The 56,219-nt window shown below is 65.1% G+C and carries 53 protein-coding genes and 1 riboswitch (1 of these 54 cut by a window edge); of the genes, 32 read left to right on the forward strand and 21 right to left on the reverse strand.

Annotated features, from left to right (window positions below):
* The 3 genes from ACWDXS_RS03605 to ACWDXS_RS03615 form a co-directional block, all read left to right on the forward strand.
* Positions 1-96, forward strand: partial view of a hypothetical protein gene (locus ACWDXS_RS03605; RefSeq protein ID WP_449961601.1) — the 3' portion only. It extends 759 nt beyond the left edge of the window; the window shows 96 of its 855 coding nt (coding positions 760-855); the start codon falls outside the window, past its left edge; the stop codon is at positions 94-96.
* 563 nt (positions 97-659) lie between these two features.
* A complete protein-coding gene (locus ACWDXS_RS03610; protein ID WP_449961604.1) occupies positions 660-1,328 on the forward strand; it encodes a hypothetical protein in 669 nt (222 codons plus the stop codon).
* On the forward strand, positions 1,325-2,254 hold the full coding sequence (locus ACWDXS_RS03615) for a hypothetical protein (protein WP_449961607.1): 930 nt from the start codon (positions 1,325-1,327) through the stop codon (positions 2,252-2,254). Before ACWDXS_RS03610 ends, ACWDXS_RS03615 begins: the two co-directional genes overlap by 4 nt.
* A 306-nt stretch (positions 2,255-2,560) precedes the next feature.
* On the opposite strand, the gene ACWDXS_RS03620 is transcribed toward ACWDXS_RS03615, so the two are convergent.
* Positions 2,561-4,552, reverse strand: a complete 1,992-nt coding sequence (locus tag ACWDXS_RS03620; protein WP_449961610.1) for a competence protein CoiA family protein — start codon at positions 4,550-4,552, stop codon at positions 2,561-2,563.
* Between the two features lie 207 nt (positions 4,553-4,759).
* Between ACWDXS_RS03620 and ACWDXS_RS03625 the strand changes: the two genes are divergently transcribed.
* Positions 4,760-5,497, forward strand: a complete 738-nt coding sequence (locus tag ACWDXS_RS03625; RefSeq protein ID WP_449961613.1) for a hypothetical protein — start codon at positions 4,760-4,762, stop codon at positions 5,495-5,497.
* On the opposite strand, the gene ACWDXS_RS03630 is transcribed toward ACWDXS_RS03625, so the two are convergent.
* Positions 5,466-6,643 (reverse strand): IS3 family transposase gene (locus ACWDXS_RS03630; RefSeq protein WP_449961616.1). Its coding sequence is split into 2 segments (ribosomal slippage): positions 5,466-6,356 and positions 6,359-6,643, totalling 1,176 coding nucleotides; the frame shifts between segments, so codons are not numbered across the junction. The two genes, ACWDXS_RS03625 and ACWDXS_RS03630, sit on opposite strands and share 32 nt — an antisense overlap.
* Before the next feature lie 19 nt (positions 6,644-6,662).
* On the opposite strand from ACWDXS_RS03630, the gene ACWDXS_RS03635 reads away from it, so the two are divergent.
* Positions 6,663-6,938, forward strand: a complete 276-nt coding sequence (locus tag ACWDXS_RS03635) for a hypothetical protein (RefSeq protein ID WP_449961619.1) — start codon at positions 6,663-6,665, stop codon at positions 6,936-6,938.
* A 251-nt stretch (positions 6,939-7,189) separates the two neighbouring features.
* Here the strand turns inward: ACWDXS_RS03635 and ACWDXS_RS03640 are convergent, their stop codons facing one another.
* Both ACWDXS_RS03640 and ACWDXS_RS03645 read right to left on the reverse strand, forming a co-directional pair.
* Positions 7,190-7,501, reverse strand: a complete 312-nt coding sequence (locus ACWDXS_RS03640; RefSeq protein WP_449961622.1) for a hypothetical protein — start codon at positions 7,499-7,501, stop codon at positions 7,190-7,192.
* 267 nt (positions 7,502-7,768) lie between these two features.
* Positions 7,769-9,559: a hypothetical protein gene (locus tag ACWDXS_RS03645; protein ID WP_449961625.1), complete on the reverse strand. Its 1,791-nt coding sequence runs from the start codon at positions 9,557-9,559 to the stop codon at positions 7,769-7,771.
* 419 nt (positions 9,560-9,978) lie between these two features.
* Between ACWDXS_RS03645 and ACWDXS_RS03650 the strand changes: the two genes are divergently transcribed.
* The 3 genes from ACWDXS_RS03650 to ACWDXS_RS03660 all read left to right on the forward strand — a co-directional run bounded on the left by ACWDXS_RS03650 (position 9,979) and on the right by ACWDXS_RS03660 (position 12,969).
* A complete protein-coding gene (locus ACWDXS_RS03650; RefSeq protein WP_449961628.1) occupies positions 9,979-11,022 on the forward strand; it encodes a hypothetical protein in 1,044 nt (347 codons plus the stop codon).
* 484 nt (positions 11,023-11,506) lie between these two features.
* The gene (locus tag ACWDXS_RS03655) at positions 11,507-12,436 is read left to right on the forward strand and encodes a hypothetical protein (RefSeq protein WP_449961631.1); all 930 of its coding nucleotides are present in this window, start codon (positions 11,507-11,509) and stop codon (positions 12,434-12,436) included.
* Positions 12,433-12,969 (forward strand): restriction endonuclease, encoded by a 537-nt coding sequence (locus ACWDXS_RS03660; protein WP_378628649.1) that lies wholly within the window; start codon positions 12,433-12,435, stop codon positions 12,967-12,969. Before ACWDXS_RS03655 ends, ACWDXS_RS03660 begins: the two co-directional genes overlap by 4 nt.
* Before the next feature lie 1,042 nt (positions 12,970-14,011).
* Here ACWDXS_RS03660 and ACWDXS_RS03665 read toward each other — a convergent pair.
* The gene (locus ACWDXS_RS03665; RefSeq protein ID WP_449961635.1) at positions 14,012-15,466 is read right to left on the reverse strand and encodes a hypothetical protein; all 1,455 of its coding nucleotides are present in this window, start codon (positions 15,464-15,466) and stop codon (positions 14,012-14,014) included.
* A gap of 220 nt (positions 15,467-15,686) precedes the next feature.
* Here ACWDXS_RS03665 and ACWDXS_RS03670 point away from each other — a divergent pair, with 220 nt between their 5' ends.
* Positions 15,687-16,562, forward strand: coding sequence for a glycosyltransferase family 2 protein (locus tag ACWDXS_RS03670; RefSeq protein ID WP_449961638.1), 876 nt, complete (start codon positions 15,687-15,689; stop codon positions 16,560-16,562).
* On the opposite strand, the gene ACWDXS_RS03675 is transcribed toward ACWDXS_RS03670, so the two are convergent.
* From ACWDXS_RS03675 to ACWDXS_RS03690, 4 genes are all read right to left on the reverse strand, one after another.
* Entirely contained in the window at positions 16,559-17,941 is a 1,383-nt protein-coding gene (locus tag ACWDXS_RS03675; protein ID WP_449961641.1) for a radical SAM protein, read from the reverse strand. The two genes, ACWDXS_RS03670 and ACWDXS_RS03675, sit on opposite strands and share 4 nt — an antisense overlap.
* Positions 17,938-19,371 carry a radical SAM protein gene (locus ACWDXS_RS03680; RefSeq protein WP_449961644.1) on the reverse strand — a complete coding sequence of 478 codons (1,434 nt, stop codon included), beginning with the start codon at positions 19,369-19,371 and terminating at the stop codon, positions 17,938-17,940. The genes ACWDXS_RS03675 and ACWDXS_RS03680 overlap by 4 nt, the downstream gene beginning before the upstream one ends.
* 1,133 nt (positions 19,372-20,504) lie before the next feature.
* Positions 20,505-20,738, reverse strand: a complete 234-nt coding sequence (locus ACWDXS_RS03685) for a hypothetical protein (protein WP_449961647.1) — start codon at positions 20,736-20,738, stop codon at positions 20,505-20,507.
* Between the two features lie 187 nt (positions 20,739-20,925).
* A complete protein-coding gene (locus ACWDXS_RS03690) occupies positions 20,926-21,141 on the reverse strand; it encodes a hypothetical protein (protein WP_449961650.1) in 216 nt (71 codons plus the stop codon).
* A 203-nt stretch (positions 21,142-21,344) separates the two neighbouring features.
* Here ACWDXS_RS03690 and ACWDXS_RS03695 point away from each other — a divergent pair, with 203 nt between their 5' ends.
* The 3 genes from ACWDXS_RS03695 to ACWDXS_RS03705 all read left to right on the forward strand — a co-directional run bounded on the left by ACWDXS_RS03695 (position 21,345) and on the right by ACWDXS_RS03705 (position 24,513).
* A complete protein-coding gene (locus ACWDXS_RS03695; protein WP_449961653.1) occupies positions 21,345-22,748 on the forward strand; it encodes a helix-turn-helix domain-containing protein in 1,404 nt (467 codons plus the stop codon).
* Positions 22,745-23,629, forward strand: a complete 885-nt coding sequence (locus tag ACWDXS_RS03700) for a phosphotransferase enzyme family protein (RefSeq protein WP_449961656.1) — start codon at positions 22,745-22,747, stop codon at positions 23,627-23,629. The genes ACWDXS_RS03695 and ACWDXS_RS03700 overlap by 4 nt, the downstream gene beginning before the upstream one ends.
* A 509-nt stretch (positions 23,630-24,138) precedes the next feature.
* Entirely contained in the window at positions 24,139-24,513 is a 375-nt protein-coding gene (locus ACWDXS_RS03705; RefSeq protein ID WP_449963395.1) for a nitroreductase/quinone reductase family protein, read from the forward strand.
* A 291-nt stretch (positions 24,514-24,804) separates the two neighbouring features.
* On the opposite strand, the gene ACWDXS_RS03710 is transcribed toward ACWDXS_RS03705, so the two are convergent.
* Genes ACWDXS_RS03710 through ACWDXS_RS03720 form a run of 3 tightly spaced genes read right to left on the reverse strand, consistent with a single transcriptional unit; the run spans position 24,805 to position 27,025 of the window.
* The gene (locus ACWDXS_RS03710) at positions 24,805-25,218 is read right to left on the reverse strand and encodes a hypothetical protein (protein WP_449961659.1); all 414 of its coding nucleotides are present in this window, start codon (positions 25,216-25,218) and stop codon (positions 24,805-24,807) included.
* 56 nt (positions 25,219-25,274) lie between these two features.
* Positions 25,275-26,099, reverse strand: coding sequence for an SAM-dependent methyltransferase (locus ACWDXS_RS03715; protein ID WP_378990298.1), 825 nt, complete (start codon positions 26,097-26,099; stop codon positions 25,275-25,277).
* A gap of 32 nt (positions 26,100-26,131) precedes the next feature.
* Positions 26,132-27,025, reverse strand: a complete 894-nt coding sequence (locus tag ACWDXS_RS03720) for a helix-turn-helix domain-containing protein (protein ID WP_387444519.1) — start codon at positions 27,023-27,025, stop codon at positions 26,132-26,134.
* A gap of 157 nt (positions 27,026-27,182) precedes the next feature.
* On the opposite strand from ACWDXS_RS03720, the gene ACWDXS_RS03725 reads away from it, so the two are divergent.
* Positions 27,183-28,640 carry a helix-turn-helix domain-containing protein gene (locus tag ACWDXS_RS03725; RefSeq protein WP_449961664.1) on the forward strand — a complete coding sequence of 486 codons (1,458 nt, stop codon included), beginning with the start codon at positions 27,183-27,185 and terminating at the stop codon, positions 28,638-28,640.
* 91 nt (positions 28,641-28,731) lie between these two features.
* Positions 28,732-29,349 (forward strand): hypothetical protein, encoded by a 618-nt coding sequence (locus tag ACWDXS_RS03730; protein ID WP_449961667.1) that lies wholly within the window; start codon positions 28,732-28,734, stop codon positions 29,347-29,349.
* Between the two features lie 19 nt (positions 29,350-29,368).
* Here the strand turns inward: ACWDXS_RS03730 and ACWDXS_RS03735 are convergent, their stop codons facing one another.
* Genes ACWDXS_RS03735 through ACWDXS_RS03755 form a run of 5 tightly spaced genes read right to left on the reverse strand, consistent with a single transcriptional unit; the run spans position 29,369 to position 34,967 of the window.
* On the reverse strand, positions 29,369-30,901 hold the full coding sequence (locus ACWDXS_RS03735; RefSeq protein ID WP_378990294.1) for an ABC transporter ATP-binding protein: 1,533 nt from the start codon (positions 30,899-30,901) through the stop codon (positions 29,369-29,371).
* Positions 30,894-31,715, reverse strand: a complete 822-nt coding sequence (locus ACWDXS_RS03740) for an ABC transporter permease (RefSeq protein ID WP_449961670.1) — start codon at positions 31,713-31,715, stop codon at positions 30,894-30,896. The genes ACWDXS_RS03735 and ACWDXS_RS03740 overlap by 8 nt, the downstream gene beginning before the upstream one ends.
* A complete protein-coding gene (locus ACWDXS_RS03745; protein ID WP_449961673.1) occupies positions 31,712-32,677 on the reverse strand; it encodes an ABC transporter permease in 966 nt (321 codons plus the stop codon). Before ACWDXS_RS03745 ends, ACWDXS_RS03740 begins: the two co-directional genes overlap by 4 nt.
* Positions 32,678-32,688: 11 nt before the next feature.
* Positions 32,689-33,450: a class I SAM-dependent methyltransferase gene (locus ACWDXS_RS03750; protein ID WP_449961676.1), complete on the reverse strand. Its 762-nt coding sequence runs from the start codon at positions 33,448-33,450 to the stop codon at positions 32,689-32,691.
* Complete coding sequence (locus ACWDXS_RS03755) at positions 33,447-34,967, reverse strand: ABC transporter substrate-binding protein (protein WP_449961679.1); 1,521 nt, start codon at positions 34,965-34,967, stop codon at positions 33,447-33,449. Before ACWDXS_RS03755 ends, ACWDXS_RS03750 begins: the two co-directional genes overlap by 4 nt.
* Positions 34,968-35,073: 106 nt before the next feature.
* Positions 35,074-35,186: riboswitch (cobalamin riboswitch) on the reverse strand.
* A 99-nt stretch (positions 35,187-35,285) separates the two neighbouring features.
* Here ACWDXS_RS03755 and ACWDXS_RS03760 point away from each other — a divergent pair.
* Entirely contained in the window at positions 35,286-36,083 is a 798-nt protein-coding gene (locus ACWDXS_RS03760) for an SDR family NAD(P)-dependent oxidoreductase (protein WP_449961682.1), read from the forward strand.
* 135 nt (positions 36,084-36,218) lie between these two features.
* The gene (locus ACWDXS_RS03765; RefSeq protein WP_449961685.1) at positions 36,219-37,433 is read left to right on the forward strand and encodes an acyl-CoA dehydrogenase family protein; all 1,215 of its coding nucleotides are present in this window, start codon (positions 36,219-36,221) and stop codon (positions 37,431-37,433) included.
* A 13-nt stretch (positions 37,434-37,446) separates the two neighbouring features.
* On the opposite strand, the gene ACWDXS_RS03770 is transcribed toward ACWDXS_RS03765, so the two are convergent.
* Positions 37,447-38,364: an LLM class F420-dependent oxidoreductase gene (locus ACWDXS_RS03770; RefSeq protein WP_449963398.1), complete on the reverse strand. Its 918-nt coding sequence runs from the start codon at positions 38,362-38,364 to the stop codon at positions 37,447-37,449.
* A gap of 69 nt (positions 38,365-38,433) precedes the next feature.
* Positions 38,434-39,537 (reverse strand): diguanylate cyclase domain-containing protein, encoded by a 1,104-nt coding sequence (locus tag ACWDXS_RS03775; RefSeq protein ID WP_449961688.1) that lies wholly within the window; start codon positions 39,535-39,537, stop codon positions 38,434-38,436.
* Between the two features lie 259 nt (positions 39,538-39,796).
* Between ACWDXS_RS03775 and ACWDXS_RS03780 the strand changes: the two genes are divergently transcribed.
* The 14 genes from ACWDXS_RS03780 to ACWDXS_RS03845 all read left to right on the forward strand — a co-directional run bounded on the left by ACWDXS_RS03780 (position 39,797) and on the right by ACWDXS_RS03845 (position 52,925).
* Complete coding sequence (locus ACWDXS_RS03780; RefSeq protein ID WP_378990286.1) at positions 39,797-40,450, forward strand: TetR family transcriptional regulator; 654 nt, start codon at positions 39,797-39,799, stop codon at positions 40,448-40,450.
* Between the two features lie 301 nt (positions 40,451-40,751).
* Entirely contained in the window at positions 40,752-41,246 is a 495-nt protein-coding gene (locus ACWDXS_RS03785) for a hypothetical protein (protein WP_378990427.1), read from the forward strand.
* A 2-nt stretch (positions 41,247-41,248) separates the two neighbouring features.
* Positions 41,249-42,079 (forward strand): MlaE family ABC transporter permease, encoded by an 831-nt coding sequence (locus ACWDXS_RS03790; RefSeq protein WP_378990285.1) that lies wholly within the window; start codon positions 41,249-41,251, stop codon positions 42,077-42,079.
* Positions 42,079-42,933 (forward strand): ABC transporter permease, encoded by an 855-nt coding sequence (locus tag ACWDXS_RS03795; protein WP_378990283.1) that lies wholly within the window; start codon positions 42,079-42,081, stop codon positions 42,931-42,933. The genes ACWDXS_RS03790 and ACWDXS_RS03795 overlap by 1 nt, the downstream gene beginning before the upstream one ends.
* Positions 42,934-44,199: an MlaD family protein gene (locus ACWDXS_RS03800; RefSeq protein WP_449961693.1), complete on the forward strand. Its 1,266-nt coding sequence runs from the start codon at positions 42,934-42,936 to the stop codon at positions 44,197-44,199.
* Positions 44,196-45,233, forward strand: coding sequence for an MlaD family protein (locus tag ACWDXS_RS03805; RefSeq protein ID WP_449961696.1), 1,038 nt, complete (start codon positions 44,196-44,198; stop codon positions 45,231-45,233). The genes ACWDXS_RS03800 and ACWDXS_RS03805 overlap by 4 nt, the downstream gene beginning before the upstream one ends.
* A 4-nt stretch (positions 45,234-45,237) precedes the next feature.
* Positions 45,238-46,248: an MCE family protein gene (locus ACWDXS_RS03810; RefSeq protein ID WP_067444681.1), complete on the forward strand. Its 1,011-nt coding sequence runs from the start codon at positions 45,238-45,240 to the stop codon at positions 46,246-46,248.
* The gene (locus ACWDXS_RS03815; protein ID WP_449961701.1) at positions 46,245-47,348 is read left to right on the forward strand and encodes an MCE family protein; all 1,104 of its coding nucleotides are present in this window, start codon (positions 46,245-46,247) and stop codon (positions 47,346-47,348) included. Before ACWDXS_RS03810 ends, ACWDXS_RS03815 begins: the two co-directional genes overlap by 4 nt.
* The gene (locus ACWDXS_RS03820; RefSeq protein ID WP_449961704.1) at positions 47,345-48,451 is read left to right on the forward strand and encodes an MlaD family protein; all 1,107 of its coding nucleotides are present in this window, start codon (positions 47,345-47,347) and stop codon (positions 48,449-48,451) included. Before ACWDXS_RS03815 ends, ACWDXS_RS03820 begins: the two co-directional genes overlap by 4 nt.
* Positions 48,448-49,734 carry an MlaD family protein gene (locus ACWDXS_RS03825; protein ID WP_449961707.1) on the forward strand — a complete coding sequence of 429 codons (1,287 nt, stop codon included), beginning with the start codon at positions 48,448-48,450 and terminating at the stop codon, positions 49,732-49,734. The genes ACWDXS_RS03820 and ACWDXS_RS03825 overlap by 4 nt, the downstream gene beginning before the upstream one ends.
* 45 nt (positions 49,735-49,779) lie before the next feature.
* A complete protein-coding gene (locus tag ACWDXS_RS03830) occupies positions 49,780-50,391 on the forward strand; it encodes a hypothetical protein (RefSeq protein WP_449961710.1) in 612 nt (203 codons plus the stop codon).
* A 128-nt stretch (positions 50,392-50,519) separates the two neighbouring features.
* A complete protein-coding gene (locus tag ACWDXS_RS03835) occupies positions 50,520-51,797 on the forward strand; it encodes a cytochrome P450 (RefSeq protein ID WP_449961713.1) in 1,278 nt (425 codons plus the stop codon).
* 30 nt (positions 51,798-51,827) lie between these two features.
* Positions 51,828-52,664, forward strand: coding sequence for a mycofactocin-coupled SDR family oxidoreductase (locus ACWDXS_RS03840; RefSeq protein ID WP_379297333.1), 837 nt, complete (start codon positions 51,828-51,830; stop codon positions 52,662-52,664).
* A 66-nt stretch (positions 52,665-52,730) separates the two neighbouring features.
* Entirely contained in the window at positions 52,731-52,925 is a 195-nt protein-coding gene (locus tag ACWDXS_RS03845) for a ferredoxin (RefSeq protein WP_067444696.1), read from the forward strand.
* A 142-nt stretch (positions 52,926-53,067) separates the two neighbouring features.
* Here ACWDXS_RS03845 and ACWDXS_RS03850 read toward each other — a convergent pair whose 3' ends face one another.
* Together ACWDXS_RS03850 and ACWDXS_RS03855 are read right to left on the reverse strand one after the other, a co-directional pair.
* Entirely contained in the window at positions 53,068-53,292 is a 225-nt protein-coding gene (locus ACWDXS_RS03850; RefSeq protein ID WP_378990274.1) for a hypothetical protein, read from the reverse strand.
* 20 nt (positions 53,293-53,312) lie between these two features.
* On the reverse strand, positions 53,313-54,143 hold the full coding sequence (locus tag ACWDXS_RS03855) for an SDR family oxidoreductase (RefSeq protein ID WP_378990272.1): 831 nt from the start codon (positions 54,141-54,143) through the stop codon (positions 53,313-53,315).
* A gap of 95 nt (positions 54,144-54,238) precedes the next feature.
* Between ACWDXS_RS03855 and ACWDXS_RS03860 the strand changes: the two genes are divergently transcribed.
* Together ACWDXS_RS03860 and ACWDXS_RS03865 are read left to right on the forward strand one after the other, a co-directional pair.
* Positions 54,239-55,816 carry a methylmalonyl-CoA mutase family protein gene (locus ACWDXS_RS03860; protein WP_067444704.1) on the forward strand — a complete coding sequence of 526 codons (1,578 nt, stop codon included), beginning with the start codon at positions 54,239-54,241 and terminating at the stop codon, positions 55,814-55,816.
* Positions 55,816-56,217 carry a cobalamin B12-binding domain-containing protein gene (locus ACWDXS_RS03865; protein ID WP_067444706.1) on the forward strand — a complete coding sequence of 134 codons (402 nt, stop codon included), beginning with the start codon at positions 55,816-55,818 and terminating at the stop codon, positions 56,215-56,217. Before ACWDXS_RS03860 ends, ACWDXS_RS03865 begins: the two co-directional genes overlap by 1 nt.
* Positions 56,218-56,219 lie beyond the last annotated feature (2 nt).

Here is a 56,219-nt window from a genome sequence, read left to right on the forward strand (position 1 = left end):
TTCGAACCGAGCGCGGAGGGCATAGATTCCAGTCGCCGTGTAAGGGCAGAACGACTCGCATGGTCCCTCGGAATCCGCTGGCGGGACGGCCTGTAGCGGCTTGGGGCAGCCGGGCTCCGAAGCTGGCTGCGTGGCGACGACTTGCCGACGGTGACTTGAGCATCGGCCCGGAAGCGGCTCCAAAACGTCAGGGAAGAATCCGGGCGCACAGGTTCGACTCACCGGCGGGGCACACCAAAGATGGGAACGGGCGCGACCTGGGGAATTGCGTCGGACAGCTAGTGATCGAAGCAGGGTTTACCCTGGGCTGACGTAGATGTCTCCTGCGCATCTCCGCACTGGTGGATCTGGGTGGCATGAACGTACGGGCCTTCGGGGTCGTTCGCGACTTGCTGTTGAGCTTCGTGATCGAGCGCGGCGAAGTCTCCCGCAGTCCGCGACGCCCCGCGCGGTCGGATGGGCCCACGCCTGCCGTCGGTGGGCAGTGGCTCGCCAAGCGATGGAGACCGTTCCCGTTTCAATTTCTTGTGCTCCCCTGGCGCGAGGCGGCTCCATCGGCGTAGTTCTGCTGTTGCCGAGTTAGCCGCGCGGCATGGGTTGTAGCGTTCTACGAGTTCCAAAGTGTGGGGCCGAGGACGTCGCCAGAAGGATGACAGACAGTGCAACCGACCAGAGCGCAGCTTCACTTCGCACCGGTGCTCGCCGATCTTTGGCAAATAGCCGAGAAACAAGGCTGGGCAACGTGGGTAGGCGCTATCGAGGACCTTGTCGCCGCCTCAACGATCCTTGCCTGGGAGGAAGTGCCGAACAGACGCGGGGAAGAAAATCTCAGCGAGTTGCGACCTGTTACTGCTCAGCAGGCTCCCTCGCGGTCGTTGAGCGCGGTCTACGGCCTCGGTGCCCAGCCTCTGCACACCGACGGCGCCCACCTTCGTCAGCCACCTGACGTTGTCATACTCGCTGCGCCACAACCGAACTCCACACCCACCAAGCTCTGGAAGCCGCAGTATCCGTGCGAGGAGTTCGAACACGGCCTGTTCACCGTTGACGCTGGCACAGACACCTTTCTGGCAACTGCATATGACGTGGAAGTAGGGCGGTGGCGCTACGATCCCGGATGCATGCGACCAGCCGATGAGCGTGCTCACACCGCCATCCAGACCATGAATCGAGCATTCGATGGCTCCGTGACCTTCGAGTGGAGCTTGCCGAACCAAGTGCTGTTGATTGATAACCGAGCCGTCCTACACGCGCGGTCGGAAGTCGCAGACGGTGACCACGACCGGGTGATGGTTCGAGCAGCGTTCCGACTCAAGAGGAAACCGTGAGCGACAATTACGACGCCCAAGCGCTCTGGCTGAAGGCCAAGCTATTCCTGAACCACGCGATGGACGACGGCGATGAGCGATCCTTCGACGAGCGGGCCCTATGGGCCGCACTGGCACTTGAACTTTTAGCAAAATCAGCTTTGTCGCGTCACTCACCACTTCTGATCGCTTCGCCGACCGAGGATGGAGGCAATCTCCTCGCCGCGAGCGGCTTGACTCCTCCGCAGCCGAAATTCACATCAGTACCAGCGAAGACCCTAATGAGTCGGTGCGCCAAGGCTTTCGTGCCGTTCAGCGAGGCGGAAGCTGGCAAGATCACCATCGCGCGCAACGCCTACTTGCATGGAGGCGCAGCTCAGTTCGCACCGTTGCCACCCGAGGCGTGGTGGCCGAAGTTCTGGGCTCAGGCACTGATCTTGATCCAGGCCCAAGACAAGACACTTGAGGACATGGTGGGTGAGTCACGGGTCGACGAAGTGGAGTCCCACCTTGCTCAGAACAAGAAGAATGTCGAAAGCCGTACTCAGGCACTGATCGAGCGGGCGAAGCAACGGCTGGCACAGTTTCGCTCGGGAAACCTGCCTGCCCGCTTGGCAGACGAGTTCGCGAAGGACCGCGACCTCTCGTCCGGGTTTTGGGGCAAGTATGGAACCGCAACCTGCCCCGCGTGTGGAGATTCTGATGCTGCTGTCGAGGGCGACAACATCGTGGCCTCTAAAGTTGAAGGTGCCTGGGGCGGTAGCGATCTGGATGACTACGTGACCTGGGTAGAGCTGACTGTCAGCTCCTCGCACTTCAGTTGCTCAACCTGCCGATTGGTGCTTCCGGATTACGAGTTCATCGAGGCTGCTGGAGTCGACACAGAGTTCATCACGACCGACGACGACGTCGCGGAATACTACGGGCCGGAGTATGGCAACGATTAGCTATGAGATGCACCTGAATCAGCGTGATGTTGAGGACCGCGATCGGTTGGTTTCAGACCTGCATCTTTGTACCTAGGTACAGGCTTACCGTGGATTCATGACGATCTCACCAGCTCATCGCGACGGGGTGCCGGATGCGTGCACGCTCTCAGGCTCAACGTATGCCGCCGAAAGACCGCTGCGGTAGCGCGGCGTGCACTTCCTCGCCGTCGATACTGACCCCACGATCGTCAACGGTCAACGGAGTACCGGGTGCGCACAACACCGAGGCTGCCGCAGCAATCAGGGCCGAACCGTGACCAGCTCCTACCGTTGGCTTGCGCGGTCAAGATAGTCGCGAACCGCCTGGATGTCAGGCTTCCCGCAGCCTGGTGGGCGTATGAGCGCTGCGCTCTGTCCTCGTAGCCACACCGCAGACCTGGCGACGGAGTGGATTTTGTGGGTATCGGTTTGAGGCTCGGAAAATCCCACGCACCGATAGAGCCCGGCGTGCCATTCAGTCGCCGCCGTAGCGGCCAGGTGAACGCCGTTTTCGTCAGCCCAGTGAAGAACGTCCCGCACTACCAAGTATGCGGAGTTACGTGCCCTGGCCGCACCTTCGCCGACCCGGGGCAGGTACGTCCAGTTGGTCAGCTCGACACAACCATGTCCAGGAAACAGGGTTACCTCACCTCCGAGCTGATCCGCCAACTTCACTGTCCGACGGTTGATCAGCAGCATCACAGCGGCAATGAATCCCGCCCCGGCCGCTGGTAAGCTCCAGGCCAGCACTGTGTCGCTGGCCAAGACCGCACCACCGATCAGTGCCACGGATGCCACCAATAGCAGCAAGATGGCCCGGACTGGTGGAACAGGGACGGGCTTGTTACTCCGTTTACGCTCCGCTCGGACTGCGCGTGTAGCGCGCAGGCTTCGAAACAGGCGGGGTTTACGCTCCCGACCCTGGTGTTGGTCGGTGTAGGTATTTGCCCAACGCCTTGTTTCCCACCAGGAAGCAGCAGAGTTAAGGGATTCGACGCCTATGGGATGTGGCGAGCTGTAATCGGAGTTGTTGATTCGTTCGAATTGTCTTCGTAGCGTGGCGATCTCATCCCTCGAACGAGGCGGGAGTGCGGGGCGTCGCCAGAAGGGCCAGGGTCGTTCGAACTGGACGGTGACGGCATCGCGCCACTCTTCGAGTGCCCTTAGATGCCGTGACATCTCGGACCCGAGCCGGCCGACGGTACTCGCCGCGGCAGTCAGCTCACTATTGGTCGCCGCCTGCTGAGCGAGTTCGTCGCTAGCGATCCGTTGCTCTTCGAGCGCCGACTGGGCCACCATGAGCTCGTCGGCGTGTTGGACCGCCATCTCTGCGAACTCGATAGTTTGTCGGTCGATGGTCGTGTTGAGCCCGGCGATCTGCTGATCTCGGGCCGCGATCGTGGATTCGTGGGTTGCGATCACGGCGGTCTGCCGTTTGGTTTCCTGTTCCCAGTCCCGCACCGTCGCCCAACCTCCTCGATTGATTTTTCGGTAGCCCCAAGCCATCTCGTCGTGTGCCCAACGTTCGAAGAACCGCCCGAGTGGCTGTTTTTGTCGTCTGGGTGCAAGGAGCCCGCTGTCGTTGGCGAACAGCAGACCCTGAGATATCGAGTACTCCAATGCAGTGGCCGTGGTGGCGTCTGGCCAAAACTTGTCGATCGCTAGGGCCGGGACCTGGGTCAGCCATGTGCAGTGCCAGGTCAACCACACCACTGAGCATCCGCGCGCCGCCAGTTCAGCGGTGTGTCTGTGGACGTCGTCTCTCGATAGTGACGACCACTGAACCTCAATGGCGAGCGCTCGGGAACCCAGTTCTGCGTACACATCGGTTTTGCGTGCCCCGACCTGGTATTCGTCGACAGCTACGGTCGCACCGAGAGCTTTGAGCCGATCCCGGCACCAGTACTTCAATGTCGTGTGCTCGGCAGTTTCACCCGCCGATGACGTTCGGCGGGCACACCGATCGCCATCATCGCTGGCGTTGTGCGAGATCCACACTCCACCATCGCTTTTGCGGTAGGTGATGTGGACTGGTTGTCGACACCAGCGGCACACCAGTCCCGATCGGGATCGCTGAACGTCCCCTGATCGGTGCCATTGGGTGAAGTCGCGAGGATTGAGAATATCGACAAGTTCCTCGTTGGGGCCGAATGCGCACCGCTCGTCTCCGACCAGCCGCAAACGCCCGGCGAAGGTCTCTCTGATCGCCTGTTGAGATCTGCCGAAACCAGCAGGTCCCTCCCCACCCGGCAGCCCACCTGCCTCAGATCGAGCCATACACGTGCCCCCGAACGCTATCCATGCGCAGATGCCGCAACGCGCGGCACTGATCCGCAGATACTACGAGCGCCCACCGACAGAGTCCGGGGTCAGTCCCGCGTCCACCAGCGACTGACGATCGATCGAGTCTCTGCCCATACCCGCCAACGTCTAGTGGAGCGCTGAACGATCTACTTGTCGGTGGGCAGGTCTACGGTGCCCGCCATGACACTGGACCACCTTGCTGATATCGCAGCAGAGTTGGATGTAGCTATCGCAGACGTACTCGGCGAATCGGTCGCCGAGCTAGAACGTGCAGCCCTGAACCACGGGCTAGCCGTCATCACCCCCGCCACTGTCGAGGCCAGCGGAGTCACTCTTGGCTCGACGATGAGTCCCTCCGATGTGGTCGAGGCCGCGTTGGCCCTCGGGGCCGTCGCGCTGTACCTCGATCGCGAAGTCATCGAGACCGACTCCATCGTGGAGTGCATTCAACAACTCGAGTTCGAGCCAGAAGACCGTGCTGCCCGTGATTTGAGTCTGCTGGCGCTGCGCAGGATCAACGGGTTCACTCGCCGGGTCAATGTGAGTTTTGTTCACCTCGGGCTTCCGCACTCCTGGAGCCAAGACGCCGAGTTCGCCGACGGTCTAGAAGAAATCGACGACGCCGTCACCTCCTTTCTCGCCGAAGTCTCGGACGGTCCCAGCAAACACAAGGAGGTTGCTCGGTTGGCCGAAGCGTTGGCAAGTGATCCTGCGTTCCGGCGCGCCCGAACCCGCTTCGAACACAATGCGGCGGCTAGTGCGTTGCCTGTTATCGCACCGATCCTTGAGGACGGGGACCAATGGAGACTCGCCGAAATCATTCAAGGGGCCCAAGGTCTGCTCAACCAGCAGCGCATGGGACTGCTGCACGATCAGGTGACAGCGGTTAAGCAGCTCGAAGAGCTGGTGTGGTCATGATGGCTTCGTATTCGACCGGGGTCAATCTGCCGAGCCTGGCCTGACGCCGACGCCGGTGATAGGTCCGCTCGATCCAGGTCACTATCGCGATCCGCAACTCGTCGCGGGTCGCCCAAGACTGCCGGTCAAGGACGTTCTTCTGTAGCAACGCGAAAAACGATTCCATCGCCGCATTGTCACCGCAGGCGCCGACTCGTCCCATGGATCCGACCAACGCATGTAAACCCAAGGAGCGAACAAACTTTCGAGATCGAAACTGCGACCCTCGGTCGCTGTGAACTACGCAGCCGGCGACCTGATCACCGACCGCGGTTCGCCTGGCCGCGGCGGAAGCGAGGGCATCGACAGCGAGGCGGGCCTTCATCCGCGAGTCGATCGAATAGCCCACGATCCGGTTCGAGAACACGTCCTTGACCGCGCAAAGATATAGCTTGCCTTCACCGGTGTGGTGTTCGGTGATATCGGTGAGCCACACCATATTTCGTGCATCAGCAGCGAATCTCCGCTCGACGAGATCGTCATGAACCGGTGGGCCCGATCGACTGTTCTTGGTGCCGCGTTTCTTGCCGAAACTGCTCCACCATCTGTTGGTCGAGCAGATCCTCCACGCGGTCCGCGCCGCCATCAGCTGGCCCGCGTCGGCGGCCTCGTCGGCGAGGAATCGGTACCCGAATTCGGGGTCGTCGCGGTGCGCATCGAACAAGGCGTTGGCCCGATACGCCTGCTTGAGATCGGCAGCGGTGACCGGATCAGCGAGCCACCGGTAGTACGGTTGGCGCGCGATATCGAGGACCCGGCACGTCACCGCGACAGGAATCCCGTCGGCGGCCAGCTCACGAACGAGCGGGTAGATCATTTTCCCGGCAGGTTCGCCTGCGACAAATAGGCTGCGGCCCTGCGCAACACTTCGTTCTCCTGCTCGAGTAACCGGATGCGTTTGCGCAGTTCAGCGTTGTCGGCGGACTGCTCGCTCGTGGTTCCGGTTTTTATGCCGTCTTCGACGTCGGCCTGCTTGAGCCAACCAGCCAGGCACGACTCGCTGATCCCGAAATCGGCGGCGATCTGCTTGAGCTTTTGACCTGGTTCTCGGTTACGAGCTACGCGGACGACGTCGTCGCGGAACTCTTTGGGGTAGGGCTTGGGCACGGCATACATCCTTCCAGCAGTGCCTGTCGGCACCACAGATCAGATGTCACCGATCTGTGCAGCAGTCCCCATCGACTTGGTTGATCAGCTTGATGAGCGGCTGGCGGAACTGGCGACCTCGTTGGCGGCGACGGACCAGTTCCGGTCGGCCAGCAGTGCTGACGGGCGTCGCAAGGCCACCCTGAAGTGGGTCATGGCGCATCACACGAACGAACTGGCCTTGCCGCGGGATTTCATCACAGAGCTGGCTGCCGCTGCGCACAAGGCGCCCAGCGGGCAACTCGGCCTGCTCTGAGACCGGTCGGCACGGCGGGTTGGTGCTCGCAGTCGGTGTGGATCGGCGGGCAATAGATGATCTTCCCGCACGCGAGGCACGTGTGTATTCGGTGATGCCCGCCGATCCGGATACGCCGTGTCACGCCGACAAGCGAACGGCCTGGCACGAAACCCTCACGCCGTGGTCACGCGACCGTGGCAGTCTCGGCGGCCAACATAGAGGTGGTGGCGGATGATCGGCGGCACCGAGACCCGTCGCGCCCGAGTGGCTCAAAGCAGGCGTTCGCGGAGCTCTTTCAGATCGATCAGCGCAGCTCGGGCATCGCCATCGCTACTGATAACCTCCTCGAGCACGTCGGCGAGATGATCACGGTCGAGGCCCGCCAGGTTGACAGCCTTGCGGACGTTGCCACTCGGTAGCTCTACCTCGAAGCGATCGATCGAGAACTCGTCGTGATTCTCGATCGGAACCTGAGTGACTTTGACGTCATTGGTGATTCCAGCACCGCGAGCTAGATCTACGAAGTCATAGAGGTCGCCGAACGATAGCTCGTACAGATCGATACTCACTTTGAGGCCCATGCAGCGATAGTAGCGACCGGGTCTGCGTCTTCGAGTTCTTGTCGGAGTGTTGGATGGGACACGCCACTGCTCACACCACCCAAGATCGTCGGCTTGCGGCGGGCGAGGCGGGCAGAACGGTGTCGATCACGAGTTCGCTTGGCACGAGCTCACTTTGCGCAGCCGGGCCCACATTCAGCTGCGTGTGCCAGTTGCGTACTGGCAACTGCCGGGGCTCCAACGATTGGCCCGTGTCAGCGCGGCCAGATACCTGACCGCACCACTTCCTTACATTCGAGGGTCGTCCTCTACACCATCGTCGGGCTGGCTGAGAAGCCAGAAGCTCAATCGACGGAAAAGCACCTCCCCGGCTGTGAGCGATTCACCGTCACCGACAACGATCGGGTCGGTGAGCATAGCGGTGGCGGCCAGGACCGATAGCGTCGCATTCCTCAAGCCAACAGTTGGCGCGATCTGAGTGAAGAGATCACGCAGGTGGCCCGCTCCACGCGCGGTCACGGTCGCTTCGAACACCCATACCGGGCCGTCCTCTTGTGAAGCCGCGGCGGCATCGAGGACGGAAAGAACCTCGGCAGGATTCCATGTGGCAGGGTGTGCATGCAGCCACGCGAGAGTCTGTGCGCGTTCGTCGTCATGCACGGTCGGGGCGGGGGGCTCATCGACCGACGTTTCGTCCACGGGCGCGCGTAGCGCCACGGCGATCTGCAGGGGGGTTGTTTGCAATGGGTCGCTGTCGAGAATGGTGTAGAACAGCGTGCGAGTCATCGCCGCGAGTCCGTGACCGATACCGGAGATCTCGCTGAACGGTTTGATCTCCCACCCAGGTTCGGATACTGCGCGCTGGGCATGGGACTCCAACCGGCTGACCGCGTGTGTACTCATGTTCGCAGGCCGCGCCCGTGGATGTTTCTGCGCAGACACGGCAGCTACTCGGGCAGATTGCCACACGAGGTTGTAGATCTCGCCGAGGGGCCTGTGCTCGACGAGTCTTTCGATCGCGGCCCGTAGCCTGGCTCGCTGGTTCTCAGGGACCGCAGGCAGATTGTGCTCGTTGAGCTGATCGCTGAGGTAGCGCACTGCTTCAGCGGCGATGAGCTCGGCGGCCACATCCCGCAGTTCGATGCGGCGATCTGTAGTCATACCAGCGGGGGCGAGAGCGTTCATTAGCTGCGCGTCAAGGCGTTGCGCGGCGGTTTCTGGACTACTTCCGCCGGGCACGTAGTAGGAGACGCGGGTCGGATAGTAGGAGCCGGTGAGCTGCGGTGTCGGCACCGTTTCAGGGCCACCGTCGGCAATCCGCCAGGCGGCATCGAAGCTTTCGTGCACCCAGACAAACGCGGATGCAGGGCTAGAAGGCGCGATGCGGACCAGGTCCGCGTTCACCAAGTCGCCCAGGAGCTGACCAACCTTGTCCCAGTCGGGGTGCCAGGGCTCGGGCCAGCTGGTGACAGGCTCAATCGGCGCGGAGCAGGGGGCGTACCGAAGTAGTGCCAGCGCGGCGATCTGTTCTCGCACCCCAGCATCGGGTAGTGACCGTTCGGGCGAGGGGAACACGGCGCCGTGTTTCTCGTCAACGACCACTTGCTGGACCTGCCGCCACTGGTCACGCGCGTTGTCGCGAGCCTGTGTGGCTTGACTCTTGATCCTGGCCGCGTCTCGTTCTGCTTTGCGTGCCGGGTCGATGACCGCCCGGATCGAACGCAGCAGCGAGGGAGTGCACTCAACGCACTCGGGTGGATTGCCGCTGCACACTAGCGCGAATGCGGATCGAGACGTGAGGCTGAGCGGCCCAGCACATCCGGAACACGTTCGGTCTGGAACGAGTGCTCGCCCCCCGGCCGCCGCGACGGCGTGGGGCTGCCCCCACCCTTGTGTGTCGATATCCCGGACCTTCTCGCTCCATATCGGTGTCCCAAGTTCTTCGGCGAACCCGTCGATCGACCAGTAGCGTTCCGCGATCGTCACGAGTTCCGGATCGGCCACAGGGTTGGGAATGATGGTGGGGACCAGGGCCGACAGAGCTTCGACGCCAAGTCGCGGTTCGGAGGTCTCGGTCACGCGGGAGATCATATGTCTCGCGCGCCCCTGGAGGTCGGCTGAGTCAACTTGTCAGGCACGGCTCGTCTACCGATGCCGGCCGACTCGCCATCGCAGGTGGGCCGTGGGCTGCCCATAGCCGCGTGGCGTGGCGGTCTGGTAGCCAGAATCGTTGTGTCACTAGGTTTTCCGGAACGCCTCGTCGAGGGTTGGCAGTACGAACCTCGGGTGATCGTCGACCTGGAGAAGATTGAGCCAGTTGACCTCAGCTCCAACCTTTGTCCCTGTCGCCGAAGAAACCGAACACGCTGCGGCGTGGGGGACGGGAGTGCTGGAACGAGAAGTGCTAGGCGGGTGTTCCACACGTCGTGGTTGCGATGGGTAGGTGGGTGAGCGGAATTGAGCTGAGAATGTCGGACGCTTCTGACATCCTGGAGCTCATGACCGCACAGGAGGCAGATGCGCTGCCGTCCCACGCACTCGTCCCGGTGGTCGAAGGGACCTTCGCGTACTGCCCAAACTTGTACGTGCAGGCGGATTGCGTTGGCGGACAGTTCCGGACGGCGATCGCTGGCCATAGGGTGACGATTCTGTTGCCGAGGATTGGCGAGGATCTACTCCTCGGCATAACGCCGATGCTCACGGCTCCGGACACGCAATATGAGTACGCGGTTCAAGCGGACGGCCGATTCTGGGGGATAGTCAGCACCAGGGATGGACAGTATTGCCGTACCGCTCAGATTTCCCGTCTCGCCTACCGATTCGAGGTGGCGGGGTCGGAGTCGGATGTGGAAAGTGTCTGTCGGGAAATCGAATTCAGCTTGAAGGATTGGTGGCTGAGTTTAGAAGCGTGGTTGGATATCTATACCGACCTCGATCTGCTTGGCCATCAACGCGGAACCGGCGGACCGCCTACACGGGGACACACTCTGACTGCCCATATTGGTGACCAGCCCGGTGATACTGCACAGCGGCTCACGTGGAAGCAGCGGTCACAGGCAGCGATGCCTCGCCCACGAGCGGTGAACATTCCGGATTCCGCCGTCCTTGCGCGGTGTCTGCATCTCGCTGGCAGCGGCTCGTTGCCACCGCAAGGGTGGCTGTACTTGCGGGAAGCGAGGTCGTGGCTGAAGGCCGGACAGACACGACGTGCTGTCATCGACGCTTGCACCGGTGCAGAGATTTCCCTGTCATATCAGGTTCGACAACATGCCAAAGCAGATCCCGTTGTCGTTGATCAACTGCTCGAGCAGTGCAAGGGTATCGCCGATGTTGTGAAGGTCCTCACCAGGATCGGAGGTGTGACCGCCAGTCGGAATTCGATCACGACCAAGCTGGCTGACGTCAGGAACAAGGCGGTACACGCCGGATGGGAACCTGACGTCGAGACGGCAGAGCAGGCCCTTGCGGTGGCCACGGCAGTAGTCGACCACGCCTGGCCCCACGCGGCACTCTGCCCGGATACATCGGCAGCGACTGTCTAGGGTGTTCTGGCGGAATGAAGTCGACAGGTTGAGGCAGTCGTTGGCGGCACGGCTGGCGTCGGTGGATGCGGGCGGGATGACCTCGAGTCAGACGACAATTCTGATCGCCGATGCCACCCCCAGGAGTGGGCTCTGCGCCAGCGTGTGCTTGGCCCGGTCTCGCAGGTATCGACGTAGGGCGGTGCGCGTCTTGTCGCCGAACGGAAGCGTCCGCGCGGTGAGCCGCGCCCTCAGTACCACCACCGCAGGCTTCGCCGACCGCGCCGCCGCAGCCGCCGCCCGCAACGAAGACGAAGACAAAGACGAAGAGAGCTAACAAGCCGATGCACCGCACCGGCGCGACCGTGCGGCTCGGCACAACAGCGCCGCTGCGGTGTCGGTCGAACTACGAAGGTCACCTTGACGGGATACCACCGAGGTCCGTGCGGTGTGCAGCAGTCCTCTCCGAGGCATCGCTCGACCCGGGCGACTATGCTCGGCGCCTGTGGAATCCCTGGTGATGGCACCGACATTTTTGGACCTCGCAGTCCTACGGAAAGCCTTGGATGAGCAGAACGTCGGCATCAGGACGAGCTACGAGCTCGGGGCGGGCCTTACCCTCGCAGAAACGCCGCTCGATGAGTTCGACCTCGGAGTTGTCGTTGTACCTAGTGATGAATCCGACGGCACATCGGAGTCACGAGCTGCGATTCTGATCGAAGCCGGAATCGCCTATGCTTGCGGACTACCTCTCCTCTTCATTATTGACCCGTCGGACCGGTCGTCGCTGCAAGCCCTGTCCGGAACAAAAGCATGGACTGTAAGGGCACGCATCGACAACAGAGAGGCGATCCGACTCCACTTACGACTACTCATACAATCGATAACCCGGAGCCCTGATTCAAACTTTCCGCCAATCATCGTCGACGGACCACCGGGCAAAGGTAAGTCGGAATTAATCGCACGCCTTGTCAAGGATTCCCTGGAAGCAGGAAATACCGTCATCACAACTTCAATCCGGTCCAGACTACCGGTAGAGGACATCGTGGCGGAACGACTTGAGCAGGTGCTTCGTGACCGTGGGATTGCAGTTCAGCGGGAGGTGCGGACCAGAGGCCACGGCAACTCCGGTCGAATTGACCTAGTTTTCAGCCATCCGCAGATTGATACTCCTGTCTTCGTGGAGTTGCTCAGCGGTCTCAATGGGAAGCCGAAGGCTCATGCCGAGGCGCAGCTAGCCCAATACGTAAGGGATGAGTCAGGAACGCTCGGCCTCGTGCTGTATTACAACCTGCCGTCATCCGCTCCCGAAATGTCAGCGGTTGGTGCGCGGGTGTGGTCGGTGAGCTTGACAGACTTCGTCGACAAGGTCGACACCGGTGAGCTGGGCTCGTTCCTGCGAAGGATCCGCAACGAAACGGTGCATGGCAGATGACCGGCCTCGACTCAACGGAGATCCAACGCATCCTCCGGCTGGCTGCTGAAGCGACCAATACTGACGCACAAGGAAAGGCATACGAAGAGCTGGCTCAGTACCTCTTCGAGCTGGTACCGGGATGCCTCGTGGAGCGCAATGGCATCAGCTACTTCGGGACAGAGCAAGTAGATCTCGGTGTATGCAACGGGAAACACCAGAACGGCCTGCACGCTCTACCGCATGTCATTCTGATTGAGTGTAAGGACTGGAGTCGACCGGTCGACAGCGCCACTCTTGGCTATTTCATCAACATACTCGCCAATCGCAGCGTCGAGGCTGGTATCTTGATCGCGGCCAACGGGGTAACGGGTGAGGTGCGGGAGCAATCCCACGCCCACGCCCTCGGCATCGGAGCGATCGCTCGCGGGATGAAGGTGCTCGTGATAACCACCGAGGAGATCAGTCGGCTTACATGCATCGAGGAGTGGGTCGACCTCCTACTGCGAAGGTTTCTTTTGGCCCATATGCGTGGCGGACTCGGGGTGCCGTAACCGGCCTTCGGCCAAGCGGTTGTCCACAGGCCACCGCCGGGCATGTGCGTGGTCTTCGTCGAATTGAGCGAGGGGTTCGTAGCTCTCGACAGCACCAACCCATTTCGATCCGCGGCGAGTTCCAGCTGGCCCTGACAGCCCGCGGCAGCGCGGGCCCGGCAGAGGTCGTAGACGATGTGGTTGTCCATCAGAACGTCTGAGGCGGAATACCTGTGGTCCAAGCTCTGACCAGTACCCTATTCTTCGCTGATGTCCTTCGACGCTGACCTCGACAGCTCGTTCGAGCTGTGGAGTGCGGTAACTCCATGTACTCACGTCGGGGTACTCACGTCGGGCTAGCTTACGTTTGATGTCGCTGTCAAGAGCAAACGGGGTTGGGTGCGCTTGACGCCGTGGACCCCTGAACTGCGGATATGCTGAACGTTCGCGGGTTCGCGTAGGCAACATTGATTGGTAGCGTTGGCGTCCGCGAACGTCGTTGGTCGACATCAGCCATTAAATGGCGGGTTTGATGACAAGTTGCGACGGTTCGGCAGCAACCGCACCGCGCGCCCGTTGGATGGCTGAGACGATCGCATGGGCGTCGGCGCATGGACACTCTGTCGCAGGATCGCGCCTGGGCAGGACACACAAAACATGGGCAACTGGAAAACGCCTGGTTGTCGTGGGTGGCTACTCGATCTGAGCGACCCGGTTTGCTTCAGCAGTCGCTTGCAGTCCTGCCCTAGGCCCGTCCCTTTTGGGAGGTCTGAGACAGGACAGCGTGCGTCATTGCGTGCTGCCTCGATCTCATGAGAGTCAATTTGAGGAGGCTGTTGGCTTCTCTGAGGTGGCGACGCTGTGATCTGCGGGGGCTCCAGCTTGGATCAGCACCTGGTCAGCGACCTTTACGATTTGGCCCGCAAACGGTTCACCGGTGGGCCCAATTCGTACAGCGCAGCTGGGCGAGCTACCTGGCGACCCGCTCGTCCGACTCGGACCAGCTACTGCTGTGGCCGGTTGCGACAGCGAGATTCCCTATGCCGAGGTCGCCGACGTCGTGTCATCTGCAGTTGCGTCGTATCCGTTCGATCAGGTGTTGTCTGTCGGTGAGGATGTCGAGTAGGTACACCATCGGGACAAAAACGATGTCGGCGGGCAGCTTTCCACTGTGCTCGGCCAGGATCTCGGCGTCCTTGGTGAACCCGTGGGTGGTGTTGCGTCGCGCGTTCCACAGGTCGGAAAGTCGCGATTCTGTGGTGGCGTCTCGATTTCGGCTGCCGATGAAGAATTCGTCGGCGACCTGGGTGGCGGCTTCCAGCGCGCGGTAGGCCGGGGCCAGGATCAGCGATCTGATGCGGTCGGGGACGTGTGACTTGATCGCCTCGATGCGTTTACTGATGCGTTTGGGAGACATGAGTTGAGCGATCCCGTGGCTACCCGTGAAGCTGTCTCCGAGGATGTCCATCGCGGGGAACATGAGCATTAGCTGCGCGGCTTGGTCACCGGGATGGCGGGTGATCGCGCTGATGCGTGACAGGAGTTGCTCAACGTTGAGCATCCAACGTTGATGTTCTTCTGGGACGTAGAAGCCATTCGAGTCGACGTAGGTGGCGGGGTTGAAGATGTCGAACAAGGTGTTGTTGATCTTCGCGGCCCACCAATCGACGGCCTCCGAGTACGCGGCCTTGTGCAGCGCGGAGTCGTCGAAGGTGTGGACGTCGAAACTGTGAGAAGTGGAGTGGTGGGTGAGTTCCAGCAGGGAGTCGACGGGGTGGGCGTTGGGGCCGAGTCCGCGTCCGGGAATCTGTCGTCCAAAGGTGTACACGATGACCTGCCCGAGGCGCGCTGCGGCGAAGCCCCACATCGACGGGGACAGATTGCCGAGCAACGGGGCGAAATAGAGTCCACCGAAGACTGTCCCGAACAGCATGGCACTCGACGACTGGAACTCCTGTCTGTCGGGATTGGCCTTCGAGCTTTCGATGATCTCTGCCGCGCTGTTGTACTTGAGGCGTATGAAGACTTGCGCCAGTTTCGACCAGCGGAAGGCCAGGTCGGAAATCCGAATGTCATGTACCGAATGTCTGGGAAACATCGGCTCGGTCGACCCGTCCGCGTGCAACAACGGAAATTCGGCGAGCATGTCGCTGCCCCACTTGATTGTGGCGGGGACTTCCGCGTCCGGCACTGCGATCAGCGTCTGCGTGACCCGTTGAAGGCGGGACGGCAGCGTGGGGTGGCTGTCGAGCGCTCGGGCCACTTGGTCGAACCGTTCCACGTGTTCCGCTTTCATCCCTCCTGGTACTCCGGGCTTGGGTACGCCAGAGAGATCGAAGCGACTTCGCGACAGCGGCGGTCCGTGTAGTGTCGTGGCCTCCACGAGGTCGATCGGGTTCACTATGACCTCCCATACGGAATCTTTTCCGGCGGGACGGCGGTCGACGCGCAGGCCGAGGTGTTCGATGAGGCCAGCGGGATTCCCGCCGTACATCTCCGGCGGAAGATCGATCTTCATGGTGTGACATCTTGGCACGCCGTCGGGGCTACCTGCGCTGTTCACGGAGCATGTGGAGACGAAAAGCAATCGGAGTTGCTCGCGCTGCACGAGCCGCCGTCTACCGTTGGAGGCCAGTCCGAATCGCTGACGGGCGACGAGGGTAATGCGGGCGAGAGTTTCCCAGCTCAGGCGCGTGATTGGTGAGAGTAAAGCGGTGGCGGGTGGTAGGTTCGCGGTCATGCTCAGCGCGGAAGAGAAGACTGTCGGTTTGGCTCTGGTGACCTACCAAAGTGCCGAGGATCTGCCCGGCTTTTTGGAGACTCTCAAGGCGGCGGTGGAGCCGTACGCGGTCGATGTGATCGGTATCGACAACGTCTCGACCGATCGCAGTGCCGATATCGTCGAAGAGTTCGGTGGGCGGGTTATCCGGAATCCCCGCAACGTGGGCCTGGCGGCGGCGATCAACCAAGGAGCCGCCGCGACGAGCGCAGAATGGATCCTGGTCGCCAACCCGGATACCCAGCTTGCTCCGGGCTCGATCGCGGCACTGGTGGACACGGCCAAGGCCGACGAGCGCATCGGCATGATCGGCCCGCGAATCGCTCGATTGGACGGCACCCCGTATCCATCCGGGCGTCGGTTCCCGTCACTGGCGGTCGGTATCGCCCACGCCCTGCTCGGCGGGATCTGGCCCGCCAATCCGGCAACCCGCCGCTACTTCGGTACGCCAGTGACCGAGGTCGGCGACGTCGACTGGATATCCGGGTGCTGCATGCTTTTTCGGCGCGAAGCGTTCGACGCTGTCGGCGGGTTCGATGACCGGTACTTCCTCTATTTCGAGGAAACCAAGATGGCCCTGGACATGCATCGCGGCGGGTGGCGGGTCGTGCTCGATCCGAGCGTGGAGATCCGCCACCGCGAGGGCGGGAGCATGCGCAGCGCACCGTTCCGCAAGATCCGCACCCACCATCGCAGTGCCCTGCGGTTCTATTGCGACTACCACCAGGGCACACCATGGATGGTGTTCGCGCCACTGGTGGCGGCCGGGCTTGTGGTGCGTGGCGCGGTGGCGGCGGCCCGCACCGCGCTGACACAACGGTTGAAGAGCCGCTAGCCGAACGGCTGGTCGGCCAGCCCGAGCCCGGCCTGGAGGTCGGCGAGCAGTTTGTGGACGATGGCGTTGCCAGTGCGGGAGCTGGGCATGCACTGGGCGCAGTCATCGTCGATGCGGCGGCTACTGCTGGTGGCCACTATGTCGAGAAGCCGTGCGCCTTTGACCTTGCCCAGGTCGTAACCGGTTGCCGCGAAGCGTGGTTCGGCCTTGAGGTCGCACGGAGTCAGGTGTCCGAATGCTCCGATCGTGGGCCGGAACCAGCGGCCCATGCACTCGCTGGTTCGGGTGCGTTCGGGCAGGTGTCCGTTGGCCAGGGCCACCAGTTCATCGCCGAGGTCGATCCGCATATTGCCGCCGGTGCGGGCCCGCACAGCGCGAAGCTGAGCTTGTACCACCGAGGTCTGAGGGGTATCGAGGCCATCGGTGACGTCGACTTCGTCCTTGCGCAGGTCCAGCCAGTCCACGCCCACCGACTCGGCGAAGTCGGCCATGTCTTCGACCTGGTTGTAGTTGTCGGGCTGGATCACCATGCCGATCCCGAGAGCGGGCAGCTCGCCGCGGTCTTCCAGCAGCGCCGCGATGTTCGAGCTGACCCGCTCGAGAGCGCGCATCCGGGGATGTGTTCCGGCGACGTCGTCGTAGGTGACCGGGTCAGGGGAATGGACGGAGAACCGTAGGCGATGGCAGCGCAGCAAAGCGGCGTACAGCGCACTGCCGGGGCGGATCGAGAATCCGGTGGTGTAGACGTGGATCTCGAATCCGAGGTCGGCGGCCCGACCGAGGATCGCGGGCAGATCCGGGTTGGTCAGCGCCTCGCCGCCCCCGGAAACGATCAGCCGACGCACCCCACCGTCGTGGAGTTCACCGAGGACCTGCTGCCAATCAGTGGCGGTCATGAGGCCGCCGGTGTCGAGTTGCTTTGTGGCGTAAGTGAGTTCGGACTGATCCGACCACAGGCACATCTTGCAGCGGTAAGGGCAGGTGCCGCGCGTGGGGTGAATTTCCATTGTCTCGGCCAGAACCGGTTCGCGCGCGAGGACCCGGTCCGGGATCTCGGGGCGTCGTTGCCATTCGGCGACGGTGGCGGTGGCGAATCCGTACCGCAGCCGGTGCGGGTAGAACGCGGACCCGACGAGTCGCTGTACGCCAGGGCTCGTGCGGGCGTGCTGGTAGACCTCGACCACAGCGGCCAGGTCCACTCCTGATGCTGCGGCCAGGGCTGTCGCTGGTGTGTGCGGGGCGGCCAGGTGGGAGGCGAGTACGGCCCTGAACCCTGGGTCCGCCGGTGCGAGGTCGAGGGCCTCAGTGGCCAGGGCGGCGAGCCCAGCATCGCTGTAGAGCAGCTGGACGGGATCGGTGTGGGGTGTCGAGAGGTTCATGCTGTCACCGCTTCCGGCCCGGTCGCGGTCGCGACCTGTTCCCACTCGGTGGGGCGGAGCATGGTCACCAGGGATCGGGAGCGGTCGAACAGCAGAATCGTCCCGCTTGGATGGCGCACCACCCGATGCTTGTTGCGGCGTGAGCGCAACTGCGCGGCAACGGCTTCCACGTCGACTGGGTTGTTCAGAATCCAGTGGTCATCCACGCTGCGGATCGGGATCAGGTCCACTTCGGGAGCGGGCTCGAGAGTGTCGGTGCGGCCGATCAGCAGGTCGGTCGTGGTGCTGTTCGCCGCTGTGCCGAGTTGGAACTTGTGTCGAGCTTCAACCTCGCGCGGCATCTGGCGGGCCGATCCCTCGGCCAGGATCGCTTCCGCACGTGACAGCAGGTCCGCTACGGGTGCTTCGCTGACCGATCCGAGCGCGGCATTTCCGACCATCTCCCGGCCCCAGGTAGCGGCTTGGAGCCGGAACTCGCCGGAGGGACGGATGTTGCAGAGGGTGTCTTTGACCTGCTCGGACAGCTGTTGCAAAGTCATTGTCCTCGACGGGTTCACCGCCAGCGGCCTGAGTCCAGTAGCCGGCCAGAATGAGTTGAACGTCAGGTACAGCCCAGCCGCGGCGAGGTCGTCATGGTTGGCGTCGACGAGTTCCTGGACGCCGTGGAACTCGTACTCGCGGAGCCGCAGTTCCGGATAGTGAGCGCGGGCCTGTCCGGAGAAGCTGGGTGCGCACAGGTGATGCTGCGACGCCAGACCGTGCTCGGCGAGGAAGTAGCTGAGCTCGACAACGCGCTCCCAGTTACGTTGGTGGACAACGGTGATCACCGTGATCGGCTTGCCGGTGTCGTTGAGTGTCCGCAGCCCGTCGAGAACCTTTGACAGGTTCTTTCCGCGCGCTGACCCGTGCAAACCGTTGGTGATTCCATCGACGCTGGTGCAGATCCGCGTCAGGTTCGACGCGGCGAGCTGGTCTGCGGTGTCGGCGGTGAGGCGGGTTGCGTTGGTGATCAACGTCGACGCAGTACGTTGCAGCAGATTCGTCGCATCCAGCACTGCACCGAAGTCCTCGTGCAGGGTGATCTCTCCGCCGGTCAAGACGACCTCGAGAACACCAGTCGCCTCGGCTGCTTCGATAGCGGCAGCGACCCTGCGGGCTGGCAACTGCTGGCGCTTCCACACCTCACCCGGATGGCAGTACGAGCAGCGAAGATTGCATTCGTTGACCGCATCGATCACTAGTCGCAGGACCCGGCCGCCGATCTGGAGGTCTGGGTTGAAATCGAGCATGGTGGCGCTCCTTCTCGTGTCCCTCACACGGCGGTTGCCGGTGAGGTTGTTTCTGAGTCGAACGTCGCGCCGAGGGTGTTTGGCGTCGCGTTCGTCGGTGTCGTGGCCGTCCCAGGTCATCTCGGCCGCCTGAAGGTCCAAGACGGCTCCCGGGCCTCGGGCTAACTGGCCGGATATACAGCCGGGGTGATGATTTCGATGTATTCAGGTGGTCTGAGGTCTGTCAGGCGCGGGCGGAGCAGCTGATCCGGTCACTCCGTCGGTGTTTGGGGTGGTGATGATCTGACGGGGTGCGAACGGGTGCGCCTTCGGGCGGTATTCGGTCGCCGTCATCGCCCACAGGTCCGCATCGCCGAAGGTGCCCAGAATCGAGACCGTCACACAGTGGCGGGTGTCGGCGGGCACGGCGTCGATTTCGGTTGCCGACTGGCGTAGTCATGACGCTCGTAGGTGATCGTGTTCACGTGCCCACCACCGATATCGCACGGAATCGACTGTTTCGCTGCGGTGCCGGTAGATGAGTGGCGTCGTTGTGCCGCACCACGACCGTGCGCCGCCCGGTGGGTGGGTGGTGTGGGTGCCCCCGAAGGCCGGTTGGGCGGCCTCCGGGAGCGTTTCCCCACCCTCGAACCGGCGCGGCTCGGGGGCACCGGTGTGGTTCGAGGTATTCAGGTGGTTTTCGGGAAGGGTTTGGGTGGCCCCGGAGATCGCTACATCGCCGGGAATTTCGATCTCCGGGGCCGCCTTCGCGCCGCCTGGCCGGTGACGGGTCTCAGGTCCGCACGAGGTAGGCGCAAAGGTCACTCAGTTGGTCGGAGTTGCCCCGTGATCCGCGAGGTCAGGGCAGTAAATACAAGCGTTCGTTGGGGAGACGCGGGAGCCCGGCGCAATGACCGGAGTCGACAGCCACCGTGCAGGGTCTGCGGGCGGCGATGTCTTGGACGAAAACGAGCGCGGCGGTAAGGCAGGCGGCGAAATCCATTCGCACACTGTGGAACTGGATGGTGAGGTGAACATCGGCTTCCTCCGGGCGCGGGGACCCACCGCCGGGCGTCATCGGGTGAGTTGCCTCGGCAGGCACGCTCGGGCGCATTCGAGGACCACCGATCCGGATGGCCGGAACTTGCTGATGGCCGGGGATATCCACGTGCGAGCCATCAACGGGTCCGGCACCGGCGAGGGCAACGCGATATCGCCCTCACGGACGACGACCACCCGCGCTCGCCAGAGCTGTGCCACGACGGCGGGGTCTCCGATCGGGCGGATATCGGACCTCACCAGGAATGTCCACATTCCCGCGCGGGGGTGGCCAATGATCGGCACGGCGCGACACCACGCACGTCGAGGGCGGTTTTGACCCGATGGGCCAGCTCGGTAGGCATCATCACCGCGCCGACAAACCCGGCCTTCATCGTGATCCGCCCGGTGTCGGGGTCGATCACGGTGGGCAGTGAGCACTCGTGGCGGTAGAACTCGCACCGTGATCGTGGTGTTTCAGTGTAGGCCATGCGCGGCGAGCTGGTCCGGTTCATTCGAAACCTCCGGCTGGTTCGCCGACCACTGGGTCAACAGGCTTGACTACGGTCGGGCTGCCCGAAACGTCAGTTAGCCACCCTTCCTCGCGCATGGTCTCGAGGGTCCTGTGCAGGTCTTCTAGTGATGGCAAGGACATCGGACCGAAGAAGTTCGGGTGGCTCATCGGCTTGCCTGTCTGGCGGGGCGGAGCTTGCCCACTGATACCTGCCACTCTGCACGCCGGTTCCGGAAGACATCGCCTTTGTGGCGCAACGCTTCCAACGCACGCGCCGCTCGCCATGGCGCCACCGTCAGGTTGTGTGCGATCGTGTCGACGGTGAGCTGCCCGCCCGGTCTGAGGAGGTCCAACACATCGGTTTCGAGGGTTGTTGTCATCTAGTCACCTCGTCGGCTTGCCAGTAATTGCGGAGTCCGTGTCGGTGGTGATACGGACAAACAGACAATCGCTACACAGTGGGGTTAAGGGCAACGCGCACAAGGAATATCCGGTATGCGCGGGATACATACCGGCTGCGTCGGCGGGTGATAGCGTCAAACTATTCGCGTTGTGTGGGGCATAGAGCGGCGGGAGCGAAACGATGACGGTCGTGGCCGACAATGGGCGCACCTGCGCGACGTGTGGGGGCATATTGAGCCGGTTGAATCTCGGCCCGTGGTGTGGCAAGTGCTCGGACGTCGAGTCCGCGGAAGGCCCGCCCGAGATGCCGGCCGAGTTCTGGGCTCACGCTTCGCTGTGCGAGGCGCTGGCGTCCTGGCACATGGGAACGGTCATCGCGGCGTATCGCAATCACCCCGCACACGGACAGCCGCTCAGTCAGATCCAGATGGGGCAGTGGCTAGATCTCAGCCAAGCGCAACTGAGTCGGATCGAGAACGGGCCGCCACCGGAGATGCTCTCCAAGCTGGTCAAATGGGCGACCGTGCTACGCATCCCGGCGGACTTGTTGTGGTTCAAGCTCCCGAACGGGGCTACCGTGGAGTCCGTGGACCGTCAAGGATTCCTGCGTGGGGCCGCAGCTACCGCTGCAACAGTCATGGTTTCACCCGACCGCCTCACCCAGATGCTGAGCGAAACCCGCACCACCGTCAACCCGACGCGAGTGGGTACCGTCGAGATCAACCAGATTAGTGAAGCCGCACAACTATTCGCCCGATGGGATGCTACCTACGGTGGCGGCCTAGTCCGCGACGTTGTCGTCGCGCAACTTCGGGTGGCCGTTGCCTACCTACGTGCCCCATGTTCGCCTGGCGACCGTGCGGCTCTGCAGACGGCTGTGGGCTCTTTAGCACACACCGCTGCGTTCATGGCTTTCGATGCGTGTGCGCACAGCGACGCCGACTCCATGTTCGCGTTGGCGCTGGATTGTGCCGAGGAGTCCGGCGCGGTGAACCTACGGGCGAAGATCCTGTCCTCCATGGCACGGCACGCGATATGGACCGGCCGCCACCATGACGGGCTCGGGTACGCGCGGAGGGCATTCACCGAAGCCGACCAATTGACCGCGACCGAGCGTGCGATGTTGCACACCACCGAGGCACGCGTGCACGCCAAGCTGGGTGACATTCCCGCGACCCTGACCTCCATTGCCAACGCTGACCGCGATTTCAGCCGCTGCGTCCCGGGTAATGATCCAGCATGGATGCGCTACTACGACAGCGCGCAGCACGCAGGCGACACCGGCCACGCGCTCTTCGACATCGCCGTGCACGGAAGCTTCGTTGGAGAAGCCCGCGACCGCTTGACCGCAGCAGTGAAGGGCCATGCCGAGGCCGCCGCGCGCTCACGGACGATGTCGACCATCAAGCTGGCGTCGTTGGTGATGGCGACCGGCGACCCGGACGAAGCAACCTCCATCGCCGGACAAGCACTTGGGTGTGCACGTCATCTCAAATCCCAACGGGCGGCTGAGGATATCGCCGAACTCCGCCGCTACGCGCACCGCGCCAAAGTCAGGATCCCGACACCAGCCGCTAATTCATGAGCACAATGCCGGTCGAGCAAATCGCCCGATTAGCCTGCACAGCCGCTGGCTTCGACCCGAAAGGAATGCTGCCCATCAAAGTGGCTGAGAATGCGATCTTTCGAGTCCCCGGACAGCATCTGGTGATTCGCATCGCGCGAGCTGGCCAGGATGAAGCGGCCCGGCGTGAGCTTCAGATCGCAGCATGGCTGCAGGCCCACAATGTTTCGGCTGTGCAGCCGATGGGCAGCCGCTCCGACTTTGCCGTGATCGGATCGCGTCCGGTGACGTTGTGGAAGGAACTGCCGCCTCATCGCAGCGGAACCGAGCGCGAGATAGGACAGGCCCTCCGCTCATTGCATCAGCTGCCGGTGCCCGGCTTCCTGTCCGAAGTCGATCCGTTCGTTCGGCTCGAGCAGCGAATTGACGGCGCGTCCTCCTTGAGCGAATCGGACAGACAGTGGCTATACCGACGAGTAGCTGACCTGCGACTCGGTTGGGCTGAGCGTCCATCCGGGATGCGATGGTCGCCAATTCACGGCGATGCGTGGGAAGGCAACGTGGTCACCACCGACACCGGGGTAACCACACTCCTCGACCTGGAGCGGGCCTCATTCGGGCCGCCTGAGTGGGACCTGGTCTCGACAGCGATCAAACACAGCTCCTTCGGATGGATCTCCGCAGGGCGATACGGCGCGTTCTGCGATGCGTACGGCCACGACGTAGCTGGGTGGGAAGGATTCTCGCTTCTGCGAGATATTCGTGAGTTGCGCATGACTTGTATGGCAGCCCAAGCAGCAGGGGCGGACACTCAGCACGCTACCCAAGCTCAGCATCGGGTCGATTGCCTACGTGGCGCTGCTGGGCCGAGACCGTGGTCGGGCTGGCACCCGATTGCCTAGCACCCTGGTGGACATTTGTGGCCTCGTCCGCAGCCACGCCACGATTGCCATTGCTCAGGAGAGATCGAGGTGGCGATTCATCGACATCGCTTCGTCAACAAGGGCAGCGAGCTCAAGACCGTGACGCCAGCCGCCTCGAGTTTTCGACGCCCACGCAGTCGGCGACGAAAGTACTCGGTTCGCGCCACGCGATGACGACAGTAGGGATCCCGGCCGTCAGGATGCGGTCCGTGCACGGTGCGCGATCTATGGAAGCCGACGCGCCCCGAGATCATCGAGATCGTCACTGATGCGTGGAAGTTTCACCAGCAAGGTCGCTGATCAGCGGCGACACGGCCCACTGGGCGCTCTAGCCCACAGTCAGTTTGTGTATGCGAGGTCGTTGACCATGGTTGCGGCCTCGGGGTTGTCGCGGGACGCGCAACGATCAATGACCGGGTGCAACGTCGCGCTGACCCGGTGGCCAACAACTGGCTTAGTAAGATTGGATTGTGACCAAGCTGCGAGACCTGCAACACCGAGTGGTGACGGCAGGGCAACGATATATTGGCAACCCGATCATGGGACGGTTGCCGGTTCAGACCCTGCTCGAAACTACGGGGCGCAAGAGCGGTCAGCCGCGGGCCACACCGATCGGCGGCCGTCGAAGCGGCAACGCCTTCTGGCTCGTTTCCGAGTTCGGTGAAAAATCCCAATACATTCGAAACATCCAGGTGAACAACCGTGTTCGACTGCGTATTCGTGGACGGTGGTACTCCGGCACCGCTCACTTGGTGCGTGGTGACGACGCACGAGCTCGGCTTCGTGAGCTGCCGCGGGCCAACAGCGCAGTGGTACGAGCGGTTGGTACCGATCTGCTGACCGTTCGCATCGACTTGGACTGAGCTAGCGGAATTTCAGCTCGTTCGGTTGGGAAGTGGATGTGGCCCGGCGATGTGCAGAGGTAGCCGGAAAGCGGCATACAGCTCGACCTTCGACTGATGGTGCCGGCCGACTCACGCCGCATCCCGGAGCCGCGGTCCGTGCACCCCTCACCCGACCCGAACATCAGCACCTACACCGGTTTCGGGGTCGGTGGCCATGTCGGATCTGAGCGGAGGGTGCGGGGTATCGCGGCTGTCAGGAGGTGCTGCGGCCGAGCTGTGCCGGCACGCGGCGGCTCACGGCTGAGTCGGTCACGCGGCGTGGGAGAGGAAGGTCGATCGTTCGAACTCGCGGTGCCGTACCGCGTGGACGAACGCGGTGTATTCGAGGTGGTCGAAGAAGAGCCGGGCGGCTCCGGTGGAGGCGCGGCATTCCGGCGCGGCGCTGAATTCGTAGAGGTCGTCGGATGCTCGGGTGATCGTCAGGGCGCCACGGATGGGCCGGTCTGCTCGGATCGCGGCCTGGAGGGCCTCGAACTGATGGTGGTCGAGGGTCAGGCATTCCTCGAGGGGGACAGGGTGTGCCGCGGTGGCGACCGGGCGCGCGAGTTTGTCGTCCCAGATGAGGGTGCGGTGGTTGTCGCGGTAGACCATCACGCACGCCTGTTGCGGGGAACTGGCGGCCGCTTTGCGGAAGTGAGCAGCGGGCGGTGTCGGTAACGACATGGTGGATCCTTTCGAACAGCGCTGCCGGCGACGGTGCCGACAGCGCGGGGCGCACGCTAGGGGAGGCTGCCGATAGCGGCGAAATTGCAGGGGCGGGCGTAGTCGTCGTGGTCGATCGGCTGTTCGGGTCGCCAGTCGGTGGCGTAGGTGATGCCGGGGTCGGCGATCGTCCACCCGTCGAAGAAGGTCTGGAACTGCGCGCGGGTGCGCAGGGTGACCGGTGTGCTGGCATCGGTGAAGACCGCCGCGCCTGCGGCGACCTGTGCTTTGATCTCCGCGCCCGCGTCTTCGAGGGACACGTGTGTCATCGCGATGTGGCTACCGGGGGCGAGGGCGTCACGCAGCTGCGCGACGATCTTGCCGGGCTCGCTGGCGTCGGTGACCCAGGGAAGCACCGAAACCAGTAGCAGCCCAACGGGTTCGGTGAAGTCGATCAGGCGCTGGGTATCGGGGTGGGCGAGAATGCGCGCGGGGTCGCGCAGATCGGCGTCGACCATCGTCGCGGTGTCGGTGACGCCCTGTTCACGCAGCAGGTCGCGGGCCCGGTTGATCGCTTCTTCGTCATTGTCGACGTACACGACACGGGAGTCGGGGGCGAGCTCGCGTGCGACCTCGTGGGTGTTGCCGCCGGTCGGCAGGCCGGACCCGATGTCGAGGAACTGGCGAATCCCGGTGCCGGCCATGTAGCGAACGGCGCGGGCGAGAAACCGGCGATTGTGCTGGGCCCACAGGGGATAGAAGGGGATGTCGGCGTAGAGCCGATGAATGAACGGCAGATCCGATTCGAAGATCACCTCGCCGGTGACCATGTGGTGATAGATGCGTGCGGAGCTGGGTTTGTTGGTGTCGATCGGGCGTGGCTCGAAGTCGCTGTCGGACATCGTGATTCCTCTGCGGTTGCGGTGGTGCCGGTCTATCGCTGAATGGTGGGGCGGCTGCGGAGGCCGCGGACGAGGTGTTCCATGAACTGACGTGAGTCGTGGGGGCTCAAGGCGGTCATCGCCAGGCGGTTGAAGATCTTGTCGCGGATACCGACGGCGGGTTTGTCATCGATGTAGCGGATCTCGCCCTGCGCTTCGATGACGGCCATCTCGAGATCGCCGGCCGCTCCCGGGGAGGGCACGCGAACCAGGATGTAGCGGTCTTCCATGCCCGCGCCGGGTGCCTGGTGGGTGAAGGGCATGACCTGGATCTGGATGTTGGGCCGGGCGGACAGCTCGAGCAGGTGGGTGATCTGGTCGAGCATCACCGCGTCTCCGCCGTAGGTGCGGCGCAGGCAGGATTCGGACAGGATCGCGTGGAACTCGGGTGCTCCCCGCGCGAGCAGGATTCGCTGACGCGCGACGCGGGCTCGGACGTAGTCGTCCACGGTGACCGCGTCCGGATCGTCGGGGTCGAGTTGGAGGGGTTCGTGCAGCGCGCGGATGTAGCTCTCGTGCTGGAGCAGGCCGGGAACGATCTCGGCAGCGGTCTCGCGTAGTCGATCCGCCACCGCCTCGAGGTCGACGAGCAGTCGCAGTTCCTCGATGTAGGCGCGGCGGTAGCCGGAGTTCCAGAATCCGCGGCGATGGCTGTCTTCGCGGAGATCGAGCAGGATCGCGATGTAGTCGTGGTCGGTCACGCCGAGCTGCCGGACCAGCTCGTCGAGTGCCTGGGCGCTCAGATTTCCCGTGCCGCTGATCACCGCCGCGATGCGGGACTGGCTCACCCCGATCATCTTTCCCGCGTCGGCCTGGGTAGTGCGAGACCGGCGCAGAAGCGCGTCGATCTCTCGACCTAGCAGCACTTTTCGTGCGGTTCGTGCCATGGATCCCACCGTATCGGGCTGCTGGGCGGCGGCTGCCACCTGTTTCGCAATCCTGATTATCAGGTTAGATTATCAACCACGATTATTTGGCGAACAAGTCGGAGGGTGTATCCGAACTGCGACATACCCTGCGGCGCAAGAAGAGTGGGGCCCACTCATGGACGTCACCGACCCAGACACCCTCCGCGGCACTCTCGATGCCGGAGCCGCGAACAGCTGGGGGCAGCGACTTCGGACCTATCGTCGCGCTCGATTAGGGCTCAGCCGTGGGGATTTCGCCGAGTTGATCAACGACAGGGCTCGCCGCGACAGCGTCAATGTCGCGTGTTCGGAACGACACATCGCGCGCTGGGAACTCGGCGAGGTCCGCAGGCCCAGCAAGTCCTATCGCGTTCTGCTGGCTGCGCTCGGCGCACCGGTTCCCGAGATCGACTCCGTCCTGTCCTCGCCGGGCCTGAATGTGGGGTTCGCTCGTGAAGTGGTGTCACAGGCTCCCGAGTTCGTCGGTGCCGGTACGCGTCGCGGCGCGGATGCGACATTGCTGGAGGCCCTCGCGACCGCCGTGGTCGGTTCCGCTGACATCCTGACGCCCTGGCTACCTTCCCTTGACGTTCCCGAGATGCCCTGCGACACAGGGTGCCTCGATCTCGATGCGGTGCGCAGCGCCACCTCTGGATTGCGGGAACGCGACCAGCGACACGGTGGTGGCTCGGTCGCCCGCACAGCCGTCGATCTCCTGAAATCGACGACCGCGCTGCTGGCCGGGTACCGCGGACACACGACGCTCGCACACGCGCTGCTGGTAGCCACCGCCGATCTGGCCCGGCTGATCGGGTGGGCCTACCACGACATCGGTGATCAACATCGCGCCCGCCAATACGCCACCATGGCTTTGGTTTCCGCGCGGCGAGCGGGTGCGGACAGCCTGGTCGCGTCGACGCTCTACGTGCTGGGGCGGATCAGCTTGATCGAACGCGACCCGCGCGTCGCTCTGCGGATGTTCCAACTCGGCCAGCTACCTGCCCAAGACGCCACCGGAGGTGGGGAATCGGCGCGCTTGTACGCCAATGAGGCCTGGGCACACGCGATGATGGGCGACGTCGACCGGATGCGGACCGCGCTCGCCCGCGCCGAAGACGAGATCGCCCGGGTCGCAGATCATCCCATCGACCCGTGGACCCGGGTGTTCTTCACCCCCGGAGAGTTCACCGGGATGCGATCGGTGATCTACAACGAGTACGCCCTGACAGCCCGCGGACAGACCGCGCAACATTACACAGCCGAAGCCGTCGACGCCGCTCGCGCCTCGTTGGCCGCGTCCACGCCGGGACGCCCTGCCCGCAGCATTCTGTTCGACAACATCACCATCGCCACGGGCACCTTCCGCCTCGGCCAGATCGATGACGCGGTCTCCGTCGCGACGGCTTGCCTGGACATGACCGGTCAGGTCGACAGCGGGCGAGTCGGCGACCGGCTGGGGCAGCTGGTGCACGCCGCGAGTCTCGCGTCCTCGCGATCCGATGTTCGCGATCTCTGTCATACGATCCGGCGGGCCGTCCGCACCGCCCGGCACACTCCGCACCAGCTGACCGAACATCGCCTCGCGACCGCGTAGCAATGTCGACGCAACCCGACGATGTCATCCCCACACAGCGGCATTTACGACATGCCCTGTCGAATGTCATTGTCGCAGAGATTATTCGGCGATGTACTCAGCTCATGACTACGACGACGCCGAGACGTGGCCATCGGGCAATGGGCAGACGCCGGTGAGCCGGGTGTGTGTAGCTGTGACGCACGCAGGCGGCTCCGCCGCGAAGCCCGACAGCCGCGCTGGGGAGAACACACGCGTGCGGACCGCCGAGGGGTTACTGGAGGCCCGTCAGTTACTGCTCGCCGTCGCCGGGAACCTGCAGGGCGGGTCGCCGCTGATCGGATGGGCACGCGAGCTGGCGGATCTGCACGCGACTCTGTTCACCGCGTCGGTGTCGACCACCCGCCGGCCTGCCGACTTCGACGCGCCTACCACCAGCGGCCGGATCAACACCGTCATCGGCTTGATCGACGAGTGGTCGGCCTGCCATCTTCCTCGCCCCACCTCGGGCCGCCGGCACACCCATTCCCTCGGCGAGGTGATCAGCCACGTGGCAGACACCTACACCCACGTTCAGTGGACACTGCGCCACACCAAGAGCGCCGAACACCAGCACCATGCCGCCCTGCGCTTTGCTCAGGTCCAGGAAGGCTATGCCGACCTGGTCGAGGAAATTCGAGCCCTGCGCGTCGCGCTCCCGCTGGGCCGGGGCCACCAACCCGCCCCATAGCGGGCGAGGACTGCGGTGTTCAGGTGGGTGTTGGTGTCCCTCTGGTACGGCGGAGTCGCCGGGTGTGGCCGACCTCGTCGGCGGCCAGGAATCCGGACAGGATCGGGATGGGCTGGTCGGCGCAGGATTCGGCTGGTACGCCGGCCTCGATGACGCGCCCCGCGTCGACCATCACGATCCGGTCGGCGCGGTGGAGGTGGGTACGCAGATCATGGGTGATCATCAGAATCGCGGCGCCGGTTCGATGCCGGTAGCTGTCGAGGTACTCCAGGATTCGGCTGGTCAGCGGCGCGTCGAGCGCGGTGGTGATCTCGTCGCACACCAGGACAGCGGGTTCGGCGCCGAGTGCTCGCGCGAGGGCGGCGCGTTGAAGCTGGCCGCCGGACAATCCCGCGGGATATCGAAGTGCTTGCCGCGCATCGATACCCAAGTCGTTCAGCAACTCGTGAGCGTGCCGGCGGGCGGTGTCTCGGTCGACTCCGCGCAGCCGGACGGCGGTGGCCGCGACCTGGTCGAGAATCGTGCGCCGAGGGTCGAACGAGGCTGCCGACTCCTGCCACACGTACTGAACGGCGGCGATCTGTGCGCGACTACGCCGGCGCAGCGGGGCCAGTGGTTCGCCGTCGAGCAGCACGTGGCCGCTGTCGGGACCGACCAGTCCGGCGATCGTACGACCGATCGTCGACTTGCCCGCCCCGGATACGCCGACCATCGCGACGAGTTCACCGCGATGCAGATCGAGGTCGACACCGCGCAGAACGCGCGAACGTCGATGGGAGACAGCGAGATCGCGCAGTCGCAGAACAGGCGGTGACACCGCGGACGCTCGTCGTCGGCGCGGTGCTGCCACCGGCGCGGGTCGGTCGCTGTCGTGGAGCCGACCCGCGCGCACGAACAGCGTCCGGTCGCTGACCCGGTCGACGGCGACGGTGTCGTGGGTGACGAGCACTACGGCTTTGCCTGTCCGACGCAGCCGGTCGAGTCCGGTGAGCAGGGCGGCTCGCGCGAGGGGATCCAATCCGACTGTCGGCTCATCCACGATGAGCACATCGGGATCCGACATCAGCACCTGCGCCAGCGCGAGCCGGGTACGTTCGCCGCCGGAGAACTCGAACGGATACTTGCCGAGCATGGTGGCCATTGTGTGGTCGGACACCTCGAACGCCGCGGCTGTCAGCACGTCGGCAACGTGGCCGCGCCGGGTGGCCCTGTCGGTGCGCGGCAGCCCGAGGCGACGTCGACGCAGCCGCTCCAGCTCGGCCAGCGCGGTACCGATTCTGCGAGCGGGGTTCAGGGTGGACGCCGCATGCTGGGGCAGGTAGCCGATCCGCACGCTGCTCCGCGGTCCTGGGCACCGAATGGTTCCCGCGACAACAGTTCCCGCGACCGCGACGCCCGCAATCGCCGTAGCGATGGTGGTTTTGCCGGCACCGGAGGGACCGAACAGGGTGACGATCTCGCCGGCGTACACATCGAGGTCGATGTCGTCGACGAGGACGGTCCGGCCCGCGGTGACCCGTAGCGCACGCACACTGATGAGCGGCTCAGCCATCGCGGTCACGGGTGGCCAGGCGTGCGGCGTGGGTGCGAGGGTCGGCGAGCAGGTCGTCGGCGAGCAGATTGACCCCGACGATGAGCGCCACGATCAACAGCGCGGGCAGGGCCACCGACCAGGGCGCGATGGTCAGTGCGTCCTTGTTGGCCGCGACCGACACCGCCCAATCGGTCGAGGTGGTGTCGAATCCGAGGCCGAGGAAATTGGCCGACGCCAGAAAGTACACGGCAGCGGTGAACCGCAACGCCAGATCGGCGGCAATCGGCCGGGACATCTCGGCAACCGCGTAGTTGCCGTATCGGAAGGCGCGGCTCTCGCCCTGCATCCGCAACGCGTCCATGACCGTACCGTGGACAGTCCCGCGGGCCGTCATGCGAACGAATCGCGCGATCGGCGCGACGAGCACGAAACCGATCGCACACGCGATCGCGACCGCTGAGCCACGAGTGCGCAACGCGGCAACCATGATGATGAGCAACGAGGGCAGACACAGCAGCACATCCATCGGGCGCATCAGCAACTCGTCCACCCACGCGCGTGGCGCCGCGGCCGCCGCGACACCGATCAGCGACCCGACGAGATAGGCGATGGCGACTGTCACGGCCGCGACGACGAGGAATGTCCGTCCGCCGGTGAGTGCGGCGGCCAGCACATCACGCCCGAGTCGGTCGGTGCCGAACGGTGACCAGTCCGACGGCCCGAACGGCGACTGACGGTGCGGTGGCGCCCCCACGGCGAGAAACGGCCCCACGGTCGCGACGAGTACCGGTACCGTGACCAGCACGCTGTAGATCCAGCGGCGCAGGGTCATCGGCGGATGCCTTCGGCCGACACCGGCACCATGCGTTGCCCGGCGATATCGATGACGGTGTTGATCGCGATGGCGACGACCCCGGTGATCGCGACGATCGCGAGGATGACCGGGTCGTCACGGTTGCCGATGGCGCCGATGAGCGCCGACGCGATGCCGGGCACCACGAACACCGCCTCCACGATGAGCACACCGGAGAGCAGTCCGTCCCCGGTGCGCCCGAGTTCCTGCATCGCGGGCGCGAGCGCGTTGGGCGCGACATGGCGGGTCAGCAGCGATATCCGGCCGACGCCGAGTCGGCGGGCCGCGGCGATATAGGGCTGATCCATCACGTCGATGACACCGGCGCGGACCAGCCGAACCAGGGGAGCGGCGACGCGAGCGACCATCACGATCAGCGGCAGCACCAGGTATTCCGGACGGTCGAGCAGGGTATCGAGGTCGGTCCCGAGGAAGGTGGCGGGCAGCAGGTCGAGATCGAGGGCGATGTAGCTGACGAGCAGGACCGCGAGCACGAAATCCGGAATGGAATCGAGCCCGATACTGACGGCGCTGACAATCCGATCACACCACGATCCCGGTGCCGAGCCCGCGGCGAACCCGGCCGTGACGGCGACAGGGACCAGCAGCGCCAAGGCCAGCGCGGCCATCAGCGCGGTGGTCAGGAACGGGCCGGCGATCACGTCACCGACTGGGTGTCCGTTGGCGTAGGACACGCCGAAGTCGCCGACCACGGCGCCGGCCAGCCAGTCCAGGAAACGCTGGACCGGTGCGACGTCGAGGCCGAGCAGATGCCTGGCCGCCGCGCGCTGCTGCTCGCCGAGGACGTCGTTGCTCTGTACGTCGGCAGCATCGCCGGGCAACAGCAATGAGAGCACGAACACCAAGACCAGCAGCACGCCGAGCTGGCCGATCCCGATGACGCTGCGGCGCAGCAGGAATCGGGTGAACGGGGTCGACAAGCGCACGGACGCTACCGGATACCGACCACGATGCGGTCGTCACCGTACTGCCAGACGATGCCGGCCTCGGCGAATCCCGCGTCGCGGGCGAAGGCGACGTAGTCGTGCACGGTCGGGCGATCGTGCACGGTGTGCTCGAATCCGCCGTCGCGGGCCCGCACGAGGTCGGCGAGCTCGGGTGCTCGGTTCACCGCGTCCCACCAGGCGGCCCAGTCCTCGGCGTCCCCGGTTCCTTGTCGCTCGGCGCGGCGCGCGGTCAACGATTTGCCCAGAGCATCGAGCCCGGTCCCGGATGGGCCCTCGTACAGGTGATCACCGTCGACGAACAACCCGCCCGGCTTCAGCGCTTGCGCGCAGGTCTTGATCAGCTCACGCAACGGATCCCGATTCATCCAGTGCAGGGCGGTGGTGCTGACGAACGCGTCCGGGACTCGCTCCAGATCCAGTGCGTCGAGCCATCCCTCGGATCGCAGGTCGGCATTCACTGTCCGGAAGCGTGGCGAAGCCAAGGCCGGTTCGGCGAGACCGAGCAGCAGCGGATCGGCGTCCACGCCGACAACGCAGGCGTCGGGAAACCGGTCGAGCAGCCGCTGCGACAGGGTTCCCGGACCGACCCCGAGATCGACGATCAACAAGTCGTCGCGGTCACCGAGTTCGTCCAACACATCGCCGATCACCTCGAATCGCTGCTCGCGATCGGGCATGTAGTGCTCCTGCTGGCGGTCCCAGCGTTCGAGCCAGTACCGCGCCGTCGCCGCGTCCAGTCCGGTCATCGAGCATTCACCTCGTCGAATCGGGCCCAGCCGTGCGAGTTCGGTACCGCGGCGGGCAGTTGCTGAAAACGATCGCCCGCGGCGCTGTTCCAGGCGGTGTTGCCGAAGAAGACGAAGCCGCCTCGGTCGTACAGGATTTCGTGCATCGTTCGGTAGATCGCCGCACGTCCTTCCACGGTGGGTGTCGACTGTGCCTTGACGTAGAGCGCGTCGAACTCGGCATCGGACCACTTCGTCCGATTCTGCGGCGACCCGGTGAGCAGTCGTGACGCGAAATGGTTCGGAACGGGCAGTGGCCCGGACTGGCCCATCGTGAGGTGCCCGGTGTTGAGCGCGTCGGTGTAATAGGTGTCCTTGGAACCGAGGACGACGTTGACCTTCACCCCACAGCGGCCCGCGTGTTCGGCGAAAAGCCTTGCCGACTCCACGAAGCCGTGCGCCACCGGCGCGGTGAACAGGTCGAACGACAGGTCACGCACCCCGGCGCGGCGCAGCAACCGGCCCACCTCGTCGGGATCGTAGGTGTGTTGGGGCAGGTCGGCGTAGTACTGGAAGCCTTTGCCGAACACATCGTTGCCGACCTCGCCGTTGCCCTCGAGCGCGACCTTGACCAGCTCGTCGCGGTCGAGCATCCGCATGACCGCCCGGCGCACATCCGGGTTGTCGAACGGGGCACGGTCGGTCTTCATCGCGAAGAAGTAGATGCCACTGTTGGGGGTCGCCGCGAGCGTCAGGCCGCGCCGACCCTGCAGGGTCCGTGCTGCCGACGGGGTGAGGTTGTCGGCGTAGTCGATCTCGCCGCTCTGTACCGCTGCGAGCCGGGCATCGGACTCCGCGCTGACGATGCGCAGTCGCCGGATCGACGGGGCGCCGTCCCAGTAGCGATCGTTGGCGGTAGCAACGAATTCCCTGCCCGCCGTGAAGGACTCGAACACGAAGGGGCCGGTCCCCACCGGCCGCTCGAAGTCGGTGGCCCCGTTCGGCACGATCTTGGTCCCATAGGCCGACAACGCGATCAGGAACTCGAAAGAGGGCTCCTTCAAGACGATCTCCACCGTGCGCGCATCGATGGCGCGGCTCTGGGCTAGGTCGACCTTGTCGAGCGAGGAGGCGGCGATGAACGGGCGACGCTGCGGCGGTCCGAGCACCCTCGAGAAGGTGTAGAGCACGTCATCGGCGCCGACGGCTTTCCCGTTGTGCCAGAGGGCGTCTCGCAGGGTGATGCGCCACCGAGTGCCGTCGGCGTTCGGCTCCGCGGCTGATGCCAGGCGCGGGATCGGCGTCATCGTCTCGTCGATCTCGAACAGTCCGTCGTAGACCGCCTTCATCCGAGCCTCATCGATGAACAGCGTGTTCACACCGGGATCGATGCCCTCACCGGCACCGGAGCCCTGGAACGCGGCAGTGAAAGTGTCGACGGAGTTCCCGGACGAGCGGTTGCACCCGACCAGGGCCGTGCCCGCGGCGAGCGCGCCACCGAGCAGGAAGGTACGGCGGCGCAGATTCGACGGCTGCATGGATGCTCCTATCGCGTTGGCTCACACGCGATGAAGACATGCGCAAACAAGCCACAACCGGTGTGGCTCGGTTCGGCGCATCGATCAATACCCACGTGATCACGACCGTTTCAACAGTTCATCCGCAGGTATCTGGCTTCGGCTCGGGAACGAGCCTCACAGTTGCGGGACAGCCCCGGACTCACACCGGTCTTCCCTACGGACAGGCGATATCCTACGCGGTGCTCCGGACGTCGCGAGAAGCCCCGGCTGCTGCGGGTTTCGATCATCTCGAGCTGGGGCGTGTGGCGCTGCGGGTGGGATTGTTAGCGTCGGGCCATGGATCTGGGACTGGATGGAAAACGGGCGATCGTCACCGGCGCGAGCAAGGGAATCGGTCTGGCCATCGCGCGGGGGCTCGCGGCAGAGGGGGTGGATGTGGTGCTCGCGGCACGGTCGGCGCAACCGCTGCGCGCCGCCGCCGACGAGATCGCTCGGCAATCTGGACGGCGGGTGATCGCGGTACCGACCGACACCGGCGACGACGAGCAGGTGAAAGAACTCGTCGCGCGCACTGTCGCCGAACTCGGTGGCGTGGACATTCTGGTGAACTCCGCCGCCACACCGTGGAGCGCGGGCGCGGCCGGCGATCTGCAAGCCACCACCGACGAGATCGTGCGCAGGGAAGTCGAGATCAAGGTGCTCGGATACCTGCGCACCGCACGTGCTGTCGCACCCCATCTGGTGGAGCAGGGGTGGGGGCGCATCATCAACATCAGCGGGCTCGGTGCGCGGCAGGCCAATTCGATCGGGCAGACCATCCGCAACGTGAGCGTCTCGGCGTTGACCAAGAACCTCGCCGACGAGCTGGGGCCGCACGGGGTGAATGTGACAGTCGTGCACCCGGGCCTCACCCGCACCGAACGGCTCACCGAACGTCTCACCCGCCAGGTCGAGCAAGACGGTGGCGACGTGGCCGAGCTGGAATCAGAGTTGGTCAAGAATTCGATTCGCCGGATCATCGACGCGGGTGAGGTCGCCGATGTGGTGACGTTCCTGGCCTCGCCACGCAGCATCGCCATCACCGGCGATGCCATCGCGGCCGGGGGCGGCGTTCCCGGGCCGGTCTTCTACTGACGTTCGGGATGTGATCGGGCCGATTCTATTGCTTCACCGCGGCCCGGTCGGCCCGCGATACTTGCCACATTCGGAGTCGCGCCGATTCGCGCAAGCCATCGATCTCGCCGCCGAGGCGAACCCGGGAGACCAGCGATGACCAGCACCGTCACACCCACCGTCGTTGCCAGCAGCACCTCCCCGCTCTCGGCGGCCGCCGCGCCGAGCGCCTTCTTCAGCACCGAGGACTACCACCGGTTCCACGCCCGCGCGGCCGGTTACGACGCTGAAAACGCCTTCTTCACCGAGGATTTCGAGGAACTGCGCGAGGCCGGGTACCTACGCGCCGCGCTGCCGCCGCAGTACGGTGGCCGGGGCCTGTCGCTCAGCGAATTGTCCAGGGAGCAAAGGCAATTGGCGTATTGGGCGCCCGCGACCGCGCTCGCGGTGAACATGCATCTGTACTGGACCGGGCCCGCTGCCGCGCTGACCTTCTCCGGTGCCGAGGACTTCAGCTGGTTGCTCGCCGCGGTTCGCGACGGTGAGGTGTTCGCGGCCGGTCACGGTGAACGCGGAAACGATGTGGGACTGGATGATTCGGTGGTGAGCGCCCGGCGCCTGCCCGACGGCTCCTACCGCGTCGACGGGCGCAAGACCTTCACCTCGCTGGGCCCGGTGTGGACCTCGGTGGGTATCCACGCCCGTGACGACTCCGACCCCGCCGACCCGCGCATCGTGCACCTGTTCGTCGCCCGCGACCAGCCGGGGGTGCGCACCGAGGAAACCTGGGACACCCTCGGCGTGCGGGCGACCCGCAGCGACGACACGATCTTCGACAACGCGCGTGCCGAAGCCGCGACGCTCGCGGGAACGCACGCGCCCGGCGATGCCTACCCCCCGCTGATCAACGGCATCCTCGGCTGGTATCTGCCGCTGCTGGCCAATGTCTACTTCGGGATCGCCCGGCGGGCGCTCGATGTCGCGATCCTGCACGCCGGCACCCGCTCCTCGCTGGTCCCCGGTGTCGAGGCCCACGCCGGCAAACCGGCGGTACAACGCCAGATCGCCGAAGCCGAAATCCAGCTCGACGCCGCGTACGCACTGCTCGAGACGGCGACCCGGGACGCGGACGCCGGCGTCGAGCTCGGCGTGTGGGCGGTTCCGCGTCTGTTCTCGGCGAAGGAATTCGCCACCAGGACAGCCAAGAACGTCGTCGACACCGCGGTGCAGGTGGTCGGCGCGTCGTCGGTCAGTCGCCGCAACGAACTCGAACGCCTCTACCGCGACGTCCGCACCGGACAACTCCATCCTCCCAACACCGACGCGATCCTCGACGTGGTCGGCCGCACCGCGCTGGGTCTGCTTCCCTGACCGGATATCGCTCTCAGAGCTGCGATTGCACCTCGGCGGCAATGAGTTCCAGGTGATCGAGATCGGCGAGATCGAGGATCTGGAGGTAGATCCGGCTCGCGCCGATCTCGCGGTAGCGGGCGATCTTGTCGACGACCTCGGCGGGGGAGCCTGCCAGGCCGTTGCTCTTCAGTTCGTCCACCTCGCGGCCGATCGCGGCGGCCCGGCGCGCTACCTCGGCGTCGGTGCGCCCGACGCAGGCGACCAGGGCGTTGGAGTAGATCAGTTCGTCGGTGCGCCCGGCCGCGTGCACCGCGGCGCGCACGCGGTCGAACTGGGCGGCGCTGTCGGCGATCGAGGCGAACGGCATGTTGAACTCGGTGGCATAGCGGGCCGCCAGGCGCGGGGTGCGGACCTTGCCGTTGCCGCCGATGATCACGGGCACCGGGTCTTGCACGGGCTTGGGCAGGGCGGGGGAGTCGGTGAGCTGATAGTGGGCGCCCTCGAAGCTGAACGTCGCCCCCGGCTTGGTGTCCCACAGTCCGGTGATGACGGCCAGTTGCTCTTCGAGCAGGCCGAACCTGTTGTCCGGGAACGGGATTCCGTACGCGGCGTGTTCGGCGGCGAACCAGCCGCTGCCGAGACCGAGTTCGACCCGCCCGTTCGACATCTGATCCACCTGGGCGATCTGGATGGCCAGCGGCCCCGGCAGCCGGAACGTGGCGGCGGTGACCAGGGTGCCCAGCCGGATGCGGGAGGTGTCCCTGGCCAGCCCGGCCAGGGTGATCCAGGCATCGGTCGGGCCGGGCAGGCCCGAGGCATCGCCCATCGCGAGGTAGTGGTCGGAACGGAAGAACGCGTCGAATTCGAGCTCCTCGGCGGCGCGGGCCACCGACAGCAACGTGTCGTAATCGGCGCCCTGCTGGGGTTCGGTGAAGATGCGGAGGTCCATGATCACCATCGTGCCCGATGCGAACAGGTCCGGCGCGGCGGCGGCCTGATCGCCGGGCAACGATCGGCGCTACCGGCTGTCGTCCGGGTGGCGGTGGTCCGGCGGCGGGCTGAGTTCGTCCACCACCACCAGGTTCCCGCCGGACTGCTTGGCCCGGTACATCGCCGCGTCGGCGGATTGCAGCAGTCGGTCCGCGGTCGGGCAGGGGCAGCGTGGACAGATCGTCGCGTCGAAAATCGCCACACCGACGCTCGCGGTGACAGCCACCGTGGTTTCCGGCGGTTCGGCGACCACTCGGCACAGCCGTTCGGCTTCCCTGCGCGCGGCGGCCGCGGAGATCGGGGCAGCCACCACGAATTCCTCCCCGCCCGTCCGCGCCACGACCGCCATCTCCCCGGCGGCATCGCGCAGCCGCCGGGCGGTGCGCATCAAGACGATGTCGCCGATGCGGTGGCCCCAGGTGTCGTTGACGCTCTTGAACCGGTCGAGGTCGAAGCAGATGACACACATCGCGGGATTGCGGTCCATCAGCTGTTGTAGCCGGTTCTCGAGACCGCGGCGGTTCAGCAGGTCGGTGAGCGGGTCCGACTGCGACTCGGTGCGCAGCAACGAATAGAGCAGCTGGAACGCGGGCACCGCGCTGACCACCGACGCGAGTAGCAATGCGACCGCGAGGGCCAGTTCGATGCTCCCGCCGCCGGTGGCGATCCGCACCGAGAACACCACCACCGAGAGCAGCGACCACACCGAATGCACGGCCAGTGCTTTGGCGCTGTGGAAAAAGCTCAGGTAGCTGCCGGTGCCGAGGAGCAGGACGGTGCCCATCGCCCCGAACAGTCGATCCTGCAACTGGAGGAATTCCACCGTGAACAACACATCGGCGCAGGCGATCAGGATCAGCGACTCGGTCCTGCTCGGCCAGGTCAGCAGCCACCAGCGCGCCGCCCACAGGGTTCCCGACAGCACTCCGATGGTCGAAGCGAGGCCGGGATGGCCGGGCGGTCCCACCGGTGTTCCCGCGATCACCGCGCCCATCACCGCGATCGCGGCTCCCGCGAGGCCGATCAGAATCTTCAGCGGAACCAGCGCCGACCTGGCGGCCAGCGTGCGGACGAGCCATCGGTAGTCGACAGGATCGTGCCACCAGTCCCGCAGCGTCTTGCCGTTGTACATCGACTCACCCTTGGTCTCGACCGCATCGCCTATCTGTTGGTTGCGCGTGTGAGAATTCCAGAAAACCCACCCGCTGATCGGCAGTAGTCTAGGTCGGAGCGTCGCGGAATCCCGCCGGTTCGGTCCCGCCGCCGGGTTGCCCGCGACGGTGGTGCCATCACGATCGGCGTCGGCTCATCGATGAAGAGCGCCAGGTCTGCGGAGTCGAGACGGTCGGCCCGGGAGTAGGTCAGTCGACCAGCGGCGATACCGTGGTGGAGTGAAACGGTCACCGGAAACGGACTCCTCGGTCCGGATCATCGACGTCGTGATGGAGATGTTGATGTCGGATGGGTACGACGATCTGCAGCTCAAGGAGGTCGCGCGTCGGGCCCAGGTTTCGCTCGCGACGGTATACAAGAAGTTCGCCACCCGTGACGAGTTGATGGTCGCCGCTGTCACCCGGTGGATGGCGATCAACAGCTATGCCGAACTGGAGTTGCCTGTTCCGGGTGAATCGCTGCGCGACGGGTTGGTCCGCGTCATCCGGCACGTCTTCGAGCCGTGGGAACGCAATCCCAGAATGCTCGAGGCCTACCATCGCGCGCGCAGCGGCATCGGTGGTCGGCAATTGGACGCACAGGGTGTGAGCGCCGTGCTGCCGGTCGCCGCGATGTTGTTCGATGGCTACGATCGCGACTATGTCGAGGACGTCGGACTGATCGTCACCAATTTGATCTACGCGTTGACCGGTCGATTCGTCGACAAGGATCTCGATGTGACCGAGATCCTGCCCATGCTCGAGCGTGCGATCGACCGATTGACCAGTGGCAGCGTGGCCGAGGCGGCGCGCGTTCGGGTGGCCGAGGGCGAGGAGGGCTCGTCGCCGCTCGTGTATCCCTCGTTGGCTGGTCCTTACGGGCCCGCCCGCTAGGCACGGACGGATCCCGCCGGCCGACGGCTCGAACAACCCGAATGACCTGCGGTAAGGCGAATTTCAGGGTTGTACGTCAAGGGCAAATCAATGTGACGTAGATCACTAGTTACTTGGATGAGACTGCTGTCACATGCTGAGTAACCGGATTACCGTGTGGTCGGCAGGGGCTCCGAGCGATCGAATTCCGGGCGTGGGGCGCACCTGTCGAGATCTTCAGATTCGAAGTTTGGATGGGAAGCACATGGCCGCACAATTCGTTGATTCCGCCCACTGGAGAGCCCACGCCCGCCGGCATCCGCTGCGATATCGCTTGGCCATCGTCGCGCCGAATGCCGTGGAAGTTGTTCGCTACGCGGGAGGTTGGCTCTTCGATCGAACAACCGCCGGGTGGGAAGTGACCGTGCTCGTCGACGACCACTCCGACGTGCGGCCGTTGCAGATCCTCGGTGCCACTGTGCTCGATATCGAACAGTCGCTGGCGGCCCCGAAACACGACACCTGGCCGCATGCGGTGGCTGTACCCACCCAGATGGTCGCGGACTGTCGTGTGCGCGATGGCATTCTGGACTGTCTCGACCACCGTTCGGCCGAGCTGTCGCTGTGGGGCGATGCCCTTCCGGCCGAACTGGCGGATCGAGTGAAGATCACCCACCATCGCGTCAGCCGGGCCGCGCGCGCGTTCAAAGCCTGCGCCTTGGCTACGGCGGGATTCCCCGCCGAAGAAGTCGGCCCCACCGAGATGTTCCGTGTCAGCGCGTCACGGACCACTGCTGGATTGGTCTCCGCGAGTTGACCATGGCAACGGCCGATCGTGAGATAGCCGAGTGGGCGCGCGGCTATCTGCGCCGACACCCGATTGCCGCCTTGGAAACGGTCGGTGGCCAATTCGTCCTCGGCATGCGCGCTGTGCGCTTTCTCGCCATCGACACGGTCACCGGTCGATTCGCGTTCCAGGAGTTCGTCCGACAGGCCGCGTTCATGGCGTCGTCGGCGGCCTTGCCCACGATCTTTGTCGCCCTGCCGATCGGAGTGACGCTGTCCATCCAGTTCGGGTTGCTGGCCGGGCAGGTCGGGGCGACCTCGCTCGCCGGTGCGGCCAGCGGGCTCGCGGTGATCCGGCAGGGGGCGCCGATGGTCGCGGCGCTGCTGATGGCTTCGGCGGTCGGCTCGGCGATCTGTGCGGATCTCGGGTCGCGCAAGATCCGCGACGAACTGGACGCCATGGAGATCATGGGTGTCTCGGTGATCCGCCGCCTGGTCGTCCCCCGGCTGGCGGCCGGGGTACTGATCGGGGTGTCGCTGACGGGAATCGTCTGCTTCGTCGGCTTTCTCGCGGGCTACTTGTTCAATGTCTTCGTTCAGGGCGGGGCGCCGGGAAGTTTCGTCGCGACGTTCTCGTCCTTCGCGACCGTGGACGATCTGGTGCTGACCATGATCAAAGCTGTTGTCTACGGGGCGATCGTCGCCGTGGTCGCCTGCGAGAAAGGGCTGACCACCAAGGGCGGTCCGGCGGGCGTGGCGAATTCGGTCAACTCGACAGTGGTTTCCTCGATCCTGCTGCTGATGATCGTGAACGTCGCCTTCACCCAGCTGTACATGATCTTGCTGCCACGGCAGGGGCTGTAATGGCGGCGCAGTACTACCCGCCGGGGGTGCGGCCGGTGCACCGGGCCGCGGTCCGGCTGGCCGCGGGGGCGATGCGGGTCGGCCATATGGGGACGTTCTTGATTCGAGCCCTGTTCTCGATTCCGGTGATGCTGCGGCACTACCGCAAGGAATTTCTGCGCATCCTGTCCGACATCACCTGGGGAAACGGTTCGATCGTCGTCGGCGGCGGCACCGCGGGCGTGATCATCGTGCTCGGCGCGGCGGGCGGTGCGATCGTGGGTCTGGAGGGCTACAACGCACTGCACCTGCTGGGCATGGAGCCCACCGTCGGGTTGATCGCCTCGACCGCCTCGACCAGGGAATTGGCGCCCATTATGGCTTCGCTGGCTTTCGCCGCCCAGGCTGGGTGCCGGTTCACCGCGCAACTCGGTGCGATGGGGATCGCCGAGGAGATCGAGGCGATGGAGGCGATGGCCATTCGCGCGGTTCCGTATCTGGTCAGTACCAGGATCCTCGCGTCGGTGGTCGCGATGTTCCCGCTGTACCTGGTCTGTCTGGCGGCCAACTACCTGGCGGTGGAAATAGTGGTCGGTCTGTCCGGCGGTCTATCGGCGGGCACCTATCAGCACTACTTCCAGCTGGTGCTCAACGGCCCCGACATCGTGTACTCGCTGATCAAGGCGATTCTGTTCGTGATCCTCACCTCGACGATCCAGTGCTACTACGGCTTCTACGCCGCAGGCGGGCCCCAGGGCGTCGGCACGGCCGCAGGCCGGGCGATGCGCGCGTCCATCTCGGTGATGATCGTGGTCAATCTGCTGCTGACCGTAGGTCTTTGGGGCATCGGTTCCAGCGCTCGGCTGGGAGGGTAGATGCCGGCGACTCCGTTTGAGAAGGATGGGCGCGGTCCCGGCGCATTCTCGCTGGTGCTGCGTGGCGTGGTGTTGATCGTGCTGACCGTAGCCATGGTCACGGCACTGTTGATGAAGTCGACGGGCCGCTTCGACGACAAGGTGGAAGTGATCGCCATGCTGGATCAGCTCGGCGATGGTCTGCCCGCCCGATCCGACGTGAAGTTTCGTGGTCTGCTGATCGGCGCGGTGTCCACGGTGGCGCTCGCCGACAACGGCGGTCCGAATCGGGTGACATTGCTGCTCGACCCGGTGTACGCCGGGAAAGTGCCGCGCACGGTGACCGCGCGGGTGGTGCCGAGCAACGTCTTCGCCGTGTCCTCGGTCCAATTGGTGGACAACGGGCCCGGCCCCGGGCTGACCGCCGATACTGAGATCGCTCAGGACCGCAGCCTCGCGACGGTCCAGTTGCAGACCGCGTTGACCAAGTTGCGCGAGATCATCGCGAGTACGGGGCGGGTCGGGTCCGACACCACAGTCGGAATGCTCGCCGCGGTGGCCGCGGCCACGGATCGGCGGGGTGACGACATCGTGCGCGCCGGTGGGCAACTCGACCGGATCACCAGGGAATTCGATGCGCTACTCGCGCCCGACGGTGGGCCCTCGACCCTGGGCGCGATGGCCGAGGCGGTGCACGGACTCAACGCGGCGGCGCCGGACCTGCTCGATGCCCTGCACTCGGCGGTGCTTCCGCTGCGCACGGTCGCCGAACGCGAGGGCGAACTGATGAACCTGCTGTCCGCGGGCAACAACACCCTGTCCAAGGTGGGCGGCGGGCTGGCTCGACATACCGATCAGATCGTCACAGTGACGAATGATCTGGTGCCGGTCCTCGATGTATTGGGCGAGGGAGCCGGTAGTTTCGCACCGATCGTGGTCCGGATCAAAACGATCTCGGATCTGTGGTTCGCCGAGTTCTGGAACTCCGACACCCAGATGGGTACCGGCAAATTCCAGTTCCGGTTGAGCCCGCACACCGCCTACACCCGCGCGGACTGTCCCCGATACGGCCAGTTGGCCGCGCCGAGTTGCTCCACCGCACCGGACTCGATCCCCCAGCAGGAGTTGTCACCCAGTATGAATCCGCGGTCGTATTCGGTACCCCAGCTGGCGCCGGAACTGCAGGACCTGATCCGCCGGATTCTGGGCGGAGAGGCCAACGCCGCGGAATCGGTACTGGCGCAACTGCTTTCCGACAGCCCGCTCCCGGTGGGTGGCGGCCGATGAGTTTTCGTCGATCACTGATCGGGCTGAGCCTGTTCCTGGTCGTGTCCCTCGGACTGATCTGGGTCACCTTCGTGACGCTGCACCGCGGGGTGGACGGCTCGGCGAGAACGTACTCCGCGATCTTCAGCGATGTCACGGGCCTGCGCGCCGGTGACGATGTGCGGATGGCCGGGGTGCGGGTGGGTCGCGTCGACAGGATCGCGCTGGTCGGCAATCGCGCCGAGGTGCGGTTCCGGGTCGAGGAACAACAGAAGGTCTTCGGGAATACGAAAGCCTCGATCACCTATCAGAATGTCATCGGCCAGCGCTATCTCGGCCTTTCCCTGGCCGACTTCGGGCAACCGCAGGAGGTGGCGCCCGGTGGCACGATCCCGCTCGAGCACACCGAACCCTCGTTCGATATCTCGGTGCTGCTCAACGGGTTCGAGCCCCTGTTCGGTGGGCTGGATCCACAGCAGGTCGACAATGTGACCGGAGCGCTGATCACCGCGCTCCAGGGCGACAACACCTCGCTGGTGCTGCTGATCGCGCAGGTCTCCACCCTGGCCGAGTCCGTCGCCGGTCCGGATCAGGTGCTCGGGGCGGTGATCACGAACCTGAGCCAGGTGGTGGGAGACCTGGCCGCGCACAGCGGTACGGTGAGCACCCTGCTCACCCAGTCGCGCTCGATCATCGACGGACTCTCGCGTCACCGTGACGAGCTGATGGGGTCGTTGACGACCGTCGCGTCGGTGACCGGGCGCCTGGCCACCGTCGTCGAGGACGTGCGGCCACCGCTGAACGAATTCCTCACGCGCGAACCAGGATTCACCAAGCACTTCGAGCAGAACAAGGACAGTTTCGCCTACCTGGGCTTCAACCTGCCCGCACTGCTGAAGGGGCTCGCCAGGGCGAGCCAGGAGGGGTCCTACCTCAACACCTACCTGTGCAACATGGGCGTGACGTTCCTGCCCGCGCTGGCCACCCTGGTACCGACCATCGTCGCTCTGGCCTCGCCGACCGGCGCCATCCAACAATCACCGATCTGCAGGTGAGGTAATGACATCGAAACAGCCTTCGAAAGCCGTGCTGGGGCTGATCGCGCTCGGACTGTTGCTCGCCATCGTCGCCGGGGCGGTGGGTTTCAACTCCCTCGGCGTCGGACAGCAGCGCTATGACGTCGAGTTCGCGCAGGCCGCCGGTCTGCGCGTGGGGGACGGGGTCACCGTCGCCGGTGTTCCGGTCGGCACGGTCGCGGGTCAGCGGCTGGCCGGTGACCGGGTGCTGGTCACCCTGAGCGTCGATCGGTCCGCAGCCCTCGGCGCAGACACCCGCGCCGCCATCAAACTGACCACCCTGCTCGGCGCCCGCTACGTCGAACTGACCCCGGCGGGTGGCGGCGAGATCGCCGATCACCGAATCGGTCTGTCGCGCACCGCCGTTCCCTATGATCTGCAGCAAGCACTCGACAACGCCACCGCGACATTCGAACAGATCGACTCCGGCCGTATCGCCACCTCGCTCGACGCGCTGGCCAACCAACTCGACGGCGTGCCGACGGTACTGCCCGGGCTGCTGGGGAATCTGCGCTCGCTGGCCGCACTGCTGGGCAGCCGTCGCAACGAACTCGGCGCGCTCCTGACCGGCGTGCAACAGTTGACCACGGTGGTCAACGGTCAGCAGGGCGACCTCGCGGCCATCGTGGGCCAGGGCCGCGACCTGGTCACCGAGATTCTCGCGCGGCGCGGTGCGCTCCAGACCCTGATGGACTCGACGCGGCGGCTGGCGGATCAGGTCAGGGTGCTGGTCGTCGAAGACCGGCCCAAGATCGACGAACTGCTGCGCGGTTTCGACGGATTGCTCGGCAGCCTCGCCCGCCACGACGACCTGTTGCGCAACATCCTGCAGATCCTGCCCGTCCCCATCCGCAATTTCGCGAACGCGTCGGGCACCGCCAACGAGGTCGACTTCACCGCGCCCGCGGGGCCGCTGATCGATTCCTGGATGTGCGCGCTGAGCGGGCGCGCCGACCAGGTCTCGCTGGCCCCCTACTTCCAGGACTGCAAATGACACGACTCGCCACGCTGGCCAGGATCGTGCTGGTGCTCGGACTCGGCGCGCTCGCGGGGTGCGCGGGCAGCCCGGACGACACGGATTCGGCCATCACTGTGACAGCCCGATTCGACAACGGCGCCGGACTCTACGTCGGCAACGCCGTGGCCGTGCTCGGGATGCCGGTCGGTGAGGTCACCGCCATCACCCCGCGCGGTTCCCATGTCGAGGTCACCATGCGGGTCGAGGGCGCGGTGGATATCCCGGCGGACGCGACCGCGGTGACCGTCTCGACCTCGGTACTGACCGATCGCCACGTCGAGTTCACGCCCGCCTACCGCGGCGGCGCCACCCTGGCCGACGGAGCGCAGCTCGGCCTCGACCGCACCCGCACCCCCATCGACTTCGACCGCTTGCTCGGTGCCGCCGACGGGATGGCCGCGCAGTTGGCCGGCGCGACTCCCGAGACCGGTCCGATCGCGCGCCTGCTCGATACGTCCGCGCGGATCGCCTCGGGCAGCGGTCCGGAACTTCGGGCCACGATGAACGAACTGTCCGGTGCCCTGCGGCTCGGCGAGGACGGGGGAGCCCAGACCCAGAAGGCGATCACCGACATCGTCGAGCACCTGGCGGTCCTGATTCGCGCTGCGGCCGACAACGACCAGACGATCCGGGAATTCGGCAGTGCGACAGGGCAATTGAGTAGTGTCCTGGCCGATCTCCAGATCGGCGCGGGTGATACCGGCGCGCAGATCGTGCAGATCATGCAGCAGACCGATGACCTCCTGTCCCAGAACAGTGCGAGCCTGCGCTCCACGGTGACCAACGCGGGCACCGTCACCCACGCGCTCGCGGACTACCGCGAGGAGATCGCCGAGTTCATCGACGTGACACCGCTGTTGCTGAACAACGCCTACAACGCCATCGACGTCGACTACCGCGGCGTCCGGGTGCACGCGCTGCTGGACAAGGTCTTCTTCGACGGCCAACTGGTGAAGGAGGTGTGCAACGTGCTGGGCCTACGCCAACTCGGTTGCAGCACAGGAACATTGCAGGATTTCGGGCCGGACTTCGGCATCACCGACATGCTAGAGGCGATGTCGAGGTTGCCACGATGAGACAGCGATATCGGTCCGCGTCGACCCTGTTGCTGGCCGGGGTGGTGCTGGCCACCGTGCCCGGCTGCGCGGTGGGTCTGGGTGATCTGCCGTTGCCCGCGCCCGGCGTCGGCGACGGCGGCTATACGATCCACGCCGGCTTCGCCAATGCGCTGAACCTGCCCGAGCAGGCGAAGGTGCGGGTGCTCGGCGCCGACGTGGGCGAGGTCGCGCGGATGTCGGCACGCGACTACACCGCCGTGGTCACGATGCGCATTCAGCCGGGGGTGGCCCTGCCGGTGGGCACCCGGGCCGAATTACGCACCGCCACACCGCTCGGCGATGTCTTCGTGGCGCTCACTCCGCCCGACGCCGCCGCTCCCGGCGGGCCGGTGCTGCACGACGGCGACACCATCGCGCTGTCGGCCACCCAGGCCGCGGCCACCATCGAGGAGTTGCTCACCACCGCGTCGCTGCTGGTCAACGGTGGGGTGATCCGGAACCTGACCACTATCGTCAACGGTCTCGGACACGCTGTCGGCGACCGAGGCGCGAATCTCGCCGCGCTGCTGGACAGGTCGACCAGAGTGGTGCAGGCACTGGCCGCGCGATCGGCCGATATCCGCACCGTACTCGTCGAAGTCGACCAGCTCACCCGGCAATTGCAGGAGCAGCGTCGCCCGCTCGGTGAGTTGGCCGACGTCGCGGGACCGGCGCTCACGGCCGCCACCGACAGTTCCCAGCAGGCGTTGACGCTGATCCGGCAGGTCGATCAGATCAGTCGGGAACTGGCGAAGTTCCCTGCCATCGACGGGTCCGCCGCGGGCATGGTCGCCGATGTCAACCGGCTCTCCGCCGGGCTCAACGCGGCCTCGACCGATCCCAATGCCAGTCTCGCGGCGATGAATTCGATTCTCGGACCGATCATCAAGATCACCAACGGCACCTCGGCGCATGTGAACGCCGATCTGCAGGACGTGACGATCGGTGCGGTGCCGGATCCGGCGCACCCCGGTGATGAGGGCAGCCGGATACCGGACGTGAGCGACTGGCAGGCTCTCGTCGGCACCCTGACCTACACCCTGCTCAAGCTGCAGCAGCGCGTGACGGGAGCGGGGCGATGACACCTGCGCAGCGATTTCGGCTCGTGCTCGGCGTGCCCGCGCGCGTCGTGGTCGGCGCGGCCGTGCTCGGCAGCCGGTTCCGGTCCATCCTGTCCAGCGGCGCGCTGGTGCTGACCCTGATCGTCGGCATCGCGTATCTGCTGTTCGGCGCCCTCGGCGTGGACCCCACGGCGGCCACCATGACCGTCCGGGTGCACCTCGCGCAGTCCGGTGGGCTGTTGACCGGGCAGAATGTCACCTTGCGCGGTGTCCCGATCGGTGAGGTCACCGCGATCGAGCTGACCTCGACCGGGCTGGTCGCCACCGCGGCGATCGACGCGCAGGCCCGGGTGCCCGTCGGTGGCGCGGTCCGGGTCGCGAGCCTGTCGCTGGCGGGCGAGCAGTATCTCGACTTCCGCCCGGTCGGCGACGACGGCCCCTACCTGGCCGACGGCGCCGAGATCGAGGTGGAGCGGACTTCGACGCCGGTGCCGCTGTGGCAGACCCTCGCGCAGCTGGATACCACGCTCGCGCAGGTGGATCCGGCGCGGTTGGCGGCGATCGTCAAGGAACTCGGGGTGAGCGAGCAGGGCCCGCGCAAGCTCTCCGACATCATCGACGGTGGCATCTTTCTCGTCTCCACCTTGGATTCGGTGCTGCCCCAAGCGGTCGGGCTGCTGCGCGACAGCCGGACGGTGCTGAGCACCGCGGCCACCGCCTCGCCGGGACTGGGTGAATTCGCCGGTGACGCGGCCCGAGTGATGTCGGGCGTGGAGGCGAAGTCGGGCGGATTCGTCGATCTGCTCGGCGCGGCGCCGGGCACGCTCGGTGCGCTGGACGCGGTGCTGGACCAGAACTCGCTCGGCGTGGTCGACCTGCTCGGCAACCTCGCCACGGTGTCCGACATGGCGAACTCGCGCGTACCGGCCCTGCGGGAGTTCTTCTTCCCGACCGAGCGGGCGGGCTCGACGCTGGGCAACCTCACCGCGGCATTCCACGACGGTGGCCTCTGGGGGCTGGTGAATCTGTACCCCCGCTACTCCTGCGATTACAACCTGCCGCGACATTCACCGTCGCAGCCGGACTTCCCCGAGCCCTACCTCTACACCTACTGCCCGAACGAGGACCCGTCGGTCCTCATCCGCGGTGCGCGCAACGCACCGCGCCCGCCGGGTTCGCGTGTCCCCGGTCCGCCGCCGCCGGGACAGGCGACCGCGACGCAGGCGATCCCGACTCCGCTCGGACCATGGACACTTCCGCTCACCTTCGCCGGGCCGGATCTGTCGACACCGGTACCTCGGTGACCGGCTTCCGGACTCGCACCGCACACCACCACGCTAGGAATTGCTATGAACGACACAGACACCAAGACCGAGACCGAATTGCTCGAACCGGCGGTAGTGAAGTCATCGGCGGATTCGGACCCGGCGCCGACAGAAGAGCCGAAACAGGCAGGTCCGACGAAGCTACAGCTGATGCGAGCGATCGCGCGCCGGATCGCCGCGCCGGTCACCGTGGTGGCCGCCGTGGCAGCGCTGGTGGTGGCGGGCTTCCTCGGCTGGAAACTCGACGAGAAGTCCGACACCGACGCCGCCGCCGAAGCCGGGCTCGCGGCGGCGCGGGCCTACGCCGTCACCTTGACCAGCGTGGACTCCAATCACCTCGATCGTGATTTCGCGGCGGTGCTGGACGGATCGACCGGCGAGTTCAAGGACATGTACACCCGGTCGAGCGGGCAGCTGCGCCAGCTGTTGCTCGAGAACAAGGCGACCGGCACCGGCACGGTGCTCGACGCCGCGGTGAAATCGAAATCCGAGACCAAGGTCGAAGTGCTGTTGTTCATCGATCAGACGGTCACCAATATCGCCGCCGCCGATCCTCGCGTCGACCACAGCCGGGTCCAGATGACGATGGAACTCGTCAACGGACGCTGGCTGGCCAGCCGGGTCTACCTGCCCTAATCCGCTACCCGCTCGACCGCGCGGAGTTCCGTGCTGTCTTTCGGGAATGAGGTTCTCAAAAATGAATATGGTTGTTACCATCGAAGTGCGCGTCTTTGTCGCGGCTTCCCGATCACCTGGAGTTCTCCGTGACCGATTTCGATACAGTGAACTACTTCACCGACCCGGATCTGATTCCTGATCCCCATCCCTATTTCGATCATCTGCGGTCGAAGTGCCCGGTTACTCAGGAGCCGCACTTCGGTGTGTATGCCGTCACCGGATACGAGGAATCGGCTGAGGTGCTCAAGGATTCGTCGATCTTCTCCTCGGCCGTCGCCGTCGGCGGGCCCTTCCCGCCGCTGCCGTTCACGCCGGTCGGCGACGATATCAGCGACCTCATCGACGCGCATCGGACCGAGTTGCCGATGTTCGAGCATATGGTGACGATGGACCCGCCGCAACACACCTTCGCGCGGTCGGTGTTGAATCGTCTGCTCACGCCCGCCCGTTTGAAAGAAAACGAAGAATTCATGTGGCGGCTGGCCGACCAGCAGCTCGACGAATTCGTCGAGGCCGGCCAGTGTGAATTCCTCTCCCAGTACGCCAAGCCGTTCGCGCTCTTGGTCGTCGCGGATATGCTCGGCGTTCCCGAAGTCGATCACCAGCAATTCCGTGTCGTGCTCGGCGCGCCCCAGCCGGGTGCCCGACCCGGTGCGATCGACAACGAAGCGCTCTCGAGCAACCCGTTGGCCTGGCTGGACGAGAAATTCGTCTCCTACATCACCGATCGCCGCAACGAGCCACGCGACGACGTGCTGACGTCGTTGGCGCTGGCGAAGTATCCGGACGGCACCACGCCGGAGGTCCTCGATGTGGCGCGGTCGGCGACCTTCTTGTTCGCCGCGGGGCAGGAGACCACGGCCAAGGTGCTGGGCGCGGCGGTGCGGTTCATGGGCGATCACCCCGACGTGCAGCAGCGATTGCGCGAGGACCGCACCTTGATCCCGAACTTCATCGAGGAAACCCTGCGGATGGACGCACCGGTCAAGAGCGGGTTCCGGCTCGCTCGCCGCGCGACCACCGTCGGTGAGGTGGACATCCCGGCCGGCGGCCTGGTGATGTTCTGCCCCGGTGCGGCCAATCGCGATCCGCGCCGATTCGAGGACCCGCACGAGTTCCGTCTCGACCGCGACAACTTCCGTGAGCACATCGCGTTCGGTCGCGGCGTGCACACCTGCCCGGGCGGCCCGCTCGCGCGGGTGGAGGGTCGGGTCTCGATCGAACGGATCCTGGACCGGCTGCTCGACATCGAGATCGACGCGGACAAGCACGGTCCGGTCGACGCGCGCACCTACGAGTACGAACCCACCTTCCTGCTGCGTGGGCTCAGCGAACTGCACATCCGCTTCACTCCCCAATCCTGACCACGACAACAACGACAGAGGTAGGTAATCATGACCGGACGGGTCGAAGGCAAGGTCGCGTTCATCACCGGAGCCGCGCGCGGGCAAGGCCGCAGCCACGCGCTGCGGTTGGCGCAGGAAGGCGCCGATATCATCGCCATCGATGTCTGTAAGCAACTCGACAACGTGCCGTTCGCGATGTCGACCCCGGAGGATCTGGCGACCACCGCCGATCTCATCCGGGCACAGGGCCGTCGCGTGGTCACCGCCGAGGTCGATGTCCGCGACTACGACGGGCTCAAGGTCGCGGTCGACGGAGCGGTCGCCGAACTGGGCAGGCTCGACATCATCGTCGCCAACGCCGGGATCGGCAACGAGGGCGGCGCGCTGGTCGATCTGCAGGAGAACCTGTGGGACGACATGATCGACGTCAACCTCGGCGGCGTCTGGAAATCGGTGAAAGCCGCTGTGCCGCATGTGATCGCCGGCGAGCGCGGCGGCTCGGTGATCCTGACGAGCTCGGTGGGCGGGCTCAAGGCCTACCCCAATATCGGCCACTATGTCGCGGCCAAGCACGGTGTCGTCGGACTCATGCGGACCTTCGCGGTGGAACTGGCGCAGCACTCCATCCGGGTGAACTCGGTCCACCCGACGCACGTGAACACGCCCATGGTGATGAACGAGGGCACCTACAAGCTGTTCCGCCCGGATCTGGAGAGCCCCGGACCCGCCGACCTCGAGCCGATCGCCCGGTTGTTCCACACCCTGCCGGTGGCCTGGATCGAGCCCGAGGATGTCAGCAACGCGGTGCTGTATCTGGCCTCCGACGAGGCTCGCTACGTCACCGGTGTGCCCCTGCCGATCGACGCGGGCGGAATGCTCAAGTAATCACCCCGTCGCGCCGACCGTGGTGGTCGGCGCGACCCCGAGAAACAACGAAGGCGGAGAACGGTCATGAGGGTGTCGGTCGACGGGACCAAATGTGAGGGCCATGCCCTGTGCGCGGGTATCGCGCCGACGGTGTTCGAGGTGAACGCCGAGGACCTGGCCGTGGTGGTCGACGAATATCCGGGTGGTGCCACCGAATCGGAGGTTCGCTCGGCGGCGTCGGCCTGCCCGACGATGGCGATCGCGTTGGGCGAGAGCTAGCTCCGCGTCCGAGAAGGTCGAATGCAGAAACCCGCCTCCCACGGAGGCGGGTTTCTGCTGTCAGAAGACTTGCGGGGCAAGGTGATTGCCGACATCAGCCGCGAGGATCCGGGGCGGATTCTCGCGGCTGATGGGGTGTCGTTCAGGCGGCGGGGTCGGCCGCGGCCGCACCACCGGTCATGGTGGTGCGGGTCACGGGCCCGTACCACCCGCACGGCAGTTCGCAGGTGGCCACCACGTGGCGTTCGATGTCGCCGTCGAGGGACTTGCGTATCGTCTCCGCCGCGCCGGCGGGATAGCCACAGCGCGGGCATTTGCCGTAGTAGTCGAGGATCGGACGGACGCTGATCTGAATGGTCGGATGCACGGTGTGTCCTTCAGCCGGTCTCAGTCGAGGAAGAGGTCGAGCGTCGGGCTGTCGCCGCCGCCGTAGCGCGACAGATCCTCGACGCCGGACGCGGTGAGCACCTCCGCGTCGATGTAGCAGTTCCCGCTGGCCGCGCGGGCGGGTCGGGACAGGATCTCGATCGCCGCGTCGGCCATGATCTCGGGGCTGCGCGACGACGAGAGCAGATTGTCGCCGTCGGCCATGTTCGCGACCGCCGAGGTGGCGATATAGGTCTGGGGCCACAGGCAATTCACGGCGATGCCCGCGTCGGCGAACTCGGCGGCCCAGCCCAGCGAGAGCAGGGTCATGCCGTATTTGGACAGCGTGTAGGCGGGGTGGGCGCCGAGCCAGCGCGGGTTCATGTTCACCGGCGGCGACACGGTGAGCACGTGCGGGTTCGCCGAGGCGCGCAGGTGCGGCAGGCAGGCCTTGGTGAGCAGGAAGGTGCCGCGCAGGTTGATCTCCTGCATCAGGTCGTACTTCTTGGCCGAGAGGCTCTCGGTCGGTTCGACGCCGATCGCGCTGGCGTTGTTCACGCAGATGTCGATGCCGCCGAACCGTTCGACGGCGGTCTCGACAGCGCGCGCCACGTCGGCTTCGTTGCGCACGTCGCCGACCACGGCGACAGCCTTGCCGCCCGCGGCCTCCACCTCGGCGACCGCGGTGTGCACGGTGCCGGGTAGCCGGGGGTGCGGCTGCGAGGTCTTGGCCAGCAGCACCAGATTCGCCCCGCGCCGCGCGGCGGCCAGTGCGATGGCCAAACCGATCCCGCGGGAGCCGCCGGAGATGACCAGGGTGCGGTCGGTGAGTACGGCGTTCTCGCTGGACATCGGTCTCCTCAGTGCTGGTCCCCGCCGCGGATCGAAGCGGCATTCCCTTTCGATGGTATTGGCATTCTCATTTTTTGCAAGTACCGTAATCACTGATGAACGATCCGATACAGACCTCGTCCGGCATCCCGCTCTCGCCGGTCTACGGACCCGCGGACCTGGCCGCCGCACCGCCCGCACCGGGCGGCTTCCCATTCACGCGCGGCAACTTCGCCTCCGGTTACCGGGGTCGGTTGTGGACGTTTCGCCAATACTCCGGTTTCGGAACGGCGGAGGAGTCCAATCGCCGATACCGATATCTGCTCGACCAGGGCGGAACCGGGTTGTCGGTCGCGCTCGACCTACCGACCCAATGTGGTTACGACTCCGACGATCCGGAGGTGACCGAGGAGGTCGGTCGCGTCGGCGTCGCGGTGGACACCCTCGCCGATGCCGAGATCCTGTTCGACGGCATGCCGCTGGACAAGATCAGCACCAGCTTCACGATCAACGGCACCGCCGCGATCCTGCTGGCGCTCTACGTTGCGGCCGCCGAGAAGAAGGGCGTGCCGCGCGAGAAGCTCACCGGCACGATCCAGAACGACATTCTCAAGGAATACGCCTCGCGCGGCACCTGGATCTGGCCGCCGGAACCGTCGCTGCGGCTGATCGCCGACACCATCGAATTCTGTGCGGCCGAAGTGCCGAGATTCAACGCGATCTCGGTGGCGGGCGCGCACTTTCGTGATGCCGGCGCCAACGCGGTGCAGGAGATGGCGTTCACCCTCGCCGACGGTGTCACCTACTGCGACACCGTGATCGAACGCGGCCGGATGACGATCGACCAGTTCGCGCCGCAGATCTCGTTCTTCTTCTACACCCACGGTGACTTCTTCGAGGAAATCGCCAAATACCGTGCGGGACGCCGACGCTGGGCGACGATCGTGCGCGAGCGCTACGGGGCCACGACCGACAAGGCCTCGATGTTCCGCTTCGGCTGTGTCGCCGGGGGCGCCTCGCTGTACGCGCCACAGGCGCAAAACAACCTGGTGCGGGTGGCCTACGAGTCGATGGCCTCGGTGCTGGGCGGAGTGCAGTCGATGTTCACCGCGGCCTGGGACGAGCCGTTCGCGTTGCCGAGCGAGGAGTCCGCCACGCTCGCGCTGCGGACCCAGCAGATCCTGGCCTACGAAACCGGAGTCACCCGGGTCGCCGACCCGCTCGGTGGTTCCTACTTCGTCGAGGCGCTCACCGACGCGACCGAGGCTCGCATCATCGAGATCATGGACGACCTCGAGCGCCACGGCGGCATGGTCCGTTCGATCGAGGACGGCTACCTGCAGGGTCTGATCGCCGATGAGGCATACCAGCTGCACAAGGACGTCGAGGCCGGCACCAAACCGGTCGTCGGGGTGAACCGGTTCGTCTCCGACGAGCCCGCGCCCGAGATCGCGACCTACGAACTCGACGCCGAGGGCCGCGACCTGCAACTGAAGCGTCTCGCCAGGGTGAAAGCCGAACGCGATTCCGTGGCGGTCCGGTCCAGCCTCACTGCCTTGTCCACCGCCGCCGAAGGAAACGAGAACCTGATGCACTACCTGATCGAGTGCGCGAACGCGTACTGCACGGTGGGGGAGATGACCGCTGCGCTCAAGGGCGTGTGGGGCGAGTTCCAGCAGCCGGTGGTGTTCTGATGAGCGCCCGTGTGCTCGTCGCCAAACCCGGTCTCGACGGCCACGATCGCGGGGCCAAGATCGTCGCCCGCGCGCTGCGCGACGCCGGTTTCGAAGTGATCTTCACCGGCATCCGCCAGCGCATCGAGGACATCGTGTCGATCGCGCTGCAGGAGGATGTCGCCGTCGTGGGGCTGAGCATCCTCTCGGGTGCGCACGTCTCGCTGACCACACGCACCGTCGAGGCGTTGCGCGCGGCGGGCGCGGGCGATATCGCCGTGATCGTCGGCGGCACCATTCCCCAGTCCGATGTCGCGCGGCTGCTCGAAGTCGGTGCGGCGGCGGTGTTCCCGACGGGTACCTCGCTCGACACCCTCGTCACCGAGATCCGGGCGCTCACCAATACCCCGTCCCCGACCTGAGC

This window comes from Nocardia sp. NPDC003183 (assembly GCF_053590715.1).

What these genes read in the sequence shown, in the direction of transcription:
- ACWDXS_RS03805 (WP_449961696.1), top strand. Translation starts at nt 44,196, where the DNA reads ATGAGTTTTCGTCGATCACTGATCGGGCTGAGCCTGTTCCTGGTCGTG.
- ACWDXS_RS03685 (WP_449961647.1), bottom strand. Translation starts at nt 20,738, where the DNA reads ATGGCCTACACTGAAACACCACGATCACGGTGCGAGTTCTACCGCCAC.
- ACWDXS_RS03845 (WP_067444696.1), top strand. Translation starts at nt 52,731, where the DNA reads ATGAGGGTGTCGGTCGACGGGACCAAATGTGAGGGCCATGCCCTGTGC.
- ACWDXS_RS03665 (WP_449961635.1), bottom strand. Translation starts at nt 15,466, where the DNA reads ATGAAGATCGATCTTCCGCCGGAGATGTACGGCGGGAATCCCGCTGGC.
- ACWDXS_RS03830 (WP_449961710.1), top strand. Translation starts at nt 49,780, where the DNA reads ATGAACGACACAGACACCAAGACCGAGACCGAATTGCTCGAACCGGCG.
- ACWDXS_RS03775 (WP_449961688.1), bottom strand. Translation starts at nt 39,537, where the DNA reads ATGTACAACGGCAAGACGCTGCGGGACTGGTGGCACGATCCTGTCGAC.
- ACWDXS_RS03820 (WP_449961704.1), top strand. Translation starts at nt 47,345, where the DNA reads ATGAGACAGCGATATCGGTCCGCGTCGACCCTGTTGCTGGCCGGGGTG.
- ACWDXS_RS03715 (WP_378990298.1), bottom strand. Translation starts at nt 26,099, where the DNA reads ATGTCCGACAGCGACTTCGAGCCACGCCCGATCGACACCAACAAACCC.
- ACWDXS_RS03795 (WP_378990283.1), top strand. Translation starts at nt 42,079, where the DNA reads ATGGCGGCGCAGTACTACCCGCCGGGGGTGCGGCCGGTGCACCGGGCC.
- ACWDXS_RS03735 (WP_378990294.1), bottom strand. Translation starts at nt 30,901, where the DNA reads ATGGCTGAGCCGCTCATCAGTGTGCGTGCGCTACGGGTCACCGCGGGC.
- ACWDXS_RS03865 (WP_067444706.1), top strand. Translation starts at nt 55,816, where the DNA reads ATGAGCGCCCGTGTGCTCGTCGCCAAACCCGGTCTCGACGGCCACGAT.
- ACWDXS_RS03710 (WP_449961659.1), bottom strand. Translation starts at nt 25,218, where the DNA reads ATGTCGTTACCGACACCGCCCGCTGCTCACTTCCGCAAAGCGGCCGCC.
- ACWDXS_RS03770 (WP_449963398.1), bottom strand. Translation starts at nt 38,364, where the DNA reads ATGGACCTCCGCATCTTCACCGAACCCCAGCAGGGCGCCGATTACGAC.
- ACWDXS_RS03765 (WP_449961685.1), top strand. Translation starts at nt 36,219, where the DNA reads ATGACCAGCACCGTCACACCCACCGTCGTTGCCAGCAGCACCTCCCCG.
- ACWDXS_RS03690 (WP_449961650.1), bottom strand. Translation starts at nt 21,141, where the DNA reads ATGACAACAACCCTCGAAACCGATGTGTTGGACCTCCTCAGACCGGGC.
- ACWDXS_RS03670 (WP_449961638.1), top strand. Translation starts at nt 15,687, where the DNA reads ATGCTCAGCGCGGAAGAGAAGACTGTCGGTTTGGCTCTGGTGACCTAC.
- ACWDXS_RS03800 (WP_449961693.1), top strand. Translation starts at nt 42,934, where the DNA reads ATGCCGGCGACTCCGTTTGAGAAGGATGGGCGCGGTCCCGGCGCATTC.
- ACWDXS_RS03860 (WP_067444704.1), top strand. Translation starts at nt 54,239, where the DNA reads ATGAACGATCCGATACAGACCTCGTCCGGCATCCCGCTCTCGCCGGTC.
- ACWDXS_RS03855 (WP_378990272.1), bottom strand. Translation starts at nt 54,143, where the DNA reads ATGTCCAGCGAGAACGCCGTACTCACCGACCGCACCCTGGTCATCTCC.
- ACWDXS_RS03840 (WP_379297333.1), top strand. Translation starts at nt 51,828, where the DNA reads ATGACCGGACGGGTCGAAGGCAAGGTCGCGTTCATCACCGGAGCCGCG.
- ACWDXS_RS03675 (WP_449961641.1), bottom strand. Translation starts at nt 17,941, where the DNA reads ATGAACCTCTCGACACCCCACACCGATCCCGTCCAGCTGCTCTACAGC.
- ACWDXS_RS03620 (WP_449961610.1), bottom strand. Translation starts at nt 4,552, where the DNA reads ATGGCTCGATCTGAGGCAGGTGGGCTGCCGGGTGGGGAGGGACCTGCT.
- ACWDXS_RS03725 (WP_449961664.1), top strand. Translation starts at nt 27,183, where the DNA reads ATGGACGTCACCGACCCAGACACCCTCCGCGGCACTCTCGATGCCGGA.
- ACWDXS_RS03740 (WP_449961670.1), bottom strand. Translation starts at nt 31,715, where the DNA reads ATGACCCTGCGCCGCTGGATCTACAGCGTGCTGGTCACGGTACCGGTA.
- ACWDXS_RS03700 (WP_449961656.1), top strand. Translation starts at nt 22,745, where the DNA reads ATGAGCACAATGCCGGTCGAGCAAATCGCCCGATTAGCCTGCACAGCC.
- ACWDXS_RS03660 (WP_378628649.1), top strand. Translation starts at nt 12,433, where the DNA reads ATGACCGGCCTCGACTCAACGGAGATCCAACGCATCCTCCGGCTGGCT.
- ACWDXS_RS03760 (WP_449961682.1), top strand. Translation starts at nt 35,286, where the DNA reads ATGGATCTGGGACTGGATGGAAAACGGGCGATCGTCACCGGCGCGAGC.
- ACWDXS_RS03625 (WP_449961613.1), top strand. Translation starts at nt 4,760, where the DNA reads ATGACACTGGACCACCTTGCTGATATCGCAGCAGAGTTGGATGTAGCT.
- ACWDXS_RS03810 (WP_067444681.1), top strand. Translation starts at nt 45,238, where the DNA reads ATGACATCGAAACAGCCTTCGAAAGCCGTGCTGGGGCTGATCGCGCTC.
- ACWDXS_RS03695 (WP_449961653.1), top strand. Translation starts at nt 21,345, where the DNA reads ATGACGGTCGTGGCCGACAATGGGCGCACCTGCGCGACGTGTGGGGGC.
- ACWDXS_RS03640 (WP_449961622.1), bottom strand. Translation starts at nt 7,501, where the DNA reads ATGGGCCTCAAAGTGAGTATCGATCTGTACGAGCTATCGTTCGGCGAC.
- ACWDXS_RS03750 (WP_449961676.1), bottom strand. Translation starts at nt 33,450, where the DNA reads ATGACCGGACTGGACGCGGCGACGGCGCGGTACTGGCTCGAACGCTGG.
- ACWDXS_RS03650 (WP_449961628.1), top strand. Translation starts at nt 9,979, where the DNA reads ATGACCGCACAGGAGGCAGATGCGCTGCCGTCCCACGCACTCGTCCCG.
- ACWDXS_RS03825 (WP_449961707.1), top strand. Translation starts at nt 48,448, where the DNA reads ATGACACCTGCGCAGCGATTTCGGCTCGTGCTCGGCGTGCCCGCGCGC.
- ACWDXS_RS03815 (WP_449961701.1), top strand. Translation starts at nt 46,245, where the DNA reads ATGACACGACTCGCCACGCTGGCCAGGATCGTGCTGGTGCTCGGACTC.
- ACWDXS_RS03755 (WP_449961679.1), bottom strand. Translation starts at nt 34,967, where the DNA reads ATGCAGCCGTCGAATCTGCGCCGCCGTACCTTCCTGCTCGGTGGCGCG.
- ACWDXS_RS03790 (WP_378990285.1), top strand. Translation starts at nt 41,249, where the DNA reads ATGGCAACGGCCGATCGTGAGATAGCCGAGTGGGCGCGCGGCTATCTG.
- ACWDXS_RS03720 (WP_387444519.1), bottom strand. Translation starts at nt 27,025, where the DNA reads ATGGCACGAACCGCACGAAAAGTGCTGCTAGGTCGAGAGATCGACGCG.
- ACWDXS_RS03730 (WP_449961667.1), top strand. Translation starts at nt 28,732, where the DNA reads ATGTACTCAGCTCATGACTACGACGACGCCGAGACGTGGCCATCGGGC.